Below are 54,102 nucleotides of genomic sequence, written 5' to 3'. Positions count from 1 at the left end.
GCAGCACGGCGGCGGCCTCGGCCGAGCGTTCGACGCGGCGCTGCCGCACGAGCAGCGGAATCGTGATGCGTGTGTCGCCGAACGTCGGCTCGGCGTACTCGGCGCCGACGCGGTTCACGTCGACCAGGTGCTCGAAGCGCGCCAGCCGGAAGTTGAGCATCGGCATCAGGCTCTGGCCGCCGGCCAGCACCTTCGCGTCGTCGCCGTAGACCTGCAGCGTCGCGAGCGCCTCGTCGAGGCTACGTGGCGAGTGGTAGGTGAACCTGCCGGGTTTCATGCGGTCTCCGTGCCGGTCGTACCGGTCTTCAGGTGCGCCCGAACACGCTCGGCGAGCGCGGGCCGTTCGATCAGGGACATGTGCCGCAGGCCGGTCTGGATCTCCAGCTCGGCACCGGGGATGCCGTCGGCCAGCGCGGCCGCCATCTCCGGCGGCGTCGCGTAGTCGTGCTCGCCGACGAGCACGAGCGTGCTCGCGGTGACCGACGGCAGCAGCGATCGGGAGTCCATCTCCCCCATCGCGATCGACGCCGCGGCGTGCGCCTCGCTGTTGGTGCGCAGGAAGATCTTCACGATCCGGTCGGCCTCGTTCGGGTTCGCCTCGCGGAATTCCGGGGAGAACCAGCGGTCCAGCTGGAACGCGACCTGCTTCGAGCGCGGCACGGACACGGCCTTCTCCGCGCGCTCGGCCCACACCTGCGGCGCGTCATCGCCGTAGTACGCCGTGGTGTCGGCGAGCACGAGCGAGCGCACCCGGCCCGGGAAGCGGCCGGCGAAGTTCACGCCCACGCTGCCGCCCATCGACAGGCCCAGCAGCGACACGGTCTCCAGCCCGAGCGAGTCGAGCGCGGCGCCGAGGTCGTCGGCCAGGTCGGCGATCGAGAATGGCTCGCCGTCCCAGGACGACTCGCCGTGGCCGCGCAGGTCGAACGCGAACACCTGGAACTCGTCGGCGAGCGCTTCAGCCAGCGGCGTCCACAGCTCGCCGGAGGTGGCGAGCGGGTGCAGCAGCACCACGGGCTCGCCCGCGCCCCAGCGGCGGACCGCCAGCGGGCCCGCGGTCGAGATGGACGGGATCATGCGGGCCTCCGGAAGATCTTCTCGGCGTTGGTGCGCAGGATCGCCTCGGTGTCGCTTTCGGACAGTCCGGCGTCCAGCACGGTGTGCACGGGACGCGGGTCGCCCAGCGCGAACGGGTAGTCGCTGCCCAGCACCACGTGGTCGGAGCCGACGAGCCCGGTGAGGAAGCGGATGGCGGGCGCGGACAGCGCGACGGTGTCGTAGACGAAGTCGCGCAGGTAGTCCGACGGCTTCTCCCGCTCCAGCTCCCCCGCGAAGGCCTCCTTGGTGCGGTAGCCGCCGTCGAGCCGGCTGGCCTGGTACGGCAGGAACCCGCCGCCGTGCACGAGGATCACCTTGAGGCCGGGGTGGCGGTCGAGCAGGCCGTGGAGGATCAGCTCGGTCACGGCGACGGTGTTGTCGATCAGCCGGCCGTGGACGTTGCCCATGGTGCCGAGCGTGGCGAGCTCGCCCGAGGGCCCGTACGTGGGCGGGTGCAGCACCACCGGGATCTCCTCGCGCGCGGCGACCGTCCACAGTGGCTCGAAGTTCTCCTCGTGCGGCGCCGAACCGGTGAGCGGGTCGGTGCTCAGCATGACGCCGGTGAACTCCGGGCGCTTCCACACCTCCAGCAGGTCGGCGGCGGCCTGCTCGCCGTCGTCGGTGGCCACGGACGCCAGCGCGGTCGTGCCGCCGCCGAGCTCGGCCACGGACTCGGCCATCGCGTCGTTGACCCTGCGGGCCCAGTCGCGCGCGGCGGGCGGTTCGAGGAACGCCGACTGGATGTCCATCCAGGGGGAGATGACCTGGGTGGCCACCCCGGTCTGCCCGCGCCAGCCGGCCCGCGGGCCGGTCTCGTTCATCCGCGCGCCGATCGGGCGGGTCTCGCCCATGCCGGGCACGTCGACGACCCAGCCCTTCTCCGTGCGCCGGGCGCTGAAGCCGCACGCGGGCGCCTTCTCGAGCGCCGCGAGCAGCGACGGCGGGACGATGTGCGCGTGCGTGTCGAGGACCGGGTAGGGAACGATCTCGTCGCTGTCCGTCCGACTCACCTCTCAGTGCCGAAGACCACGTGTGGGAAAACTCGCTGATCCTCGACGCTAGGTGGCCAGGACAGGGGCAACCAGCGCGCTTTGCTGTCGGCCCCGGTAAGCAGTTCTTACAGCGGCCCCCTCGCGCGAGCGGGGCCCGGCGTGATGCGATGACCGGATCCCGGCACCACGACCGGGTGACAGCGAAAGGCGGGTGCCCGTTGACGGGGACAGGACTGCCGCGGCGCAACGTCGTCGTGGCCATCACCGGAGCGAGCGGTGCGTGTTACGGCGTGCGCATTCTGCAACTGCTCCGCGAGCGTCCGGACTTCTCGACGCATCTCATCCTGTCGAAGGCCGGGATCGTGACGCTGCGCCACGAGTGCGACCTGTCCGCCGAGGATGTGCGCGAGCTGGCCGACGTCACGTATCGGCCCGGCGAGATCGGCGCCACGATCGCGTCGGGCTCGTTCCCCGTGGAGGCCATGGTGGTGTCCCCGTGCTCGATCAAGACGCTCTCGGCCATCGCCACCGGCTACACCGACGACCTGGTGGCCCGTGCCGCCGACGTGTGCCTCAAGGAGGGCCGGCCGCTGCTGCTCATGGTGCGTGAGACGCCGCTGCACCTCGGGCACCTCAAGTCGATGACCGCCGCGGCCGAAGCTGGCGCCATCATCGCGCCCCCGGTGCCGGCCTTCTATTCTCGACCCGAGACGATCGACGATCTGGTCGACTTCACCGCCCGCCGCGCGCTCGCCCGGGTGGGCCTGTGGGAGCTCGCTCCCCCGGCGTGGGACGGTGACGTAACCAGACGCAACGGCGCTCTCACCCACGGTGGCTGACGGCGGTACCGCGCGAGCGGTCGGGAGGGGGCTCGGGTGCTCGAAGCTCGGCGACTGCAGATCTTCTCGGCGGTGGCCGAACGCGGCTCGTTCACCGCGGCCGCCGAAGCCCTGTTCATGACCCATTCCGCCGTGTCGCAGCAGATGGCGCTGCTGGAACGGCAGCTCGGCGTGACGTTGATGATCCGCGGCCCGCGCGGCATCGAGCTCACCGACTCCGGGCGCATCCTCGCCGAGCGCAGCACGGGCCTGCTCGGCACGATCGCGAACATCGAGCAGGAGATGCAGGACCTCAAGGCGCAGCAGTCCTACGTGCGGCTCGGCGCGTTTCCCACCGCGGGCGCGGACCTCATCCCGCGCGTGGTGCGGACGTACCAGGAGCGCTACCCGGACACGAAGATCGTGTTGCGCTCGGCCCACGCGTCCGACATGGCGGCGAACCTGCGCGACGGGTCGATCCACCTGGGCCTGGCCTGGGACTACGACTTCGACCCGCGCTCGGTGCCCGCCGACATCGAGTGGATCCACCTGGCCGACGACCCGCTGTGCGTGCTCGTGCCCGTGGACCACCCCGTGGCCGGCGAGTCCGAAGTGGAGCTGCGCGAGCTCGCGGGCGAGAGCTGGGTCGTGCGCAGCCACCGCCCGCCGTACGACGAGGCGTTCACGACGCTGTGCCGGCTCGCCGGGTTCGAACCGGACATCGGCTTCGCCACGGAGGACTACCTGTCGGCACAGGGCCTGGTGGCGGCGGGCGTCGGCATCAGCGCGGCGCCCCGGCTCGCGCTGGTGGCCCTGCGGCCCGACGTCGTGGCCGTGGACATCGCCGGTCCCGCCCCGCGCCGGCGCATCGCGGCCGTCCGGCTGCTCAACGCGAGCCACCCCCCGGCCGCCCAGCAGATGCTCGACGTGCTGCGCGCGGCCACGACCCCCGAGGAGTCCCCGTGACCGTGCCGGACGAAACCGGCGAACGGCCCGGCACCGACGTCCTGCGCCGCATCCTGCGCGACGGGCGCACCGAGATCTCGCTCGTGGACCGCATCGTCGAGGACCTCGCGGTGCAGATCATCGACGGCCGCCTGCCGCCGGGCGCCGACGTGAACTCCGTCGAGCTCGCCCGCCGCTACACCAGCAGCCGCACGCCCGTGCGCGAAGCGCTGCTCACGCTGCAGCGCGAAGGCCTGGTGGACATCCCGGCGCGCCGGCGCCCGCGCGTGGCCCCGGTGACGCTCAGCCAGGCGCGCGAGATGTACGAGATCCGCGCGAGCCTGCACGGGCTGGTCAGCGAGCTGATCGTGCGCAACGCCCCGGACAGCGCCCTCGACGTGCTGGACAACTGGCAGGCCCACCTGCGCGAAGACGCCGAACGCGGCGACGTGGACTCCTACTTCTGGCACAACGTCACCTTCCGCCAGGCGGAAGCCGAGGTCGCGGGCAACCACCAGCTCACCCGCCTGCTCGGCTCACTGGGCCTGCGCACGCTCCAGCTGCGCCACGTGAGCCTGTCGCTGCCCGGGCGCCTCACGCGCTCCGTCGACGACCACGAGCGGCTCCTGGAGGCCTACCGCGACCGCGACACCCCCTTGGCCGTGGCGCTGACGAAGTCCATCATCGCGGCAGGGCTGCAGGCGATAGAGGAATCCGGGTGGTCCGGCCTGCAGGTCGAACGCTCCCCCGACGCCCTCGACGCCTGACGCCGCGGTCGCCCTGCTGTCGCGCCCCGCCCGGACGCGAGTGACCGGCGCCTGTGCACGGGTCGGGGCCTCGCGCGCACAGACGGCGGTTACGCGCGCCCGGCCGGGACGACGGGAACCAGTGACCTACACCTGACCGGACCGCTCGATCGCCCGGTAACCCCGCAGCACCAGCGAACGGCTCACCGCTGCCGCGAGCGGCGCGTCCCGGTCGGCGTAGGCGTTGACGAGGCGCTCGTGGTCGGCCACCGAGTGCAGCAGCCGGCCCGGCAGCGACAGGCTCAGGTGCCGGAAGCGGTGCATCTGCAGGCCCAGCGAGGACAGCCGCCGCTGCAGCTCGCCGTTCTGCGAAAGGCTCGCCTCCGCGTTGCGGAATCCGACGTTGTGCCAGAAGTAGCCGTGGACGTCGCCGCGTTCGGCGTCGTCGGCCAGCACCTTCTGCCAGGCGCGCAGGCCGTCGATCTCCTCGTCGGTGGCACGGGCGACCACCAGCTCGCTGACCAGCCCGTAGAGGCTGCCCCGGATCTCGTAGATCTCCCGCACCTGCCGCATGTCCACTGGCGAGACGTACGGCCGCCGCCGCGGCGGCACGATCACCAGCGACTCCCGCTCCAGCAGGAGCAGCGCCTCCCGCACCGGAGTGCGGGAGGTGCTGAACCGCCGGGCCAGCTCGGCCGAGTTGACCTCGTGGCCGGGCCGGAGCCTGCCCTCCACGATGCTCGTGGCGAGCTCGCGGAAGATCGTGAACGCGAGCGACGAGTCGCCGTCGGACCCGCGCAACGCGCTGAACAACAGCTCCTTCCGCAGGTCCTCGACGCCCGCCTCGGTCACTAGCCGAGCACCTCGGGCCAGCGCCTGGTCACCGAAGCCACCAGGTCGTCGGTCGACTCGGCCACCGCCGGGAAGTCCTTGAGTCGCTCGAACGGCCGGCACGCGTCGATCACCGCGCGGCTGTTGAACGGGATCTCGCCCGGCAGCGTGAGCGGGTCGACGCGGCTGCCCCACGTTCGCTTCATGACCTCGATGTCGAGCTCGGGGTTGGTGCGCCCGCACATCGCCCACACGACCTCGCCGAGGTCACGCGGGTTCACGTCGTGGTCCACCACCACCGTGAAGCGGTTCATGTACGCGGCGTTCGGCAGCTGCGCCGTGAGGTACGCGGCCTGGCGCGCGTGCCCCGGGTACTTCTGCTCGATCGCCACGATCAGCAGCGACCGCCCGCCGCCGGCTTCGTGCGCCCAAACGGCGCGGACGCCGGGCAGCCCCGTCTTGCGCAGCGAGTCGGTGATGATCGCGGACTTCATCACGGTGCGCATGTACGAGTAGTCGTGCGGCGGCTTGCCCGGAGGCGCCCCGAGCAGGATCGGGTCGTCGCGGTAGTAGACCTTCTCGATATCGATCGCGAGGATCGGGTCCTGCGAACCGGAGTAGTACCCGGTCCACTCGCCGAACGGGCCCTCCGGGCGCGTGTCGGCCGGGCGCACCCAGCCCTCGATCGCGATCTCCGCGTCGTGCGGCAGCGGCAGGCCCGTGACCAGGCCCGCGACCGTGCGCACCGGCGAACCGGTCATCGCGCCGACGTAGTCGTACTCCGACACGTCGGCCGGCACCTCGACGCCGGCCGCCACCAGGTAGGCCGGGTGGTGGCCGAGCGACGCGGCGATCGGCGCGCGGCCCTCGGCCTCGAACCAGCGGCGCAGGTGCTGCGCGCCGTGCTTGCCGGCCTCGATGTTCACGGTCGCCGAGCGGCCCTCGTCCTGCACCTGCATGCGGTAGGCGCCGAGGTTGATCCGGCCGGTGTCGTAGTCGCGCGTCACCACGGCGCAGCCCGTGCCGATGTAGCGGCCGCCGTCGCCCTCGTGCCAGCGCGGCACGGGGAACTTCAGCAGGTCCACCTCGTCGTCCACATGGGACAGCAGCGGGCCGTCGGCCACCGTGACCGCGCGGAACTCGCCGGCGTCGGCCGCCCATTGGCCCGGCTTCACCGCGAGGGTCTCCATCAGGTCCTCGTCGGTGTTGTCCCAGCCGAGGCCGAGCACGGAGCCGAGCAGCCGCGGGTTGCTGACCGAGCCGGAGAGCACGCGCGAGCCCGCGGAGTAGTCCTTGATGGAGTCGAACAGCATCGCCTTCGGCTTGCTGCGCCGGTAGTTGACCTGCGAGAGCGCGCCGATCTCCAGCTCCCAGTGGGCGCCCTCGATCGGCTGGACCTCGCCTTCGCGCTCGGCTTCGGCGAGCCAGCGCCGCAGGTCGGGACCGGTGTCGTTCATGCTGCTCCTCGTCGCGTGTCGGCCTGGACGTACTCGGTGGCCGCGTCGGCGGTGATCACGTCGGCGTATTTCTGGTTGAGGTCGAACAGGCTCAGCCAGTGCGAGGACTCGAACCGGTCGAAGCACAGGTCGCCGACCACGCCCACGCTGTAGCCGCGGCTGCACGCGTCGACCACCGTCGAGCGCACGCAGCCGCTGGTGGCCTCACCGACCACGAGCAGCGTGTCGTAGCCCCCCGCCCGGAGGATGGTGTCGAGCGGGGTCTCGAAGAAGCAGCTCGGGCCGATCTTCCGAAGCACGATGTCACCCTCGGCCGGGGCCACCTCGGCGACGATGGCGTTGCCGTCCACCGCACGCGGCTTCGGCGCGAGGGCCGGAGCCGGTTTGCGGTTCCAGCGCCCGTATTCCGGTGGGGTGGCGTGGAAGTACGCCACGCGCACGCCGGCGTCGCGGGCCGCCCGCAGGAACGGCGCCGTGCGGTCCACGACCTCCCAGCCCTGCGCTCCGCACGAGCTGGGCCAGTCGGCGACCGACTCCACGATGTCGGCGCGCGGCAGGCCGAGCGCGGCGTAGTAGAGGTCGACGGCCACCACCAGCGGGCGCGAGCCGAGGCCGAAGGGCGCCTGTTTGGCCCACGACGTGGCCGCGAGCACGGCCCGGTCGCGCTCGGTCAGGTACGGCGCCCAGCCGTCCTCGAACACGGCGGCGGCCGTCTTCGGCACGCTCATGCCGCCGCCAGCGTGCTGTCGATGTACTTCGTGATGTCCGCGGGCGGGGTCGACTTCGCGTTGTGCGCCGCTTCGTCGAACGCCTGCTTGATCACCTTGGGGTCCACCTCCGGGGTCTGCGACCACACCGTCAGGAAGAAGTCGTACGCGTAATTGGCGAGATCGTCGCTCTGCACCCCGCTGTACTTCTTGATCGCCTTGACGGTCTCGGCCTTGTGGCCGCGCAGGTACTGCAGCGACTCGGCTTCCGCGGCGTAGAACCGCTTCACCGCTTCGCGGTTGTTCTGCAGGAACTTGTTCTGCACCGTGTACGCGCCGAGCGGGAACTGGAGATCGGCCAGCGTTGCCAGGCGGTGTGCGCCCTTCTCGCGGCTCTGCGTGCCGTTGGGTGGCTGGGTCAGCAGCGCGGACACCGCACCGCTGCCGAGCGCGGCGACCTCGGCGGGCACGCTTTTCACGAACACCGCCTGCACGTCCTCGCGCTTCATGCCGTTGGCCTCGAGCAGGTCGGTCAGCCCGAAGTCGCTCTGCGAACCGGGCGAGGAGATCGCGACCTTCTTGCCCTTGAGGTCCTTGATGGTCTTGATGTCGGGGCTGGCCCACATCTCGAGGTTGTAGTGCGGCTCCGACATCGCGACGTACTTGAGGTCGGCGCCCTTCATGATCGCGGCGGCGGAGTCCGCCGCGACGCCAACCCCGATGTTCACGCTGTTGCTCGACAGCGCGGCCACCAGCTGGGAGCTGTCGTTGAGCCGGTTGAGCGTGACTTTGAGGCCGTGCTTGGCGAAGATGCCTTCGTCCTGGGCCACGTACAGGTCGGAGTAACCCGCGCCGAGCGCGGTGTACCCGATGGTGATCGGCAGGGCGCCGTTGGCGTCGGCCTTGACGGGCGCGGTGCCACCGCCCTTGCCGGCACAGCCGGTGAGACCGAGCGCCAGCGCCGCGGCGGCCGCGACCGCCGAGAGGATCTTCTTGTTCACTGCGAACCTGCCCAATGGGTGAAGCGGCGTTCGATCATCCGCACGGCGCCGTTGAGCAGCAGCGCGACGACGGCGAGGATGATGATGCCGGCCATGGCGTTGTCCATGTTGAAGTTCGAGGTCTGGGTCTGGACGAAGTACCCGAGACCTTGGCTCGCGAGGAACAGCTCCGCGACGATCGCGCCGACCAGCGCGCGGCCGACGGCGAGGCGCACACCGGCGAGGATGTACGGCAGCGTCGCGGGCAGTGCGATGGCGTAGAAGAACCGCAGCCGCGGCGTGCAGAACACGGTGGCCACGCGGGTGTAGTCGCGGTCGAGGTTCCGCACGCCTGCGGTGATGTTGATGATGAGCGGCAGGATCGCGGCCCAGATGATCACCAGGACGCGCGAGACGTCGCCGATGCCGAACCAGAAGATGATGATCGGCAGGAACATCACGTACGGCACGGAGTAGAGGATGTTGACCATCGGCTCGGTCATGTCGTGCAGGATCTTGCTGCGGCCCAGCACGAGACCCACCGGGATGCCGACCACGAACGTGATCAGCAGGCCCCACAGCAGTTCGAGGCCGGTCGCGCCGAGTGCGGGCCAGATTTCGCCCGAGCCGAACAGGTCGATCTCGGCCCCGACGATGCGCGTCGGGCTGCTGCTGAAGGAGACGTCGACGACGCCCGTGGCGGTACACACCTGCCACAGCACCAGGACGATGACGAGCCCGGCCGCGCCGAGCAGGCCGCTACGCCTGCGCTGAACCCAGGCGGACAGACCCCTGGACTCCGCTGCCGCGGCCGGCCCGGGCGTGCTCGGCGGCCTGGTCAGTGTTGACGCCGTTGTCATGGTTCCTCGCTGAGTCTTCCGCAGCCGCGGATTCCTGGGTGGGGTTGGGGTTCACGCTCTCGTCGGCCGGTTTGTGGTGCAGCGCCTCGAGGATCCGGTCGCCGTAGGCGAGGAACTCCGAGCTGCGCCGCCAGGCCGCGTCGCGCGGGCGGGGCGCGTCGATCTTGACCTCGAGGGCGACGTGGGCCGGGGACTGGGAGAACACGAGCACGCGGTCGGCGAGCAGCACGGCCTCGTTCACGTCGTGGGTCACGAACATCGCCGTCTTCTTGGCGCTGACGGTGTCCGCCTGCCAGATGCGCAGGAGTTCGTCCTGCAGGTTCTCGCGCGTCTGCGCGTCGAGCGCACCGAAGGGCTCGTCGAGCAGCAGCAGGGTGGGGTCGGTGGCCAGGGCCCGCGCAAGGTTCACGCGCTGTTTCATGCCGCCGGACAGCTCGTGCGGGTACTTGCCGGTCACGTGGGACAGGCCCACGATCTCCAGCAGTTCCTCGGCCCGGGCGCGGACCTGCGGCGTGAGCCGGCCCTGCACCTGCGGTCCGAAGAGGACGTTGTCCAGCACCGTGCGCCACGGGTAGAGCGAGGCGTGCTGGAACACCAGCGATCGTTCGGGGCCGGGTCCCTTGACGGCCTTGCCGCCCACCTCGAGAGCACCGCCGGCGACCGGGACCAGCCCGGCGACGGCTTCGAGGAACGTGGTCTTGCCGCACCCGCTGGGTCCGACGATGACCACGAACTCCTCGTCCATGATCTGGAGGTTGAGGTCGAGGACCGCCGTGGAGAACGCGTTGCCGCGCCGGGCCTTGTGGCCCAGCAGCAGGTCACGCGCGTCCAGACATACATTCGACGAGGTCATCGGCCGACCGCCACCCCAACCGGTCGGACTTCTGGGTTGCTCACTACTGCTCCTCCTTGCTGATGGCTGCACTGCTATTCGCAAGGTGTCGACACTTCGGGAGAGTGTCTGCTCCAGCCCAGGCTGTGTCAAGGGTCGCAGTGAGACGATCGCCATGATCGACCGAGAAAAAGATCTTTCCCGGCAAGGAAAATTCCTGGTCACGCAAGCGAAGAGGCGCGTCGATTCCCCTCGGTACGGATCGGCCCGTTATCGAGGTGTCATCACCCTGGAGCCGTCAACTGTCGACACTAGCCACTTCGTTCCACCGTCAGCGGGCCGCCCGCAGCAGCGCGGCAGCTGTGGCGAAGGCGGTTTCGAGGTCGTGGACGAAGCCGCTGAGCACGCCCACCAGCTCGACCACGGCGTCCGCCTTGTGGAGTTCGACATCCACGACAACGGCTACGCCAGCACCCACGACTACGGTATCGGGCACGGGAGCCCGGGCGACCTCGTCGACCACACCGGCAAGCCCGCGTCGGACAACCTGCGCGACTGGCTCGCCGTGGTGAACACCTGATCGGCCGCGCACACCACGGCCGCGCCGATCGTGGTGACGCTCGACCTCAAGGGCGACCTCACCGACAATACGTCGTTCGCCGCCGGCAACCTGGCCGCGGTGAACCAGGAGCTGCAGGCCGCCTTCGGCCCGCGGCGGCTGTTCGCCGCGGCCCGCCCGGCCGGCGCGACCACCGATTCGTTGCGCGGCAAGGTGCTCACGCTGCTCTCGGGCGACAGCGGCACCCGCGTCGAGTACCGCCGCGACGTCGGCTACCACCCGGCGGTGGCGGTCAACGGCCGCGGCCAGGTCGTGGAGGTGCACGACTCGGGCGCCGGTGCGCTCTGGTACTGGACCGGCACGTACGGCGCCGACGGCCGCGTGACGTGGAACCGTCGCGGCCGCTACGACAGCGGCCAGACCCCGGCGATCGCGCTCGACGACTCCGGCCGGCTCGTCGAGGTCCACCAGTCGCAGACCGCGGCCACCCTCTGGTCCCGCACGGCGAAGCTCGGCGCCGACGGCGAGCTGACCTGGTCGGCGAGCCAGAAATACGACAACGGCGTGGCCCCCACCGTCGTGTTCGGCGGCAGCGGCGTGCGCGAGATCCACCGGAGCAAGTCCTCCGCCCAGAACTGGCAGTGGCAGAGCGTGCTCGACGCATCCGGTGCCGTGACCTTGGGCGGTAACGGGAAGACGGCGGACCCGCTGTTCCCCATGGCCCTGTTCCCCATGGCCCCTGTTCCCCATGGCCATCGGCACATCGGGCACTCGCCGGGTGACCGTGTCGACCGGCGCCGACGGTCCGACACCCGCCCTGCGCTACGCCACCGACCGCGTCTCCGGAGAGCGCGTGCGCTACCCGCAGGTCGGGTTCGACGAGCACCAGAAGGGCGACCCGGCGGAGTTGCAGCAGGACGCGCTGTTCTACGCGGCGACCAACCACCCGTGGGACGCGTGGTACCAGACCTTCACCTCGGGCGCGGCCCGGTAAGCGCGACGGGCCGGGCTCCCGCACCCCGACGGTGGGAGCCCGGCCCTGTCCCCGCAAGTGCCCACGCCGATCACCGTCCCTGGCCGCCGCCCGCGGCCGTGACCGGCGCCGCACCTGGTTCCCGGTTTCACCCGGTGGTCCGCGCCCAGCGGAAAATCAATGCGGCAGCGCCACCTGCTGCGCCGCCACCGGACGCGGAACATCCCGTGCCGCAGTCCTTTGCGGCCGTTCCGCGGTGCCTTCGGCTCTTGTGCGGACCCTCGTGCAGTGCTGCTCGAACCGCTCCATCAACACGGCGGCGACCATCAGGACCACGGGTGTACCCAACGCGAACCACATGTTCTGTGAAGTACCCAGCCGCGCCGCGACCGAACCGGCTTCTGCCCCGTCCGGGGGATTCGTGTTGCCGGCCAACGAAAACGGCGTTCACGCTGCCGATTTTCGCGGCCGCGACTTCCCGTTGAGCCCCATCGTGCAGGGCATGGTCGTCTCCGGGCTGCCGGCCGGGTCGATGGCGGGCGCGAGCCTCGCGGGACGCCTGGGCAACTTCTGGGGCGGCGCCGGATGAGCCTCGGCTCGGGCGTGGTGTCCATCGTCGGCACGGTCGGCGCCGCGGTGTCGGGTGCGGCGACTTCCCCTGGTGACGTTCCGGCCGTGATGGGCATCGGTGTGGGCGTCGCGTCGGTGGTGGTGCCGATGTACCTGTCGGAGCCGGCGCCGAAGGAGGTGCGCGGCAAGCTCACCTCGCTGATGCGGCAGCTGGTCACCGTCGGCATCCTGGTCGCCTACGTCGCCGACTAGCGCTGTCGGGCTGCGGCGCGGGGCGGTGGATGATCGGGCTCGGCGTGGTGCCGGGCGTGCTGCTCGTCGTCGGGATCTACACGCAGCCCGAGCGCCCGCGCTGGCTCGCGGTCAACAAGCACGACGGACGCACGGCCCGCACGGTGCCGACCCGGCTGCGCGGCCACGAGGACGCGGCCGAGGCCGAGCTGGCCGACATCCGCGCCGAAGCTCGCGACGAGGCCGAGCGCGCGCAGCCGTTGCGGCTGCGGATGCTCACGGGCGGCCGGCTGCGGACGGTGTTCACGGTCGGGCTGCTGCTCGTGTTCTTCCAGAATGTCGTGGGCATCAACACGATCATCTACTATTCGCCGACGCTGCTGGCCAACGTCGGCTTCGGCTCGTCCGGCGCGATCCTCGCCAACGGGGGGATCTGCGCTGTGAACACGCTCATGACGCTGCCCGCGACGCGGCTGATCGACCGCACCGGCCGGCGGCCGCTGCTGCTCGTGGGCGCGCTCGGGATGTGCGCGGCGATGGTGCTGCTTGCCGTGGTCAACCTCGGCGGGATGACGAAGGGACCGCTGCTGCTCGGCGTCGCACTGTCCGGGATCGCCGGGTACGTCGCGTCGTTCTCGGTTTCGTGGGGCCGGGTGCAGTGGGTCGCGCTGCCGTAGCTGTTCCCCTTGCGGATCCGCGCGGCGGCCGTGGGCGTGTGCGTGGTCTTCAACCGGCTGTTCAACCTCGCGGGCGCGCTCGTGTTCCCGCCGCTGCTGGACGCCTGCGGGGCCGGGCTCGACTTCCGGTTCTTCGCCGTGCTGACGGCGCTCGCGTTCGCGTTCGTGGCGGCTGATGCCGGACAAGAAGGGGCGCAGCCTCGAGGACCTCGAACGCGAGCTCGTGGGTGCGTAAGCTGATCGGGTGCGGACACGACCGACCCTGACCTGGACCGGCACGGGCGAACCGCTCCCGCGCACCAGAAGCGTCGCCGAGGTGGCCGAGGTCGTCTCCCGCGGTCGCGTGGTGGTGCTGAGCGGTGCGGGGATCTCCACCGAGTCCGGCATTCCCGACTACCGCGGCGAGTCCGGCAGCCTGCGCCGGCACACCCCGATGACTTACGACGAGTTCACGACCAGCGTCGAGGGCCGCCGCCGCTACTGGGCGCGCAGCCACCTGGGCTGGCGCACCATCGCGCGCGCCGAGCCCAACTCCGGGCACCACGCCGTCGCGGCCCTGCGCGAAGCCGGCCTGCTGTCCGGCGTGATCACGCAGAACGTCGACGGCCTGCACCGCGCGGCGGGCACGCGCGGCGTGGTGGAGCTGCACGGCAACCTCGACCGCGTGATCTGCCTCGGCTGCCGCCGCACCACGCCGCGCGAGGAGCTCGACGACCGCCTGCGCACGGCCAACCCGCACTTCGGCGGCACCGCCACCCACATCAATCCCGACGGCGACGTCGAGCTCGCCGAGGAAGCCGTGCGCACGTTCACGCTCGTCGACTGCACCGCGTGCGCCGGTGTGCTCAAGCCCGACGTGGTCTTCTTCGGCGAGAACGTGCCGCACTCGCGGGTCGAACGCTGTTACCGCCTGGTCGACGAGGCCTCGGCGGTGCTCGTCCTCGGCTCGTCGCTCACGGTCATGTCCGGCCTGCGGTTCGTCCGTCACGCCGCGAAAACCGGCAAACCCGTCCTCATCGTCAACCGCGGCCAGACCCGCGGCGACGCGCACGCGCAGGTCCGCGTCGACCTTCCGCTGGGCGAGGCCCTGACCGACCTGGTCGACCTCGTCGGCAGACCCGCGCGCCTCGCATGACGCGGGCCTACCGCAGCCCGTGCGCACCGGCCCACGCGGAGATCGACGCGGCCAGCGCGGCGGGCTGGTCCTCCGGCGTGTGGTGCCCGGCCAGCACCGCGTGGTGCGCGTGGTCCAGCCCGGCGATCGTGTCGCGGCACCACTTCTGCAGCTCCGGCCCCAGCATCACGCCGGGCCCGGGCTCGAATGTCACGAGCAGCTTCGGCACGTCGGCGCTCGCCGCGAGTCACTCGTCGTAGCACTCGATCCGGGCGACGACGTCGGCGGGTTCGCCGTCGAGCGGCATCGCTCGCGGCCACTGCAGCAACGGCAGTCGGCTCTCGCGTGTCGGATATGGCCGCAGGTACTCCCGCAAGTCCGCCGGCGCCGGCGCGCGGGACACCGAGCCGGGCAGCAGCTCACGCAGGAACACGTTGTCGTCGAGCACCCTCCGTTCGCCGACGCCCGGGGTTTTGAGCGTCCGGAACAACTCCCGCCCCGCGGCCGGGAACTCCGCCCACGTCAGGGGCTTCACGATCGTCTCGGTGAACGCGACCCCGCGCACGCGGCCCGGATGCCGCGCCGCGAAGTCGAACGCGAGCGCACCGCCCCAGTCGTGGCCGACGAGCACCACGTCCTCGAGACCCAGGGCGTCGAACCACGCGTCGAGGTGGCGGGCGTGGTCTTCGAACGCGTATGCCAGCGGCGGTTTTCCCGAATCGCCCATGCCGATCAGGTCGGGCGCGAGCAGGCGCCCGCCTCCGACCGCGGGCAGCACCTCACGCCAGAGGTACGAGGACGTCGGGTTGCCGTGCAGGAACACGAACGGCGCGCCGCGGCCGGTTTCACGGTGGTACAGGGTCGAACCCAGCACACGAGTGAGTGGCATCCTCGTCCGTCCCTCAGCGGAAGGCGGTGACGGACTCCGCCACCCACTCGGCGAACGTCCGGGCCGGGCGGCCCAGCACCCGCCGCACGTCGGGGCTCACCCGGCGCTCGGCGGGCAGCGGCGAACCCAGCACTGCCAGCGTCGCCTCGACGATCGGCGGTGGCATGAACTCCAGCATCCCCGCGCGAGCCTCGTCCGGCGTCTGCTCGGCGAACCGGACGGGCTCGCCGAGTGCGGTGCCGATCGCCGCCGCCCGCTCACGCGGGGTCAGCGCCTCCGGGCCGGTCACCTCGTACTCGGCGCCGTCGTGCGAGTCGTCCAGTAGCGCCGCGGCGGCGACCGCCGCGATGTCCGCCGGATCGACGAACGGGAGCGCCACGTCCCCGAAGGGGGCTTCGACGAGACGCGAAGCGCGCACCGAAGGAGCCCACCCCAGGGTGTTGGTGGTGAATCCGCTCGGCCGCAGGATCGTCGCCGCCGGCACCGACGAGCGCACGAGGTGTTCGTACGCCGTGAAAAACCCGTAAGCCTCCGGCCGGGTGGCCGCGCCCTGCGAGGACAGCAGCACGAGCCGCCGCACTCCCCCGGCCTTCGCGACGTCGGCCAGCTCCGCCGCAGCCGGGCCGCCCGGGAACAGGAACAGCGCGTCGGCGCCCGCCACCACGTCGCGCAGCGATTCCGGCGCCGCCAGGTCCGCAACCCGATGCACGACGCCTTCGGGCAGTTCGGCCGGCGCCGTCCGCGACACCGCCGTCACGGGCACATCCGCCGCGGCCAGCGCCGCCACCAGCGGGCGGCCGACGTTCCCGGTCGCCCCCGTCACCACGATCATTTTCGTTACCCCAATCTTACGATCCACAGTGGTCACGAAGGTGCCGTGCGCGTCCCCCGGCCGGAAGGACGCACCTTTAAGTAAGCTCACGACATGGAGGAATGGACGCAGTTCGCGGGCCGGTCGACCCGTGACGGGTATGAGGTGTTTCACACCGACTGCCCGGCGCGAACGGTGCTCGACCACGTCACCAGCCGCTGGGGCGTGTGGGTGCTGATCGCCTTGCGGGAACGGGAACTGCGGTTCTTCGAGCTGCGCCGGAGCATCGAGGGAGTCAGCGAGAAGATGCTGGCGCAGACGCTGCGCACCCTCGTGCGCGACGGCCTCGTGTGGCGCCGGGTCGAGCCCACCACGCCGCCGCAGGTCACCTACGGCCTCACGCCGCTGGGCCGCGGCACCGGCGACCAGCTCGCGACCCTGTTCTCCTGGCTGCGCGACCACGCCGTCGACATCCTCGCCACGCAGTCGGGGTACGACGAGTCCGGCGGCCGGCAGAGCGCATAGGCATGGCGGAGGAAGAACCCGGGGACACGGCTGTCCCGAAGACCGGTCACGCCCGGCGCACGTTCCTGTTCGGCGCCGGTGCGGCCATCGCGGCTTCGGGCGCGCTCTCGGCCGCGCTGCACCACCCCGAGCCGGTGCAGGCGACCGGCGGATTCGGCGCCGACTGGCTGTTCGGCCCGTTCGTGCCCGGCTGCACCGAAGTGGACTTCGACGACCGGTCGATGACGCTGGTGTCGGTGCCCCACTGCGTCACGCCGTTGTCGTGGGAGGGCTGGCACCCGGACGACTGGCAGCACCTGTGGGTGTACCGCCAGCACTTCTCCGTGCCGCCACAGCTGCGAAAGAACCGCACGTTCCTGCGGTTCGACGGGGTCCTCAGCGCAACCACGGTGTTCCTCAACGGCCGCCGTGTCGCCTCGCAGAGCGGGGGCTACCTGCCGCTCACGTGCGAGATCACCGGGCTGCTCAGCGCCTCCGACAACGTGCTCGCCGTGGCCGTCGACGGCCGCTGGCAGCAGGACACTCCCCCGGACCTGCCGGAGTACCCGAACCCGACGGCCATCGACTTCTACCAGCCCGCCGGGATCTACCGCACGGTCAACCTCTACGGCACGCCGCAGGCGTACCTGTCCGATGTGTACGCCCAGCAGGTCGCCGTGCTCACGCCGAACCGTGCCGTGGTGGTGCACTGCACCGTCGACGCGGCGAAGGCGGTGAAGGGACCTGTGCGGCTCACGGCGACGCTGAGCCAGGCGGGCGCCGAGATCGCCACCGCGGTCACCGACATCGCGGGGCTGCGCAAGGGCGAGACGAACACCACCGTCACGCTCGAAGGCCTCGACGCGGTGAAGCTGTGGGACGTTGACGAGCCGGCGATGTGCGACGTCGTGGTCACGCTGTCGGTGGCCGGACGCAAAATCCACACCTACCCCGTGCGCACCGGGCTGCGCGACGCCCAGTTCACTGTGGACGGTTTCCACCTCAACGGCCGGCCGCTGAAGCTCTTCGGACTCAACCGCCACCAGTGGTACCCGTTCGTCGGCGGCGCGATGCCCGAGCGCGTGCAGCGGCGCGACGCCGAGATCCTCAAGAACGAGCTCAACGTCAACATGGTGCGCTGCTCGCACTACCCGCAGTCGCCCGCGTTCCTCGACGCGTGCGACGAGCTCGGGATCCTCGTCTGGGAGGAGCTACCAGGCTGGGACCACGTGGGCGACACCGCGTGGCAGGAGCTCGCGGTGCGCGACGTGCACGACATGATCGTGCGCGACCGCAACCACCCGTCGATCATCGTGTGGGGCACGCGCGTGAACGAGACGCTGGGCCAGTACACGCTCTACGGCAAGACCGACCAGCTGGCCGCCGAGCTCGACCCGATGCGGCCGTGCACCGGCGCGGTCGCCGGGCAGAAGGGCTATGTGTCGCCGCTGTATCCGGTGAAGGAGAACGGCGGCGTCTTCTCGTTCAACGACTACAGCCGCCCGCCCTCGCGCAACGCGCCTCCGCCACTGCGCCCGCCGCGCCGGGGCGTGCCGTACCTGGTGAGCGAGGCCGTGGGCACGCTCGTGGGCGCGCCGTACTTCCGCCGCACCGACGCCGCCGACGTGCAGCGGCAGCAGAGCATGCTGCACGCATGGGTGCACGAACACGCCGCGGCCGACCCACGCTACTGCGGGCTGATCGCGTGGTGCGGCTTCGACTACCCGTCCGGCTGGTACCACTCGCTGCGCGGGGTGAAGTACCCCGGTGTGGTCGACTTCTTCCGGATTCCCAAGCTGGGCGCGGGTTTCTACCGCGCGCAACGGGCCCCGTCGCGCGGTGCGGTGATCGAGCCCGCGTTCTACTGGGACTTCGGGCCCGGCTCGCCGCGGGGCGGGCCCGGCCGCAACGCACTGATCTGGTCGAACTGCGACCAGCTCGTGGTCACCGTCGCGGGCCGGCGGCCGGTCACCGCGCACCCCGACCGGGCGCGATTCGGTCACCTGAAGCACCCGCCGTTCCTGGTGAACCTCACCGTGACCGGGAACGCGCGTCCGGACCTGACGATCGAGGGCCGGGTGAAGGGGCAGACGGTGCTGCGCCGAAGGTTCAGCGCCGACCCGGCGTTCGACACGCTGGCGGTGGCCGCGGACGACGGCGCCATCACCGCCGACGGCCAGGACACCACCCGCGTCACGCTCCGGTCGGTGGACCGCTACGGCGCACCACGCCCGCACGCCCGAGGGGTGCTCAGCGTCGCGGTCGACGGGCCGGGAATCCTGATCGGCGACCCGTTCCTGGACTTCGGGGCCCTCGGCGGCGCGGCGGCGGTGTGGATCCGCTCGATGCGCGACACCCCCGGGACGATCACGGTGACCGCGTCGCATCCGTTTCTGGACACGGGATCGGCCACGATCTCCGCGGTCTGAGCCATTCGCCGGACGCGGGTACCATCGACACGGACGCCGGAGTGACACGAGAACGCCGGGAGGCGGCATGGCGCGGACGCTGACCCACACGGATCCGGCCGAGGTGAGGTTGCAGCAGGCGCTCGACGCGCTGACCGACCCCGTGCGCCGCACGATCCTGCGCGAGCTCTCGGACGGGCCGGACTTCTCACGCGCGTGCGGCACCTTCGACCTGCCGGTGTCGAAAGCGACGGCGAGTCACCACTTCGCGGTGCTGCGGTCCACGGGTCTGCTCGAACAGCTCGACCGCAGGCCGCGCCGCTACAATCGGCTGCGGCGCTCCGAGTTCGATGCGCGTTTCCCCGGCCTGCTGGACCTCGTGCTCACCGAGACCTGAGCCCCGGCCGGGGTGATCCGTCCACTTCGGACTCGTCAGTCGCGGGCCAGGCCGTCGAGCCACTTCAGCAGCAGTTGCGTCTCCTCCGGGCCGAGGGTGGTGTCCTCGGTGCGCAGGAGCGCGGCGACCTGCAGGGCCGCGGTAGGTAGCGGGGCCGTCGAGCTCTCGGTCTCGCCGGTGCCGTCCTCGGGCGTGAGGAGGCTGTCGTGCACGGCGTCGCGCACGCGCCGGGACAGCTCGGGATCGGTGTAGACCTCCGGCTGGGTGACCATGTTCAGCGCCACCCCGATGTTCGCCGACATCACGCGCTGCGCGGCGGCGTCCGGGTCGACGCGCAGGCGGCCGATGGCGGCGCAGCGCACGAGCACTTCCCGCAGCAGCCGCAACGCTTCTTGCGCGGCACTCGGGATCTCGGTGAACGCCGGGGAGTACATCAGCCGGTAGACGGCCGGGTGCTCCTGCGCGAAGGCGATGTGGGTGTCCCAGCCGTTCTTGAGGTCGGCGACCGGGTCGGCCGATGGCTCGACTTCGCGCTTGGTGGCCAGATAGCGGTCGAACCCGTGGTCCACGACGGCCGAGAGCAGGCCGTTCTTGTCGCCGAACAGGCGGTAGAGCATCGGCGCGCCGACCCCGACCGCCTCGCACACGGCGCGCGTGGAGATGTCGCGGTCGGGCGAGGCGTCGAGCAGCTTCTCTGCGGCCTCCAGCATCTGGGTACGGATGTCCATGCGTCCAGAGTATCTCAGATATCCATATCACGTATCACTGTTACGCACTTCATAGCGTCCCTACGGAGCATCCCGGTCAACGGTCTCCTGCCACGACAGAGCGGCGCGGGCCGCACCCCGGGAGGAGTGCGACCCGCCACGGTCACCAGGTGACCGGAACGCTCGAGACCCCGCCCGTGAGGCGGTTGGAGCGGACGTCGAGCTCGTCGACGTCCACCGCCAGGCGAAGGTTCGGGAAGCGGCGGAACAGCGCGCTGAACACCACGCGCAGCTCGGTGCGCGCGAGGCTCGCCCCGATGCAGAAGAACCCGCCGTAGCCGAACGCGATGTGGGAGTTGGGTTTGCGGTCGGCGTCGAAGTCCTCGGGGTCGGCGAACACGCTGGCGTCGCGGTTGGCCGACGAGGTCGAGATCATCACGGCGTCGCCCCGCCGGATCGCGACGCCGCCGATCTCGACGTCCTCGTGGGCGTAGCGCAGCAGGCCCAGGCCACCCGGTGCGGACATCCGCAGGATCTCCTCGACGGTGCCGTGCACGCGGCCCTCGGGATCGGCGGCGAGCGCGTCGCGACGCGCGAGGTCGGTGAGCAGGAACAGCACACCGAGGTCGATGCGGTTCGACGTGGTCTCGTGGCCGGCGAAGAGCAGCCCCGCGCCCAGCCGGGCGAGGTCGTCGTCGGTGAACGTCGGGTCGTCGGCCTGGGCGGCGACGAGATCGGACACGACGTCCTGCGCCGGCTCCGCGCGCTTCCTGGCGGCCAGCTCGCCCATGTAGGCGGCGAACTCGTCCATCGCGAGCTTCGCGTCGCCGCCGCTGTCGAGCACGCCGATGCGATCGGACAGGTCGCGGAACTTGTCGCGGTCGGCGTACGGCACGCCGAGCAGCTCGCAGATCACCAGCACCGGCAAGGGGAACGACAGGAAGTCGTGCAGGTTCACGGGCTCGCCGCCCGCGGCGTCGTGCGCGGCTTCGAGTTCGTCGAGGCACCGGTCGGCGAGCTCCTGGATACGCTCGCCGAGCTTGCGCATCCGGTTGGCCGAGAACGCCGGCACCAGCAGGCGCCGCAGCCGCGCGTGCTCGGCCCCTTCGGTCTCGTAAGCGCCTTGTGGGCCGCTCAGCAACGCGGCGTCGGACACCGCCGAGGCCTCCTCCGGCTTCGGGTGCGATCGGCCGAAGCGCGGGTCGGCGAACACCGCGCGAGCCTCCTCGAACCGGGTGACGAGCCAGGCCGGGTCGCCGGCCGGCGTGGTCACGCGCGCGATGGGGCCTTCGCGGCGCAGAACCTGGTACAGCGGCGCGATCTCGAGCACGTTCGGCCGGTCGAACGGCAGCCGCGGCGCACGCTCGGTGGTGGTCATGGGGAAGTCTCCTCCTCGGGTGACGGTTTCCGGGCCCGCGCACGCACCGTCGCGAGCCAGCTCAGTTCCTGCTCGGCCCGGCGCCCGACCTCCGCCAGCACCAGCCGGCTCCACGGGTTCTCCTGTGCCTCGGCGAGCTTCCCCAGCCGCTCACCCTGAGCGGCGAGCGCCGCTTCCCGCGCGTCGAGCACCCGCAGCCGTTCCGCGGGCTCGAGCCAGCCGAACCCGGCGAGCCGGGAGAGGAACTCGGTCGAGTCGCCGGCCAGGTCGGGCGGCAGGTCCGCGAGCAGGTCGTGCAGCAGCTCACGGCCGACGTCGGTGATCGTGTAGACGTGCCGCGGCGGCTTGCCCTCCTGCGTCTCGGCGCCGCGCGTGACTGCGCCGGCCTCGGCGAAGCGGCGCAGCGCCGGGTAGAGCGAGTTGTTGGACAGCGCCCGGCCGCTCGACTCCTCGACCTTCCGGCGCAGCTCGTAGCCGTGCATCGGCTGCCCGGCGAGGCTCGCGAGCAGCAGGACGTCGATCCACATCTAGGTCACCGTAACCTAGGACATGGTGACTTATCAACGGCCGAACGAGTCACGCCGGCGGAAAATCCCCGTCAGGTGCGCAGCACGGCAGCGCCGGTGAACCGGCCCGCGGCGAGGTCCGCGAGAGCCTCGTCCGCGCGGGCCAGCGCGTACGGACGAGTGGTCACTTCGAGGTGGTGCTGGCCCGCGAAGGCGAGGAACTCCCGCGCGTCGGCCCGCGTGTTGGCCGTGACGCTGCGGACCTGCCGCTCCTGGAACAGGTGCCGCTGGTAGTTCAGCGCAGGCACGTCGGACAGGTGGATGCCCGCGATCGCGAGCGTGCCGCCGCGGTCCAGTGCGGCGAGCGCGACGGGTACCAGCCCGCCGGCCGGGGCGAACAGGATCGCCGAGTCGAGCGGCTCGGGTGGCGGCCCCTCCCCTGCGGACGCGGCCCCCAGGTCGAGCGCCAGCCGCTGCGCCGCGCGGCTGCGCGTGACCACGTGGACCGTCGCGCCCCGCGCGAGGGCCACCTGCGTGGCGAGGTGCGCACTGCCGCCGAAGCCGTACACGCCGAGGCGCCCGCCTTCGGGTACTTCGGCCCGCAGCAGCGCGCGGTAGCCGATGAGCCCGGCGCACAGCAGCGGCGCGAGCTCGTCGTCGCGGTAGCCGGCGGGCAGGTGGTGGGCGTAGGCCGCGGGCACCACGGCGTACTCCGCGTAGCCGCCGTCGGCGTCCCAGCCCGTGTAGCGCGAGTCGGGACACAGGTTTTCCGTGCCCCGCGAGCAGAACTTGCACCTGCCGCACGTGTGGCGCAGCCAGGCGATGCCCACGCGGTCACCGATCGCGAAGGCATCCCCCGGATTCTCGCCCAGGGCGACGACCTCGCCGACCACCTCGTGCCCCGGTGTCACCGCCGGCCGGTGCACGGGCAGATCCCCTTCCGCGACGTGGAGATCGGTGCGGCACACACCGCACACGAGCACCCGCACGAGCAGGTCACCGGGCACCGGTTCGGGCACCGGTCCACTCGCGGGCGTCAGCGGCCCGGTGCCGACCGGCCCCGGGGCCGTGACGCGCCACGACCGCATGGTGGCCGGCAGCCCCGTCATCGCCGCTCCTTCGTCCGCCGAACCCGAACGTACCGCGCGCGGTGCGGGGCGGCGGGTCGTCCGCCGCCCCGCACCACCCGGTCGGTCAGCGGCCGCTCCACTGGAAGGTGACGGTGGCGCCGGCGCCCACGGTCGCGTCGAACGAGCGGTCACCGGAGACGACGGTGAACTTCTGCTCGGTCTTCGTGGTGTTCAGCGCCACCACGGTGGTCGAGCGGTCGGGGGTCGTGAACGCGACCGCCTCGATCGGCGTGCTGGTCCCGCTGGTGTAGACCACGGACGAGGCAATGCGCACCGAGCCCGGCGGCACGAACTTCGAGAAGTGCTCGATGTCGCGGTACTGGTCGTTGTAGGTCACGGCCTTCGTCTGCGAGTTGACGGTGATCGTGCCGTTGCAGGTGCCGCAGCCGCCCAGATGCGGGCCGTGGTTCTCGTCGAGCGCGATGTTCCAATCGATCGAGCTGCGGCCCCAGTTCCGCATCACGCCGAGGATCGTGGACGAGTCGCCGCCCTCGCACTCGGTCATGAAGATGTCCTTGCCGGGAAAGGACGCCTTGAGCGGCGTCTGCGCGTCGGACGAGCCGTAGTAGCAGTGGTAGGCCGTACCGGCCATCCACTTCGCGGCCGGGGTGGAGAGCAGGTCGTACGGGTACTCCGGCTGCGGGTCCTCCCCGGCCCGCTGGTGCGAGGCGATGTCGCCGGGGTGCTCGCTCCAGTTGTGGTCGAAGCCGAGGATCTTCGTGTCGAGCCCCGCGGCGCGGATGGCCGGGCCGAGGGCCTCGATCACCTTCGCCTCCTGCTGCCACGGCAGGTCGGTGCCCGGGTAGTTCTTGCGCTCCAGCGCCTGCGGCTCGTTCTGCACGGTCAGGTAGTCCACGTGCACGCCCGCCTTGCGGTAGGCCTGCAGGAACTTCACGAGGTACAGCGCGTAGGCGCGATAGATCTTCGGCGAGTCGATGAGCTTGCCGTCGATCATCGAGCCGGACGTCTTCATCCAGCCCGGCATGCTCCACGGGCTCGCGACGATCTCCAGCTGGGGGTTGAGCTTCTTCGCCTGGCGCACGAGCGGGAGGATCTGCGCCTCGTCGTGGGCGATGGAGAAGTGCTTCAGGTCGTAGTCGGTCTGCCCGGCCGGCAGGTCGTCGTAACTGTAATCCTGGCCGACGGCGAAGTCCGACGCGCCGATGGGCTGGCGCAGGAAGCTCATGCCCGCGCCGGCGCGCGGATCGAACAGGTTCTTCATGACCTCGTCGCGGTTTCCCGGCGTGAGGCCGTAGAGCACCTGGGCCGACGAGTCGGTGATGGCCGCGCCGAAACCGGACACGGTCTGGAATTTCACGTTCGCGTCGACGCGGACCGTCGTGGGCGCCGCCGCGGCCGGGCTCTGCCAACTCAGCTGCGTATCGACGGGCGTGGCCTCTCCGGGGTTCGTGAGCCACTCGTGGACGGTCCGCGACACGGCGGCCGGAGCCTGGCCGGCGGGCGCCGCCGGCGCGATCTCGGGTCCGGAGGCGGCGGTCGCCGACCCGGCCGCCACGGTCACGGCGGCCGCCGCGGCCGTCACGGAACACAGCACTCTTCGCAAGCGCGGCATGCAGATTCCTTCGTTTCACGGGGGAAACCCAGCGGACACGGCACCGGACCGGCACCGTGGGGAACCCGTGCCCGCGTTGGCGGCCGCGACCGGGGTCCGCACCGACACAACCAAACCGCGGGCGCGGTGACAAGATCCCCGCTCCGGTTTCCGTTCGTTCAGGCGGTTTGTCCGCACATCCAACCCGTTCTCGTGCCGCTGACCGGCAACCACCCGCGCGCGTTCCCGCTGTCGGGCAAGGAAATTCAGCCCGCTGAACACGAACTCGTTACGGTGGCCCGATTACCGCACCGACCCTGTGAGGAGACCCCGGTGAGCACCGTGCGCCACGGCCTGTACCTGCCGCCGTTCGGACCGTTCGGCGACCCGGCGGTGCTCGTCGAGCTCGCCGTGCGGGCCGAGGCCGCCGGCTGGGACGGGGTGTTCCTGTGGGACCACGTCGTGCCCGGCGCGCCACCGGTCGCGGACCCGTGTACGACGCTCGGCGCGATCGCCCAGGCGACCAGCACGGTCCTTCTCGGCCCGATGGTCACCCCCCCCGGCGCGGCGCCGGCCGTGGGTGCTCGCCCGGCAGGCCTCGACCGTCAGCCGGCTCTCGCGCGGACGGCTCGTCCTCGGCACCGGCCTCGGCTCCGACGAGACCGGCGACTTCAGCCGCTTCGGCGAACCCCTCGGCCCACGCGCGGCGAAGTTCGACGAGGCCTTGGCGGTCGTGCGCGCGATCCGGTCGGGCGCCGAGGTGCACCACCGCGGCGAGCACCTCCACGTCGACCTCGACGCCGGCGAGCCCGAGCCGCACCCCATCCCGACCTGGACCGCGATGTCCACCGACCACCCGCGCGTCCTCGCCCGCGCCGCCGCGGGCGACGGCATCTTCCCCCTTGCCGGCCCCCACCCGCCGGCACCGGAGGAACTGGCTCGGCTGGTCACCGCCGTGCGTCCCCCCGGCCGCCCTTTCGACGTCGCGGTGGCCGGCAACGCCAGCCCGGTCTGGGACCAACCCCCGACGGTCGACCTCGGCGCGCTGACCGACCCCCTCGACCTCTCGCTGACCGTTGTCGACGCCGGCCCGTCACGCCGGTGACGGTGCGGACCGCCACGCTGGTGAACGCTTGTTCTGCCCGGCCGGGCGGGGGCTGATACGTTCGGGACGAACCACGGTTGAGCACGCAGCCGTCACCAGACCCTGTCCCGGCCCCAGGCCGGGCACCAGGCCCGCTGGGGGCTCGTCCAGCCCGGCGGGCCCGTGACCGCGGAGGGAACCCGTCGTGACCGACGACCTCAGAGCGGGTGGCGCGCGCCGCCTGCCCACGCTCGACATCACCACCACGACCACCGGCGACACGACGGTGGTCACCGCCGTCGGGGAGATCGACACCGCGGTGTCGGGTGCACTGCGCGACCAGCTGGTCGCCGCCCTTCAGGCCCGCCCCGACGTGCTCGTCGTGGACCTGTCCGAAGTGCCGTTCTGCGACTCCAGCGGCCTTTCGGTGCTGATCGACGTCCGGGGCCGCGCGACCGAGGACGGGATCCCGTTCCGTGTCGTGACCCAGCAGCGCGGCCTGCTGCGGCCGATCGGGTTGCTGCACCTCGACTCGGTGCTGGAGATCCACCCGAGCCTGGAAACGGCCACGGGAACCGTCTCCTCGTCGTAGTGCAGGGCCGCGGCGGTGGGCCTAATGTCCTCACATGAGCGATCTGCCGCGGTTTCCCGAGGACTCCAACCAGCCCCCTTCCTCCAGCGAACCCCCACGTCCGGCCGCGCCCAGCACCATCATGGTCGCGTTCTGGGCGTTCGTCGTCTCGACCGTGATCGGCATCGTCGGCGCTCTGCTGCTGTTCGGGCAGAAGGACGACCTCATCGACGCCGCCCGCCGCACCAACCCCAACCTCAGCCAGGAGCAGCTGGCCCAGGGCGCGAACATCGCGCTCGTCGTGGCGGTCGTGATCGCGATCGTCATCGCGCTGCTGTACCTGCTCTTCGCGGTGAAGCTGCGAGCCGGGCGCAACTGGGCGCGGATCGTGCTGACCGTGCTCACGGTGCTGCAAGTCCTGTCGCTCATCACGGGCAACGGCGGCACCTGGCTGAGCTACCTCTCGGCGCTGGCGGCCGTGCTCGGCGTCGTGTTCTCGTTCCTCGGCGATTCCAACGCCTACATCGCGGCGGGCAAGCAGGTTCGGCGATAACCACTCCCGCGGTGGCTGGCGGCTCTAGTGCACGTGCACTACTCTGGGTCTTGGTTGAGCCACCAGCCGCCGCGATTTCACCGCGCTCCGGGAGCGTTGGCGCCGATCGGCTGGGATGCCCGAACTCCAGCCCTCGTCGGCCGTCACCCGGGTGCGCGGCCTACGAGAGGCGGGCCGCGATGAGCGCCCTACGCCGCACGAAAGCTCTTTCCGCCGGGGTCGGCCAGGTCGACCCGAAACGCCTGCTCAGCCTGCACGTCCACCGACCCGTCCCGGGTGCTTCCGTGGTGGAGGTGGTCGGTGAGGTCGACCTCTGCACCGCGCCCCACCTCGCCGAAGTCGTCGAAGCCCGCATCCGCAGCACGGTCGGCGTGGTGATCATCGACCTCAGCCGCACCACGTTCCTCGCCGTCGCCGGCCTCAAGGTCCTGCGGCGCATGCAGCTGCTGGCCCAGCTGCTGGAGACCGACTTCTACGTGGACCCCGGCGACTCGCACGCCGCTCGCCGCCTGCTCCAGCTCATGCCGCTCGGCTGCGAGCGCCCCGGCGCCGCCGCGGGCCTTTCGCCTGTCGACGTCCCCGGCCAGCGGCGGCTGACCACCTGAAGGTTCCCCGGCGCACATCCGTGGCCGCGAACCCCGGATCCGGTGGCAAGATCACCACGGGGACCACCAGAGCGGACGCCGGGAGACTTCCATGCGCATCGGTTTCACCCTGCCCCAGTTCGGCCCGTTCGCCGGAGACGGCTCGGGCGTCACCCGCTTCGCCCGGCGCGCCGAGGAGCTCGGCGCCGCGAGCCTCTGGGTCGGCGACCGCCTGCTCGCGCCGTGCACCCGACGGTCGGCTACGGCGGCTCCGACGCGATCCCGGCCGAGTTCGCCGTGCGGCTCGACCCGTTCGCGCTGCTGGCCGCCGCGGCCGCGGTGACCGGGCGGGTGCGGCTCGGCACCAACGTGCTCAACGCGCCCTGGTACCCGCCCGCCCTGCTGGCGCGGTCGCTCACCACGATCGACGCGCTCAGCGGCGGCCGGCTGGTCCCGGGGCTGGGCACCGGCTGGTCTCCCGAGGAGTACGAGGCCGTGAACGTGCCGATGACCGAACGCGGCGCGCGACTCGACGAATGCCTCGACGCCCTCGAAGCGCTGTGGACCACCGATCCCGCCGAGTACCGCGGCCGGCACTGGACCGTGCCCGAGACCCACGACTCGTTCAAGCCGGTCCGCACGCCGCCGGTGTACCTCGCCGGGTACGCGCCGGCCGCGATGCGCCGGATCGCGCGGCGGGCGGCGGGCTGGCTGCCGGTGGTCACGCCGCCGGCCGAGTACGACCCGGAGGCCGCGATCGTCGCGCCGCTGGCGAACCTGCGGCAGCTGGCCGGGGAAGCCGGCCGGAACCCCGCGGAGCTGGGCGCCATCCTGCGCCTCTACCCGCAGGCCGGCGCCGGCGTGGCCGACGTGGTGAGCGCCATCGAGCGCACCGCCCAGGACACCGACCTTCGCGACGTGTTCGTGGACCTCACCTTCACCGCGCGCAGCACGGAGCACGCGCTGGAGCTCGTGGAGATGATCTTGGGGCAGACCTCCCACGAGCCCGCGTGAGGCGTTCATCCTCCGTTGGTTGTCCACCGGGGTCCGGACTGCCGAAGATGTCGGGATGATCGAGCGCCACCACCGCCGGCACGGGTCCGACGAGAACGAGGGGCTCGCCGAAGCCGCCGAGCACGCGGGCTTCGACCTCGGGACCGACCTCGCGCAGCCGGTGTCCGGGCACGAGCACAACGCCTTCGACGCGGAGGTCGACCTCGGCGTGGACGGCGAGCCGCCGCAGCTGCGCGGCTGAGCGCCCTCCGTCAACCCCGCGCACGAGGATGGCCCCCGACCGGAGCCAGGTCGGGGGCCATCGTCTCGGGGCCGGTGCGCTGTGCCCGCCTCTCGGCAGATTCGCGCGACGCGGCGCCGCCCGGACGCCGGGACAGCCGGACCGAACACCGCTGCGACGAGGGGTGAGCCCGGCGGACACGAAGCGCATCGGCCGTCTCGATCAACATCACGAGCGGCGATCGCTATTCCCGGTCAGGCGGGCCCGGAGCCGGGGTCGCGGAAGTCGTCGGGGCTGACCTCGTCGAGCAGATCGCGGAACTGGCGGATCTCGTCCTCGGTGCCCACGCCCGGCTCCCCACCGAGTGCTTCGGCCGGGTCCTCGCCGCCCGCCACCGTCACGTCCACCGCGGCCTCGGCGAGCACGGCCTCGGCGACCTCGATGGGTGCGTGGGCGCGCAGCCCCACCGCGATCGCGTCGCTGGGCCGCGCCGACACACGCACGCCGTCCGAGAGCACCAGGTCGGCGTGGAAGATGCTGTCGCGCAGCTCGGTGACCTCGACACTCGTCACTTGCCGGCCGAACGCCGACACCACCTCGAGGATCAGCTCGACCGTGCCCGGCCGGGCCGAGGTCACCTGCTCCTGCGCGGCGGCCAGTTCCTGCGCCTCCGGCGCGCCGATGGTGATGGCCAGCCAGCGGCGCTGCCCCGTTTCCTCACGCAGCAACACCACCGGCGCCACCTCCTGGGCGACGACGGCGAGACCCTGGACCCGCACTTGCACCATGTGGTTCACCCGCTTCCGGACTGAAACCCCCTCGGGGACATACCCAGTGTCGCGCGCGAGCACGCGTACCGGCGCGGGGCGGGGTCAGGTAAAACTGGACACGGCGGCCACGAACTCGGCTGCCACGTCGTAGAGCTTGCGGTTTCCGTCCTGCGAACGCTTCACGAGCCGTTGGAAAGCCTCTTCGGCGGTGATGCGGTGGGCGGCCATCAGGATGCCTTTGGCCTGGTCGATCACGGCTCTCGTCTCCAGCGCGCGGTTGAGCTGGGCCACCAGCTCCTGCGCGTCGAAGTAGCGCCGCGCACTGCGCAGGCCGAACACCACCGTGGCGGTGTAGAGCTCCAGGATTTTCACCTCGAGGTCGCTGAACCCGTGTTCGCCGAACCCGAACAGGTTCATCGCGCCGCTCATGTCGCCGTCGACGGTGAGCGGGGCGGCGAGGAAGCTCGCCACGCCGAGCTCGTCGGCGGCGGACGCGAACTGCGGCCACTGGTCGGCCACCGCTCCGACCCCGACCCGCACGGGCGTGCCGGTCTCGGCCGCCCGCAGGCACGGCCCGTCACCGATTCGGTACTGCTCGCGGTCGAAGTTCACCGCTCGCTGGTCGGTGCTGGCGACGGTCTCCGCGACCCCGTCGCGCACCAACGTGATGCTGGCCATGTCTGCGCCGGCGACCACCTGGACCACGTGCTCGCAGACCGCCTGCAGCATCTGGCCGAGATCGAGTTCCTGGTGGTCGAGCATCGCGGTCAGCGACTCCATCGCCACGGTGACTTCGTCAAGCCGCGCGGATAGCCGTTCCTGGCCGCCGGTCATGTTTTCCAGGCCCCTTCTCTTGGGTACTTGAAGGGCGCTGCTGACCAGGCGAGACCCGGGCGCGCGCCACCACTGGCCGCTAGCGCTTTAACGGGTCCTCGGGCGAGATTACTGCATCCCGTTCACCTGTCCGACACGCGGTGCCGCTCCCCCGCACCGCCCGATCCGGGCGAGAACCCAGGTGTCGAAGCCGGGCCGAGTGGGTAACCGGGAATCATGGAAAACGAAGCAGCCGGCAGCTCGCCGAGCCACGCGATGCCGGCGGTCGACAACCTGCTCGACGAGGTGATCGAGCTTCGCCTGCCCGCCGAGACCGGGCAGATCCCTCTGGTGCGGATGCTGGCCCAGGCGGTGGCCGCGCGCGCCGACTACGGACTCGACGCGATCGCCGACGCGAAGATGGCGGTCGACGAGGCGTGCGCGCAGCTCGTGGAGCTCGCCGAGTTCGGCGAGACCATGACCTGCCGATTCCGCGTGGCACCCGAAGGCATCGCCATCACCGTGGAGACCCGCACGGGGCACGCGCGGCTGCCGAGCGAGCGCAGCTTCGGCTGGCACGTGCTCACGACGCTGGCCGCCGCCGTGTCGGCCACCAGCACCCCGGGTCACGACACCGCCGGCAACATCCTGGCGATCCACCTCGAGCTGGGTCCGGGGACGGCCAGGTGAACCAGCAGCCGATCACCCGGCGCCGGGACGAGTACGCCCACACGGTGCCGCTGTTCGAAGAGTTCGCCGCCCTCGACCCGGACGATCCGCGCCGCCCGCGTCTGCGCGAAACGCTGGTGACGGAGTTCCTCCCGGTCGCCGAGCACATCGCCACGCGCTTCACCGGTCGCGGCGAGCCGCGCGAGGACCTCGTGCAGGTCGCCCGGATCGGCCTGATCAACGCCATCGACCGGTTCACCCCGGATCGCGGCCCGGACTTCCTGTCCTTCGCCGTACCCACGATCATGGGCGAGATCCGCCGCCACTTCCGCGACACCGGCTGGTCGGTGCGCGTGCCGCGCCGCCTGAAGGAACTGCACCTCGCGCTGAGCCACGGCTCGAGCGCGCTGTCGCAGACCCTGGGCCGCGCGCCGACGCCGACTGAGCTCGCGGAGCACCTCGGGCTCGACGTCGGCGAAGTCCACGAAGGCCTCATCGCCGGCAACGCGTACCAGACGCTGTCAGTCGACAAGCCCGTGCACGACGACGCCGAGCCCCTCTCGCTCGCGGACACCCTCGGTGAGGAAGACGCGGAACTCGAGCACATCGAAAACCACGAGGCGCTGGAACCACTGCTGCGCGAGCTGCCGCCTCGTGAACGCGCGATCCTCGTGATGCGCTTCTTCGGTGGCCTCACGCAAACGCAGATCGCCGACCGCGTGGGCATTTCCCAGATGCACGTGTCGCGCCTGCTGTCACAGACCTTGGAACAACTTCGCGGAAAGCTCACCACCGATCCGTGAGCACGGCAATAATCGGAATCTTTTCACCGCGCGCCCCGGAAACCGCCACCCGGCAACGCGAATCGCCGCTCGTACGACACCTGGCTCCGTTACGGAAACGCGATTTCTTCACCCGCCGGAGCGACCCCGTTGTCCGCCCCTTCGTCTTCTGCGAGGATTCATTCCCGTCCACGACGAAGGAGTGTCCGGTGGCTTCGATCCTCAACCCGTACATCAGCTTCCGCGACGACGCCCGGCAGGCGATGGAGTTCTACCGGGACGTGTTCGGCGGGACGCTGACTGTGAACACGTTCGGGGAGTCCGGCATGCCGGACTCCCCCGCGGCGGACAAGATCATGCACGCTCAGCTCGAGACCGAGAACGGGTTCACGTTGATGGCGGCCGACACACCGCCGGGCATGGACCACAACCCCGGTACCAACATCTCGGTGAGCCTCAGCGGCGACGACGTCGACCAGCTGCGCGGCTACTGGGCCAAGCTCTCCGAGGGCGGCAACGTGGCGGTGCCGCTGGAAAAGCAGATGTGGGGCGACGAGTTCGGCATGTGCGTCGACAAGTTCGGCATCGGCTGGATGGTCAACATCACGCAGCCGCAGGGCTGAGCGCACCCGGCAGGCGGCGGGCGGGTTTGCCGTGCGCCGCCGACAGCTACGCGGAAGGAGTCCTGATGCGGGTCGTGATCGTCGGGGGCGGGTTCGCCGGCTACAACGCGGCCAAACTGCTGCGCAGGACTGCGGGCGACGACGTGGAAGTGGTGGTGGTCAACCCCACTGACTACTTCCTCTACCTGCCGCTGTTGCCGGAGGTCGCGGCAGGACTGCTCGACCCGCGCAGCATCACCGTCTCGATCCCCGGCACCCTGCCCGGCGTGCGGCTCGCGCTCGGCACGGTGACCTCTGTGGACTTCGACGCGCACGTGGTGGGCTACACCGACCCCGAGGACCGCACCCACGAGCTGTCCTACGACCGGCTCGTGCTCGCCGCGGGCAGCGTGAACAAGCTCCTGCCGATCCCCGGCGTCGCCGAGACCGCCCACGGGTTCCGCGGGGTGCCGGAGGCGCTCTACCTGCGCGACCACATCACCCGTCAGATCGAGCTGGCCGCCGCGGCCGACGATCCGGAGGAACGCGCGGCTCGTTGCACGTTCGTGGTCGTGGGCGCCGGCTACACCGGCACCGAGGTCGCGGTCCAGGGCCCGGCGTTCACCGCTGCACTCGTCGCGCGCCACCCCGAGCTCACGGGCCAGCCGGTGCGCTGGCTGCTGCTCGACATCGCCGACCGCGTGCTGCCCGAGCTGTCGCCGCGCCTCGGCAGGACCGCCGACGCGGTGCTGCGCGAGCGCGGCGTCGAGGTGCTGATGAAGACGTCGGTGAAGGACGCCACCGCCGACGCCGTCACGCTCACCACCGGCGAACGCGTCCCGACGCGGTCGCTCGTGTGGTGCGTCGGGGTGCGCCCCGACCCGCTCGTCGCCGACGTCGGCCTGCCCACGGCCAAGGGCCGTGTTCTCGTGACGGCGCAGCTCGGCGTGCCGGGTTACCCGGACGTGTTCGCGTGCGGCGACGTCGCCGCGGTGCCCGACCTGACGCGGCCCGGTGAGTACACGGCCATGACCGCGCAGCACGCGGAACGCCAGGGCAAGCTCGCGGGGGCCAACGTCGCCGCGTCACTCGGGTACGGCCGCCCTGGCACCTACCGCCACCACGACCTCGGGTTCGTGGTCGACCTGGGCGCGGGCCGCGCGGCGGCCAACCCGTTGCACGTGCCGCTTTCGGGCTGGCCCGCGAAGATCGTGACCCGCGCGTACCACCTGCTGGCGATGCCGGGCAACCGCCTGCGCACCGCCACGAACTGGGCGCTCACGACGATGAGCCGTCGCCCGACCGTCCAGCTGGGACTGGTCCGGGGCTCGTCCGTGCCGCTCGACACCGACTCCCCCGAAGTGCCGCACCGCCCGCGCTGAGTCCACAGTGGAATCCATAAGCACAGTGGAAACCATCGGCACAGTGGAACCCATCAGATCCACAGTGGACTGATCAGGCCTTGACCTCGACGGACGCGCCCACCGGCAGTCCGGCGAAGAACACCTCCGAGTCGGCGTCGGTCAGGTGGATGCAGCCGTGCGAGGGCTTGTCCAACGGCCCGGCGTGGAACGCGATCCCGCCGGCTGCGAAGAACACCGAGTTCGGCATCGGGTCGCCGTACTCGCTGCTGGTATGCACCTTGTCCTTCCACGCGACCTTGAAGCCGCCGACGGGAGTCGGCTGGCCCGCGTCGCCCGGCTCCATCGCCACCGGGCCGTACGCGACCACGCCGCCCTTGAGTAGCCACGCGAGCCGCAGCGACAGGCTCGCGCACGCGCCTGTCGTGACCGCGCACGGCGGGGCGGGAGGCGGCGACGGGGTGGTCGACGTGGGCGTGGTCTCAGGGGTGGTGGGCGCGAGGCTCGAGGTCTCGGCCAGCGGCGTGGTGGCCGCCTTCGGCGCGGCGCACGCCGTCAGCGCGGCCGCGGTGGCCACGAGTACTCCCGTCGCGAAGGTCTTCGCCTGCATCGACAACTCCTGTCGTCCGGTCCACCGTGATCAACGGCTGAGCGGACGGGAAGGTTGAGTACGTGACCGCAGACACCACCGGCGCGAAATGTTGACGCGTCATCAAAGCCTGGTAGGTTCGACGCCAGGAACTCGCGAGGAAGTGGACATGGAACTCGGTATCTACAGCTTTGGCGACCGGACGCCCGACCCGGTGACCGGTGAGCAGGTGTCGGTGGCGCAGCGGCTCGCCGAGACGGTGGAGCGCATCAAGCTCGCCGACGAGCTCGGGCTCGGGTTCTACGGCCTGGGTGAGCACCACCTGGAGCACTACGCCATCTCGAACCCGGCCACCGTGCTGGCCGCGGCGGCGAGCGTCACCGAGCACATCACGCTCGCGAGCGCGGTCACGGTGCTCTCCACCGAGGACCCGGTGCGCGTGTACCAGCAGTTCACCACGCTCGACCAGCTCAGCCGCGGCCGTGCGGAGCTGCTGGCCGGACGTGGGTCGTTCACCGAGTCGTTCCCGCTGTTCGGCGCCGACCTCGGCGACTACGACGAGCTGTACGAGGAGAAGCTCGCCCTCCTGCTGCGCATCGACCGCGAGGACCCGATCACGTGGTCGGGCCGCTTCCGCCCGCCGCTGAACGACGCGCACATCTACCCGCGCCCGTACGGCCGGCGCCTGCGCATCTCCGTCGGCACCGGCGGCAACCCGGAGTCCTCGATCCGTGCCGGGCTGCTCGGCCTGCCCGTGGTCTACGCCGTGATCGGCGGCGAGCCGGAACGCTTCGCGCCGCTCGTGGACCTCTACCGCCGCGCGGCCGCGGCCGGCGAGCACGCCGACGACGAGCACGACGTGACCATGGGCGCCATCGGCTTCGTGGCCGAGAACTCCCAGGACGCCAAGGAAACCTTCTACCCGTACTGGCTCGAGACGATGAAGTGGGGCGCGCGCTCGCGCGGCTGGGCCGTGCCCACGCGCCGCGAGTACGACCAGTACACCGAGGGCGCCCGCGCGCTGTTCGTCGGCAGCCCGAACGAGGTCGCCGAGCGCATCATCAGCGTCGGCAAGCTGACCGGCGCCGACCGCTACGCCATGCAGATGGACTGGTCGGGTGTGCCGCACGCGAAGGTGATGAAGGCGATCGAGCTGCTGGGCACCGAGGTGCTCCCGCAGATCCGCAAGGAGTTCGGCTGAGGCCCGGGCACCGGGAAAAGCCTCAGCAGAACTGCTTCGCCTCGCCGGCCAGCCGCGCCGCCCGCTCCACCGCCACGTGGAGCAGGTCTGTTGAGGCGCAACACGTCTCCACCAGCCCGGCGACGAGTGCCGCCTCCGGCGTGAACGTGCGCTCGCCCGAGCGAACCGTGCGCCAGACCGGGCCGGCGTGGCGGCGCAGCACCGCCTCGACGGCGGGCGGCACGCGCGCGGCCGGCCCGAGCCCGAGCCGACCCTGCGCCATCACGCGCAGGTCGGCGGCCGCCGTGAGCGCGTAGCCGGCGCCCAGCGCGTCTCCGCCGATCGCGGCGACGACGGGGCTCGGGTGGTTCGCGATGGCGAGCACCGCCCGCTCCAGCCGGTCCGCCGCCCCGGCGAAGCCGCGGGCGAACACGTCGTCGCCGCCGGTGAGGACGACCGCGTACGAGCCGCCGATGTAGCCCAGCGCGGCGGTGATCCGGTCAAGTGTCTCGGGAACCATGCTCCCGCAGGGGTTCTCGTGCATCCGGACCACCGCGACGCCGTGGTCGTGCTTCAGGTCGATCATGCGCCGTCCTCCCAGCACCCGATCGCAGCGCCCCGTTCGAGACGGCTCACGACGGGATGTCGATGCCGTAGTCCCGGATCTTGCGGTAGATCGTGGCCCTCGACATGCCGAGGGAGTGGGCGGCGCGGGACTTGTTCCCGTCGGCGTCGAGGAGGCTGCGCACGATCGCGTCGCGCTCCAGCGACTCCAGCGGGTTGAGCACGCGCTTGACCACCGTCCGGCACTCCGGGGGCAGGTCCTCGGGCTCGATCACGCCGGCGCGGCGGGTGTGCACGACCTTGCGCAGCACCTGCCGAAGCTGCGCGACGTTGCCCGGCCACTCGTTGCGCAGCAGCAGCTGCAGCGCGGCCGGCGAGCAGTGCAGCAGCGGGCCCTTGCCGAGCTGCGCGAGCAGGAACGGCACGAGCACGCGCACGTCCTCGATGTGGTGACGCAGCGGCGGCACGGTGACCGACGTGGGGAAGTGGCGCATCAGGTCGGTGTCGAGACCGTCCTGCTCACCCTCCGACACCGTCGCGACGCCCCACACGCGGGCATCGAGCCGAGCGTCGTCGAGCACCGCGGCCAGTGCCCGCTGCTCCTCCTGCGAGAGCTTGTCCAGGTGCCGGAACACGACCGTGCCCGGGCCCTTGCGCAGCGCGCGCCGTACCGGGGCCTCCCACTCCCCCGGCTTGACGCCGTCGAGCTCCACGACCTCGCACGGCGCGCTCGCAGTCGAGCCGGAGTGCGCGGCGCGGGCCACGGCGAGCTTGCCACTGCCGGGCTCGCCCTCGAGCACGGTCCATTTCCGGTCGCGCGCGAAGCGGCCCACCGAGTGACAGGCCCGCACCCACAGCGCTCCCGTGCCGACGATGCCGGGCAGCACCGGCTGGCGCGTGTCGATGCGCGCGGACACGACCTCGGGCTCCTGCAGCAGCCGGGCCCGCACGACGCCGCCGGCCGGGCCGACGTCGCTCGAGACCGGCGTGTACGACAGCCGCGCGCGGGCGCCGCTGGGCAGGTCCATCGACAGCGAGCGGTCCGACTGCGAGCTCAGCGCCTCGACGGCCCGGGCCAGCAGCGCGGCCTGATCCTCGGGCACGAGCAGCTGGCGGGCGTGGTCGTTGAGCATCACGAGGTCGTTGTTGACCGCGAGCACGATCCCCTGCCCGCGCCGGCACGCCCGCAGGTACGCCGAGAACAGGCTCAGCTCGCGCAGGCCGACCTGGTTGGTCAGCTCCGTCTCGATGTCGTGCGCGGTCGCCTTGGCCAGCGCCAGCAACAGCGGGCCGGCGTCCTTCTTCCAGCACGTGAGGTCCAGCAGGCCGAGGACCTGGCCCGAGATGGGGTGGCGGATGGGCACGCCGGCGCACGCGAGCGTGTCGAGGTTCTCCGCGTAGTGCTCGTGACCGAACACCGCGGTCGGCTGCCGGCCTTCGAGCGCCGTGCCGATCCCGTTCGTGCCGACGAACTCCTCGGCGTAGCTGAACCCGGGCGCGAGCTGCACCCCGTCGAGGTAACGCTCGAGCGCGCGGTCCTCCGTCCGGCGATCCAGCACCAGCGCCTGATGGTCGGTGAGCACCACGCTCACCGCGAGGTCGCTCAGCTTGTCCTCCAGGGCGTCGAGCACCGCGCCCGCGCTCTGCAGCAGCGGCGTCTCGAGGTCGGGATCCGCCACGTACGGAGTTCTCACGTGGTCGGCGGCCACCCGGTGCGTCCGGGACCGCCACCACGACGCGAGAATCGTCTTGCGGACGCTTTCCGCGTCGACCTCCTCCGTGGACAAGAACTGCTCCCTGGCGTTCGCCAGCCTGTCCGGCGACGAAATGGAGGCGCCTGCGTCGGTCAAAGCCTCACCTCCCGGCAGAAGGGCGTCGTGCGCCCCGGCCAGGCACACGACGTCGTGTGCCAGTCACCATAACGGCAGCCCTGACCACTGCCTGTCTCAAATTGAGACCACCATCACAGGGTACTCACGGTGTCATCTCCTGCATCCGGACGGCGACGTGCGAGCTGCATCCGGTGCCCGGCGGCCAGGCGGCCGGGGACCGGATCACCACCCGCGAGCGGCGCGAACCAAGCCGAGCCAGGAACTGCCGACGACCGATCAGGTGGAGGTACACGGCGTGAGTCGACAAAGTCTGAGCAAGGCCCACAAGAAGATCACGGAACTGTCGTGGGAACCGACCTTCGCGACCCCCGCGAAGCGATTCGGGACCGACTACAAGTTCGACAAGGCCCCCAAGAAGGACCCGCTCAAGCAGATCCTTCGGTCCTACTTCCCGATGGAGGAGGAAAAGGACAACCGCGTGTTCGGCGCCATGGACGGCGCCATCCGCGGCAACATGTTCCGCCAGGTCCAGGAACGCTGGATGGAGTGGCAGAAGCTGTTCCTGTCCATCATCCCGTTCCCGGAGATCTCGGCCGCCCGCGCGATGCCGATGGCCATCGACGCCGTGCCGAATCCCGAGGTGCACAACGGCCTCGCGGTGCAGATGATCGACGAGGTTCGCCACTCGACGATCCAGATGAACCTCAAGCGCCTCTACATGAACCACTACATCGACCCCGCCGGGTTCGACATCACGGAGAAGGCGTTCTCGAACAACTACGCCGGCACGATCGGCCGGCAGTTCGGCGAGGGCTTCATCACCGGTGACGCGATCACCGCGGCCAACATCTACCTCACGGTGGTGGCCGAGACCGCGTTCACGAACACCCTGTTCGTCGCCATGCCCTCGGAGGCGGCGGCCAACGGCGACTACCTGCTGCCCACGGTGTTCCACTCCGTGCAGTCCGACGAGTCCCGCCACATCAGCAACGGCTACTCCATCCTGCTGATGGCGCTGGCGGACGAGGACAACCGGCAGCTGCTCGAGCGCGACCTGCGTTACGCGTGGTGGAACAACCACTGTGTGGTCGACGCGGCCATCGGCACCTTCATCGAGTACGGCACGAAGGACCGCCGCAAGGACCGCGACAGCTACGCGGAGATGTGGCGCCGGTGGATCTACGACGACTACTACCGCAGCTACCTCATCCCGCTCGAGAAGTACGGGCTGAAGATCCCCCACGACCTCGTCGAAGAGGCGTGGAACCGGATCATCAACAAGCACTACGTGCACCGCGTGGCACAGTTCTTCGCCACCGGCTGGCCGGTGAACTACTGGCGCATCGACCCGATGACCGACACCGACTTCGAGTGGTTCGAGTCGAAGTACCCGGGCTGGTACAACCAGTTCGGCAAGTGGTGGGAGGCCTACAACCGCCTGCGCTACCCGGGCAAGAACAAGCCGATCGCGTTCGAGAACGTGGGCTACGAGTACCCGCACCGCTGCTGGACCTGCATGGTGCCGTGCCTCATCCGCGAGGACATGGTGACCGAGAAGGTCGACAACCAGTGGCGCACCTACTGCTCGGAGACCTGCGCCTGGACCGACACCACGGCGTTCCGCAGCGAGTACGAGGGCCGCGAGACTCCGAACATGGGCCGGCTCACCGGAAAGCGCGAGTGGGAGACGCTGTACGACGGGATGGACCTCGCCGACATCATCTCCGACCTCGGCTACGTCCGCGACGACGGGAAGACCCTCATCCCGCAGCCGCACCTCGACCTCGACGACCCCAAGAAGCTGTGGACTCTCAACGACGTCCGCGGGATCACCTTCGGCAGCCCGAACATCGCGCTCAACAAGATGTCGGACGCCGAACGCGAGGCGCACATCGCCGCGTACAAGGCGAACCCGAACGTCACGGTGGCCTGAGGCCGCACCCCGAAACGGTCCCCGCCGGGGTTCCCGGGTTCGAGTCCCGGGTGCCCCGGTGGGTACCCCCATCCCAGGAGCGGCGTCCATGGGCGACAAGCACAAGATCCGGTTCGAACCGGTCGGCATCGACATCGAGGCCGACGAGGACGAGACCATCCTCGATGCGGCCTTCCGGCAGGGCGTCATGCTCATGCACGGCTGCAAGGAGGGGCAGTGCTCGGCGTGCAAGTCCTTCTTGCTCGAGGGTGACCTGCAGATGGATCGGTACTCCACGTTCGCGTTGGCCGACTACGAAAGCGAGGAAGGGTTCGTGCTGCTCTGCCGAGGGCACGCGTACTCCGACCTCGAGATCGAGCTGACCAACTACGACGAGGACATGATCCGGTCCGGCCTGCCGGTCGTCACGGCGGGAACCACGGTGGAGTCCATCACCGACCTGACCCACGACATCTCGCTCGTCCGCCTCAAGGTGGACGAGGAAGCGGGTATCCGGTTCCACCCGGGACAGTACGTGGACATCAAGATCCCGGGCACGGACGAGCACCGCTCGTTCTCCATGGCCAACGTCACGGTGGCCGACGGGATCCTCGAGTTCATCATCAAACGCTACCCCGGTGGCAAGTTCTCCGGGCTGCTCGAAGGCCCCCTGTCCGCCGGCGATCCGCTGGAGGTGACCGGGCCGTACGGCACGTTCACGCTGCGCGTCAGCTCCGACCGGCGGCTGGTCTTCGTCGGCGGCGGGGCCGGGATGTCCCCCATCCTGGCGCTGCTGCGGCAGATGGCGGAAAGCGGCAACGAGCGGGAGGTCGTGTACTACTACGGCGCCCGCACCGAGCGAGATCTCTTCCACCTCGACGAGATGGCCGAGCTCGCCCGGCAGCTGCCGAAGTTCCGGTTCGTGCCGTGCCTGTCCGACACCGCTCCCGAAGGCTGGCCGGGTGACGGCGAAGGCGAAACCGGGCTCGTGACCCAGGTGCTCGAACGGCGGGAGGACAACCTCGCCGAATGCGACGTGTACCTGTGCGGCCCGCCGCCGATGATCGACGCGGCCCTGCCCCTGCTGGAAAGCCTGGGCGTGCCGGGAGATCAGGTCTTCTACGACAAGTTCACGATCACGGCCGCGGCGGAGGACTGACCACCGCCGGCCGATCCCACCCGAAGCAGGCCACACACACAGAGAGGTGTGCTCATGGTCAGTACGGAAAAGCCCCAGCAGAGCTTCCCGAAGCCGGAGTTCACAGGCGCCGAAGCCGGGCTGCTGGACTTCCCGAGCTCGAAGAGCCGAAGCTACAACTACTTCAAGCCGCGCAAGCTGCGCGCGACGATGTACGAGGACGTGACCTTCGACGTCCAGCCCGACCCCGAGCGGCACCTCTCGCAGGGCTGGATCTACGGCTTCGCGAACGGCCCCGGCGGCTACCCGAAGGAGTGGACGGAGCTCAAGTCCGGCAACTGGCACCAGTTCCTCGACCCCAACGAGGAGTGGGAACAGACGATCTACCGGAACAACTCCAACGTCGTCCGGCAGATCCAGCTCAACCTCGAGAACGCCAAGAAGGCCGGCGCCTACAACAACTGGGCGCCGAGCTGGGTCAAGTTCGTGGAGCGGCACCTGGGTGCCTGGATGCACGCCGAGCACGGTCTCGGCATGCACGTGTTCTGCTCCGAGCAGCGGTCCGCCCCCACGAACATGATCAACAACGCGATCGCCGTGAACACCGCGCACAAGCTGCGCTTCGCCCAGGACCTGGCGCTCTACAACCTGGACCTGACCGAGTCAGGCATCGACTTCGACGGCGCGGTGCACCGCTCGGTGTGGCACGAGGACCCGGCGTGGCAGGGCGTGCGGGAGAACGTGGAGCGCCTGACCGCGATCGGCGACTGGGCCGAGTCGCTGTTCGCCGCCAACGTGGTGTTCGAGTCCCTGGTGGGTGTGCTCTTCCGCAGCCACCTGGTGATGCAGGTGGCCGCCCGCAACGGCGACTACGTCACGCCGACGGTCGTCGGTGCCGGCGAGCACGACTACGAGCGGGACCGCGGCTACACCCGCGTCCTGTTCAGCATGCTCACCAGCGACGCCGAGCACTCCGCGCACAACAAGCAGGTGCTCACGTCGTGGCTCGAGAAGTGGGTGCCGGTCTCCGTGGCGGCCGCCCGCACGCTGCAGCCGATCTGGTCGCAGCCGCAGGAGAAGGTCGTGACCTTCGCCGAGTCCTGGGACGCGTCGGTCACCAACCTGCGCAGCCTCCTGTCCGACCTCTCCCTCGACGAACCGAAAGGGCTGCTTTCATGACCGCGAGCAGGCAGTTTACCGTCGACCGCACCGCGTCGAACATGTGCGGCGTCACCCTGATGAACAACCAGAACGGCTACGTCGTGGCTGAGGTCATGCGCGGCAAGCCGGGTGTCACGGTGGCGGAGTACCCGTCCATGATCCGCGTGGACGGCACGAACAAGATCGTCTTCAACTGGGACGAGATCTCCGAGGCGATCGGCTTCGACTTCGAGCAGCCGGACTTCGAGGAGATCATGTCGACGCACTACGGGCGCATGGTCCACCTCGACGACGAGACGGTCCTGTTCGCCAATCCGGAGGACGCCGCGGAGTACATCGATTTCGATCTCGAACCGGTCGAGTAGCCCGCGCACGAACACCGGTTCGCGCCGAGGGGGGCCGGGCCGGGACGGAGCACACCGTCCCGGCCCCGGTCCCCGGGCGCCCTTCCGCGAAAGGACTCCCATGTACCGCAAGGACGGCGAGAGCTACTTCATCGTCGACAGCCACGTGCACTTCTGGGACGGCTCGCCCGCCAACCAGGCCAACCGGTACGGCAAAGGCTTCATCGAGTGCTTCTACGACCACCACCGCACCCTCAGTCCCGCCGAGTGGCTGTGGTCGCTGGAGAAGTTCGGCAAGTACTCGGAGGAGACGCTGATCGACGACCTGTTCACGACGGGCTACGTGGACAAGGCCATCTTCCAGCCGACGTACCTCACCGACTTCTACGTCAACGGGTTCAACACGACCGAGCAGGACGGGGCCGTCGCGGAGAACAACCCCGGCAAGTTCATCGTCAACGGCGCCTTCGATCCTCGCGACCGCGAGGCCGGGCTGGACAAGCTCGAAGCGCTGGCCGAACGGTGGGACCTCAAGGGCGTGAAACTGTACACGGCGGAGTGGAAGGGCGAGTCGAAGGGCTGGCACCTGTCGGACCCGTGGGCTTACCGGTACCTGGAGAAGTGCGAGCAGCTGGGGATCCGCAACGTCCACGTCCACAAAGGACCGGCGATCGACCGGAGCGAGCGGGGATCGGCGGATGTCGCCGACATCGACGACGCGGCCGGCGCGTTCCCGAACCTGAACTTCGTCGTCGAGCACGTGGGCCTGCCCCGGTTCGAGGACTTCTGCTGGATCGCCACGCAGGAGCCCAACGTCTACGCCTGTCTCGCCGTGGCGATGCCGTTCATCCACACGCGACCGCGTTACTTCGCCCAGGTCGTGGGCGAGCTGTTGTACTGGCTCGGCGAGAACCGCATCACCTTCGCCAGCGACTACGCGATCTGGCAGCCGAAGTGGCTCGTCGAGTCCTTCGTGGACTTCGAGTTTCCCGAGGACATGCAGGGCGACTACGGCACGATGACCACCGACGCGAAGAAGAAGATCCTCGGCCTCAACGCCGCACAGCTCTACGACCTCGAAGTGCCCGCGGAGGTGACCGCCGGGATGGGCGGTACCCGCGCGGCCGCCGGTACGGGCTCGAAGGTTCCGGCATGACCGCGGCGACGGCTGAGACTCTGACCAGCAGAGTGTGGCGCGCCCTGGCCGGCGTGGTGGACCCCGAGTTCCACGAGCCGATCACGGACCTGGGGTTCGTGGCCGGAGTCCAGGTGCGCCTGCACAACGAACGCGGCCACTCGGTTTCGGTGCGGCTGCGGTTGCCCGCGTATTTCTGCGCACCCAACTTCGCGTACCTGATGGTGGCCGACGCGCACGACGCGGTGCTCAGCCTGCCGAGTGTCGACACGGTCGACATCGTGCTGGAGGGCCGTCGCGCCGGCGACGAGATCACCGCCGCCGGTTTCGGCGGCGCGGTGCCCGAGCAGGCCGGCGGTGAGCTCGCCGAGCTCCCGCCGGGGTTCCGGCGCGAGGCGCATCTGGCTTGCATGGAGCGGGCCGTGCGCAAGCTGGTGGACGAGGGCTGGCAGGTCGACGCGCAGCAGTCCGCCGAGCGCGAGAGCCTGCTGCGATTCGCCAAGGGCGTGCGCGTGTCCATCGAGGACAACACGAAGTCGCGGTACTACCGGACCGGCGACGAGGTGCGACTGGAGGTACCGTCGTGAAAGCGGTGCAGCTGCGCGGTTACGACCGCACCCCCGAGCTCGTCGAGGTGCCCGACGCCCACGTGCGGGAGCCGCTCGACGTGGTGGTGCGGATCGGCGGCGCCGGCGTGTGCCGCACGGATCTGCACATCATCGAGGGCCAGTGGGCGGAGAAGTCGGGCGTCACCCTGCCCTATACGCTCGGCCACGAGAACGCGGGCTGGGTCGCGAAGATCGGCGAGGGCGTCACGTCGGTGTCCGTGGGCGACCCGGTGATCCTGCACCCGCTCGCCACGTGCGGGCTGTGCAAGGCGTGCCGCGCGGGCGACGACGTCCACTGTGTACAGTCGGCGTTCCCCGGCATCGACCGCGACGGCGGTTACGCGGAATACCTGCGCACCAACGCGCGGGCTGTGGTAAAGCTGGACTCCTCACTCGAACCCGCGGCCGTGGCGGCGCTGGCCGACGCGGGGCTCACCGCGTACCACGCCGCCCGCAAGGCGGCGGCTCACCTGCACCCGGGTGAGCGCGTGGTGTCGATCGGCGCGGGCGGGCTGGGCCACATCGGCATCCAGGTGCTGAAGGCGATCAGCCCCGCCGAGCTGATCGTGGTCGACCGGTCCACCGACGCGCTGAAGCTCGCGGGCGAGCTCGGTGCCGACCACCTCGTGGTGGCCGACGGCTCGGAAGCCCAGGCGGTGCTCGAGCTCACCGGCGGTGAAGGCGTCGAAGCCGTCGTCGACTTCGTGGGCGAGGGCGGCGCGATCGAAGCCGGCGTGAAGATGTTGCGACGCGCCGGGAACTACTACGTGGTCGGCTACGGCGGGACGCTGGCGGTGCCGACCATCGACATCATCTCCACCGAAATCAATTTCGTCGGCAACCTCGTCGGGTCCTATTCGGACCTCGCCGAGCTCATGGTGCTCGCCGCGCAAGGAAAAGTCGCGCTGCACACCAGCACGTACGCCCTGACCGACTTCGAGAAGGCGCTCGACGATCTGGACCGCGGCCTTGTCCGCGGCCGCGCGATCCTCGTGCCCTGACCGCCGGCAGGTTCAGCCGCGACCACGACCTCCGTACGGAAAGGACAGACATGGCCAAGGACTTGCGGTTCAACGTCGAAGCGCGCCAGCTGCTGGAGTCGGGCGTGAACGCGCTCGCCGACGCGGTGAAGGTGACGCTCGGCCCCAAGGGACGCAACGCCGTGATCGAGAAGCTCACCGGAGCTCCGACGATCACGAACGACGGCGTCACCATCGCCAAGGAGATCCAGCTGCGCAACCCGTTCGCCAACATGGGCGCGCAGCTGGTGAAGGAGGTGGCGATGAAGACCAACGGCGTGGCCGGCGACGGCACGACCACCGCCACCGTGCTGGCGCAGGCGATCGTGCGCGAGGGTCTGCGTGCCGTCGACGCGGGCGCCAACCCGCAACTGCTCAAGAACGGCATCCAGAAGGCCGTGCAGCGCGTGGTCGAGGTGCTGCAGGCCGGCGCCCGTGAGGTGACCGAGGCGGGTGACCTCGCGCACGTCGCGACGCTTTCGGCGAACAACGACCCGGAGATCGGCGACATCATCGCCGAGGCGATGGGCCGCGTCGGGCTCGGCGGAGTGGTCACCGTGGAGGAGTCGCCCGCGTTCGGGCTGCAGGTGAACTTCGCGGACGGTGTGGAGTTCGACAACGGCTACATCTCGCCGTACATGGCCACCGACAAGGACCGCATGGAGACGGTGTTCGAGGACCCGTACATCCTCCTCACCAACGAGAAGATCTCGAAGGTGCAGACGCTGATGCCGGTCCTGGAGCAGGTGACCCGCACGCAGAAGCCGCTGGTGATCATCGCGGAGAACGTGGACGGGCCCGCACTGGGCATGCTCGTGGCGAACAACGTGCACAACACGTTCAGGTCCGTCGTGGTGCGGGCGCCGGGCTTCGGCCACCGCCGCATCGCGGAGCTTTCGGACCTCGGGGTGTTCACCGGCGGCGAGGTGGTGACCGGCGACGCGGGGCAGAGCATCGACGCGGTGCGCCTCGAGCAGCTGGGCCGCTGCCGGCGCATCACCATCACCGAGAGCAGCACCACGCTCGTCGGCGGTGCCGGCAACGACACCGCGGTGTCCGCGCGGATCGAGCAGATCAAGCGGGAGCTGGAGCGCGCCGAGAACGAGCACGACCAGGACAGCCTGCAGGCGCGCATCGCGCGGCTCTCGGGCAGCGTCGCGGTGATCCACGTGGGCGCGGCCACGGAGGTCGAGCTGCGGGAGAAGCAGCACCGGGTGGAGGACTCCCTGTCGGCCACGCGCGCCGCGATCGAGGAGGGCATCGTCGCGGGCGGCGGCACCGCCCTGGTCCAGGCCCGCACCGAGGTCGACACCCTCGACCTCACCGGCGACGCCGCCGTGGGCCGCGACATCGTCCGGCGCGCGCTGGTCGAGCCCCTGCGCTGGATCGCCATCAACGCCGGCTACGACGGCGACGAGGTCCTCGCCGCCGTCGGCTCGTCCGCTCCGGGCCACGGCTTCAACGCCCTCACCGGCGAGTACGGCGACATGTTCGAGGCCGGTGTCATCGATCCCCTCAAGGTGACCCGCTCGGCGCTGCAGAGCGCGGCTTCCATCGCGGCCCTGCTGCTGACCACCGAGACGCTCGTGGTGGAGGAGATCATCCAGAACCCGGGCGCCATCGTGGCTCCCGGTTTCGGTGACCTCGCCGAGGGCATGGTGCGGCCGTCCAACATCTACTGACCGCTGACGGCCGCTGGTGACCACTGCTGAGCTGCCGGCTGGACGCCAACCGCTTGACGGGACCGGGTGCGGAACCGATTTCGGTCCCGTTGAGCGAACGGCATGGCGTTGGGGCGGCGTGGTGTTGGGGCGGCGTGGCACGTCGGCTGGTCGATCGGCCACGCGCCTCGACGTTGGGCAAGTGTCAAACGGAACGGCTTCTTGCCGGCGACTCAGGCACCATGGCCGCGGCAGCTGGCAAACCACGACGGCGATCGCCAGCTGCCGCAACAACGTGACAGCCAACCACGCCAACGGCCATCCACGACGGCAAGGGCAAGCCGCCATGGCAACGGCAAGAGGCGCGGCAAGGGCTTAGCCGCCACAGTCATGGCCGCTGCCACCGACAATGGCAAATCGCCATCGCAACGGCGAGGCGGCAACGGCAACGGATATGGCAACGGCAACGGCGCGCTGCCACGGATATGGCAAGTTGCCGCGGCACGGGTGAGCCGGCCACGGCAACCGACCGACGGAACGGCAAGGTGCCACACCCAGTGGCAAGAGGACAGCCGGACAAGTCGGTTGCCAGGGCGATCTGCCACCGCGATGGCAGGTTGCCGGTACCGACGGCAAGTCCGATACCGATGGCAAGTGAGGCAGCCGTGGCAACGGCAGCCGGGGCGAGGAACCCAGCCCCGGCGAACCCGGACTCGGTTCCCGGCGCGGGACGCCCGCCGGGGGCCGCGGCCGGTCGTGAGTACGGGTGGTCGCGGCGCCCGGCTCACGCCCGGTCACGAGGCAGTGTGGCCTCGTGCGCCGACTGTGCCCTTCCGGAGGACAGCATGATCTTCATCGTCGTCAAGTTCACCGTGCGGCCCGAGCGGAGCGAGGACTGGCTCGGTCTGGTCGACGACTTCACCCTCGCCACCCGGCGCGAGCCCGGGAACCTGTTCTTCGAGTGGTCGCGCAGCGTCGACGTGCCCCACCAGTTCGTGCTGGTCGAGGCGTTCGCTGACCCCGACGCCGGCCGCGCGCACGTGAAGTCGCCGCACTTCGCGGAGGCGATGGCGTGGATGCCCGACGTCATCGCCCGCACCCCGGAGATCGTCAGCCTGGACGCCCCCGGCGCCGGCTGGAGCCCGATGGGCGAGCTCCGAGTCGACTGACCGCTCCCACCACAGGCCGGACCGGGGCCGGACCGCCGCGAAGGGTCCGGACCTGTCCGGCCGCACGATCGGGAAGCCGGCCGAGAAGTCACCCGGGGAAATCGCGCGGAAACTCGCCCGGGAACGCGTCAGCGCTTTCTGCCCCGCCGGCGTCGCGTCGCGCGGGTGAGGATCCAGGCCAGCGAGACGACCATCCCGCTCACCGCGAGGCCCCAGGCGGTGACGTCGACGGCAGGCACCCACGTGACCTCCGAGCCGCGGATGACGAAGGCGCCCGTCGGGCGGGCGAAGAGCCCGAAACCGACGCCTTCCTTGCCCGGCGCCTCCTGCCCGCCGCCCCCGCCGCCGGTCACCATGGCGGCCGGGATGACAACGACGCCATCCTTCTCGACCGGGTCGCCGTAAACGCGTTGCGCCGCGTACAGCTCCGCCGTGGACGCGGTGATGTCCTTGAGTCCCATGTGGTCACTCCTTCGTCGAGTCGCTGCCGGTCACGATCCTCGTCGATTACAACGTCCGGGTGAAGTCCCTGGCCACCACGGCTCACGTTGTTAGCGTGGACGCCGCTGACTCGACGGACGGTGGGGACATGACAGCATCCGTGCAGGAGCGGACCAGTACACCACGAAGAACGACCGAAGGAGTGAAACCTTTGTCCCGCAAGGAAGAGCCAGGTTTGGCGTTGAGCATCGCGCTCACGACGGCGCTGGGCTTGGCCTGGGCGGCCGAGGTGGGGGTCGGTGTCGGGGTGAGCATCGGGAACCTCGTCACCGGAAACACGCGCAAACCGCTCCCCCGCTGAAAAACAGCGAATAGACCACCGAATCTCTTTCGCCGCAACGGAAATCGTCTCCAGCGAAGGAGCGGAAGATGTTCATCGTCGCCGGGCACCTCGTCGTCGACCCCGGCCGCCGCGAGGCCTATCTGGCAGGCTGCGCGCGCGTGGTCGAGCAGGCTCGCGGCGCGCCCGGCTGCCTCGGCTTCTCTCTCACCGCGGACCTGGTGGACCCCGGCCGCATCGTCGTCTACGAACGCTGGGAGTCGCGGGCAGCCGTCGAAGCGTTCCGGGGCAGCGGCTCGAGCGACGAGCAGAACGCCGAGATCCTCGCCGCCGAGGTGGCCGAGGACGACGTCGCCGGCGTGCGCGAACTGACCTGACCGGGAGCCTAGGACCAGATCGTCACGTACACCGGCGGCCGGAACCGCGAAGGCGGCACGCCACTGCCCGGCGCGCGCATCACGTGCATCGCCGCCGGCGTCGTCAGGAAGTGCCGCAACGAGTTCGCGGCACCCGTGCGGCGGTCGGTCGGCAATGTCGTCACGTACCAGCACGTCGACATGGGCGTGTGGTGCGTCGGCACCACCGCGAGCTCGTGGCGGCGCAGCTGCGGCGCCACGAGGTGCTCCGGCGCCACCGACACCCCGCCCCCGCTGGCGGCCGCCGACCACCCGGCCGTCTGGTTCGGGAAGATCTGGATCGCGTCGTCGGGCACGCCGAGGCGGGCCAGCAGCCGACCGGTGTCGCTGCCCGGGTCGGCGCCGGCCGGGTCGAGCAGCCACGGCCAGTGGGCCGGGCTGCCCTGGTGGCGGCAGTGCGGCGAGCCGACCACGACGAGTGACGCGCGGAAGATCGGCGTGCAGTCGAGGTCGCCGCCGTCGCCGGTCACATCAGGGCCCAACGCCACGTCGGCCAGCCGGTTGGTGATGAGCACGGGCAGCTCGGCCGTGCGCGCGAGCCCGGACGACGCGTCGATGGAGTTGCCGGATCTCCGCGTGAACGCCTCCAGCAGCGGGTTGGCCACGAACTCCGCGATCTCGCTGGTCACTGCCAGCTGCAAGCGCGCCGCGACGCCGTTGGCCTGGCGCACGGCGGCGTCGGCCTCCGCACCGAGCGCCACCATCTGCGACGCGATGGGCAGCAGCCTGCTGCCGCCCGCGGTCAGCGTCATGCCGCCGGAGCGCTTGATGAGCAACTTGTCGCCGTGGTGCTGGCGCAGCGCGGCCAGCGCCTGCGACACCGCGGGCTCGCTCACGCCGAGCGCCTTCGCGGCGTCGGTGACCGACCCCAGCCTGGCCACCAGGACGAACGCGTTGAGCTGGCCCAGTGTCATGGTCAAATACTCTCGGTAACCTCCGAGTCTGGACAATACTCCTTAAGCAAAGGGTTAATCCAGCGCTGGACAACCGCGCGCACGGTGTTGACTCGCGCCATGGACGACGAAGCGCTGCAAGTCCTGCGCGAGGTCTGGCGCGCCCGTGGCCAGGACGCCGACGAGCTGGAAGCGGCCTGCGGGCCCCAGCGTACGTGCAAGAACATGTCGGGCGTGGGGTTCGGGGGCCTCGCCGAGAACGGCGACCTGCACACGGCGTGGCGCGACCAGCTCGCCCGTGAGGGGAAGCTGCAGCCCGGCACGAGTACGGTGCGTGACCTCGTGCTCGGTGCGGACGAGCAGCCGTAGCGGGATGGCCGAGCCGGACACCGTCGCGGGGCTCACCGCCGCCCTGCGTGACGGCGCGTACCTCGCCGACCGCGGCCTCGCCACGGCGCTGCTGGTCGGGCTGCGGCTGCACCGGCCCGTGCTGCTCGAAGGTGAGGTCGGCGTCGGCAAGACCGAGGTCGCGAAGACGCTCGCCGCAGTGCTCGGCCGCCGCCTGATCCGGCTGCAGTGCTACGAGGGCATCGACACCGCTCAGGCACTCTACGAATGGGACTATGCCCGCCAGCTGCTGCGCATCCGGGCGCTGCAGGACCACCAGGCCGAGTCCGGCGAGGTGGTCGAGCAGTTGTTCGGGCCCGAGTTCCTCGTCGAACGGCCGCTGCTGGCCGCCGTCCGCGCGGGCGCCGGGGCGGTGCTGCTCGTGGACGAGATCGACCGCGCCGACGACGAATTCGAGGCCTTCCTGCTCGAACTCCTGTCCGACTTCCAGGTCACCGTGCCCGAGATCGGCACCATCGTGGCGCCCAGTCCGCCGCTCGTGGTCCTGACTTCCAACCGCACCCGCGAGCTGCACGACGCGCTCAAACGCCGCTGCCTCTACCACTGGCTCGGCTACCCTGCCGCGGACCGTGAGCTGGAGATCGTGCTCGTGCGCGAGCCCGGCGTCGAGGAGACCCTGGCGCGCCAGGTCGTGGCCGCCGTGCGCCGGCTGCGGGAGCTCGACCTCGCCAAGCCGCCCGGGGTCGCGGAGACCATCGACTGGGCTCGCATGCTGCGGTTCCTCGGCGAGCGCACGCTCAACGAACGCTCCGCGGGCGACACGCTCGGCGCCGTCGTGAAAGACCGCGACGACCTCGACGTGGTGCGCGAGCACCTCGCGGAACTCGCGTCCGGTGGCTGAGCTCACCCGCCTGCTGGTGGGTTTCGCGCGGGCCCTGCGCGAAGCCGGGCTGCCCGTGGGTTCCGGCGACGCGCTGGGCTGCTGCCGCGCCATGACCGTCCTCGACACCACCGACCTCGCCGACCTCTACTGGGGTGGCCGCACCACGCTGCTGAAGCGCCACGAAGACCTTCCCCGCTACGACGAGACGTTCCGCCGCTACTTCCTCGGCGCCGGCGAACCGCCGGCGGCGGTGCTCACGATCCTCGCCGAGTCGGGCGTCGACGCCACGCTGGTCCTGCCCGAACCCGAACGCACCGGCGAAGAACACGAGACGGACACCCTCCTCGGGCTCAGCGCGTCCGATGTGGACAGTCTGAAGCGCAAGTCCTTCGGCACCTGCACGCCTGAAGAGCTCGCCGCGATTCGCCGCATCATGGCCCGCCTGCGCCTCACCCCGCCGAAACGGCGGACGCGCCGCACCCGGCCCGCGCGCAAGGGCCGCGAGCCGGACCTGCGCCGCACGGTCCGCGGCTCGCTGCGGACGTTCGGCGAACCGCGCGCGCTGCGGTGGCGCGAACGCCGCGTGCGGCTGCGACCGCTGATTCTCATCCTCGACGTCTCCGGCTCCATGGCCGACTACTCCCGCACGCTCCTGCAGTTCGCCTACTCCGCGCGGCGCGCCGCGGCGAAGGTCGAGGTGTTCTGCTTCGGCACGCGCCTCACGCGGATCACCGACCAGCTCGGCACCCGCGACGCCGACGAAGCTCTGGTGCGAGCGGCCGAAGCCGTGGTCGACGGGGAGGGCGGCACCCGCATCGGCGCCGCGCTCGACGAGTTCGTGCGCACCTTCGGCCGGCGCGGCCGCTGCCGCGGCGGAGTGGTCGTGATCTGCTCCGACGGGTTCGACCGCGGTGACCCGGACGTGCTGGCGAAGGCGGTACAGCGGCTTTCCCGGCTGTGCCACCGGCTGGTGTGGACGAACCCGTACGGCGGTGCGCTCGGCGCGGCGCCGCTCGGGATGAGGATCGCCGCGCCGTACGTGGACCTTCTGATCGTCGGCCACGACCTGCGCAGCCTGGAGGAGCTCGCGGCAGCGCTGCCACGGGTTCGGTGAGGAGCACCGGTGATGCGGTGGAGCGTGGGGATCGAAGCGGACGGCGACCGCGTGTTCACGCGCGAGGAGATCGTGAGCCTGGCCGACGCGGTGGCGGCGTCGGGCGGGATCGCCAGCGGGATCGGCACCACGAGCTACGGCGCGCGCCTGCTCGTCGAGGCGCCCGACCGCGAGAAGGCGATCACGCTCGCCACGGCGGAGTTCCGCCGCGCGGCCAAGGAGGCCGGACTGCCGTCGTTGCCGGTCGGGCGGGTCGAGGCCGTGGGCGAAGACGAGTGATCCGCCTCGGCCCGGCTTCGGGATACCCGTTCGAGGGCCCCCGCCTGCTCGGCGGGTGGGCGCCGCCCGCAGTCGCCGCCGTATACGCCGTGCTCTACCGCCCCGAACCCGAAACGCGGCCCGATCGGTACGCCGTGATCTACGTCGGCCACGCCGGCGACCTGTCCCAGGCGAACCTGCCGTTCCGCCACCCGCGGGCGCAGTGCTGGATCGCGCGCGCGGGCTCGCGGTGGAAGGTCCACATCTGCACCTACGAGGTCCCGCGTGGCCTGCCCGCGCATCGCGAGCAGATCGTCCGCGAACTCACCGCCGTCTACCACCCCCGATGCAACGAAACGCAGTTCGACCACAGCTGGGCCGAGGAGTGGATCGGCCACGAACGCTGACGGCTGGCCCCTCTCATCCTCCACGGATGAGGCCGGGTTGCTCGGTCGGCGGCGACGATGCTCCCGGACACGACCGGAGCCCGTGAGGCGTCGTGACGGAGCTGGAGGCACGGATGACATCGACAGCCATCGACCCACCGCGGGCTGACGTTCTCGTGATTTTCGGGATCACCGGTGACTTGGCAAAGGTGATGACCTTCCGTTCGCTGTACCGCCTCGAGGCGCGTGGCCTGCTGACGTGTCCGGTGGTGGGGGTGGCGGCCGAGGACTGGACCCTCGATCAGCTCATCGAACGGGCCCGGTCGTCGATCGAAGCGACCGGCGACCTCGACAAGGCGGTTTTCGACCGGTTCGCCGCCAAGCTGTCCTACGTCAGCGGAGATTTCACCGATCCGGCCACCTACGAGCGGGTCGGAGCCGCGGTCAACGGCGCCGCGACACCGGTGTTCTACCTGGAGATCCCGCCGTTCCTGTTCGGACGCGTGATCAAGGGACTGTCCGAGGTCGGGTTGACCGCGGGCGCCCGGCTCGTCGTCGAGAAACCGTTCGGCCACGACCGGCAGTCCGCGCGTGCGCTGGCCGACGAGCTGCACCAGTACATCGACGAGGCGCAGCTGTTCCGGATCGACCACTACCTGGGGAAGATGGGGCTGGAGGAGATCCTCCACCTGCGTTTCGCCAACGCCATCCTCGAGCCGTTGTGGAGCCGCAACTACCTCGAGTGCGTGCAGATCACGATGGCGGAGAGTTTCGGGGTCGAGGACCGCGGTCATTTCTACGACCCGGTCGGCGCGTTGCGCGACGTCGTCGTCAACCACCTGATGCAGGTGGTCGCGGCCGCCGCGATGGAGCCGCCCTCGCGGGGCGACCCGGTGACGCTGAAGGACTCGCAGGTCGGTCTGTTCCGAGCGGTGGTGGAGGCCGATCCGGTCCACTACGTGCGCGGCCAGTACGACGGTTACCTCGACATCGACGGTGTTTCACGCGCCTCGGCC

At 70.6% G+C, this 54,102-nt stretch carries 62 protein-coding genes and 3 pseudogenes (1 of these 65 only partly in view); 40 read left to right on the top strand and 25 right to left on the bottom strand.

Annotation, left to right across the window (positions count from 1 at the left end):
* The 3 genes in view from AB0F91_RS31025 to AB0F91_RS31015 are tightly spaced (each overlapping or abutting the next) and all read right to left on the bottom strand, a layout consistent with a single transcriptional unit that may run on beyond the window.
* Positions 1-277: the beginning of a xanthine dehydrogenase family protein subunit M gene (locus AB0F91_RS31025; RefSeq protein WP_360603199.1), read on the bottom strand. It extends 605 nt beyond the left edge of the window; the window shows 277 of its 882 coding nt (coding positions 1-277); its start codon is at positions 275-277; its stop codon lies beyond the left edge, outside the window.
* Positions 274-1,077, bottom strand: a complete 804-nt coding sequence (locus tag AB0F91_RS31020; protein WP_360603197.1) for an alpha/beta fold hydrolase — start codon at positions 1,075-1,077, stop codon at positions 274-276. Before AB0F91_RS31020 ends, AB0F91_RS31025 begins: the two co-directional genes overlap by 4 nt.
* Complete coding sequence (locus tag AB0F91_RS31015) at positions 1,074-2,108, bottom strand: amidohydrolase family protein (RefSeq protein ID WP_360603195.1); 1,035 nt, start codon at positions 2,106-2,108, stop codon at positions 1,074-1,076. Before AB0F91_RS31015 ends, AB0F91_RS31020 begins: the two co-directional genes overlap by 4 nt.
* A 200-nt stretch (positions 2,109-2,308) precedes the next feature.
* On the opposite strand from AB0F91_RS31015, the gene AB0F91_RS31010 reads away from it, so the two are divergent.
* From AB0F91_RS31010 to AB0F91_RS31000, 3 genes are read left to right on the top strand one after another with little or no spacing between them, the layout of a single operon-like run.
* A complete protein-coding gene (locus tag AB0F91_RS31010; RefSeq protein WP_360603193.1) occupies positions 2,309-2,929 on the top strand; it encodes a UbiX family flavin prenyltransferase in 621 nt (206 codons plus the stop codon).
* Between the two features lie 36 nt (positions 2,930-2,965).
* Positions 2,966-3,874, top strand: a complete 909-nt coding sequence (locus tag AB0F91_RS31005) for a LysR family transcriptional regulator (RefSeq protein ID WP_360603191.1) — start codon at positions 2,966-2,968, stop codon at positions 3,872-3,874.
* Entirely contained in the window at positions 3,871-4,620 is a 750-nt protein-coding gene (locus AB0F91_RS31000; protein ID WP_360603189.1) for a GntR family transcriptional regulator, read from the top strand. Before AB0F91_RS31005 ends, AB0F91_RS31000 begins: the two co-directional genes overlap by 4 nt.
* 126 nt (positions 4,621-4,746) lie before the next feature.
* Here AB0F91_RS31000 and AB0F91_RS30995 read toward each other — a convergent pair whose 3' ends face one another.
* From AB0F91_RS30995 to AB0F91_RS30970, 6 genes are read right to left on the bottom strand one after another with little or no spacing between them, the layout of a single operon-like run.
* Positions 4,747-5,451 carry a GntR family transcriptional regulator gene (locus AB0F91_RS30995; protein WP_360603187.1) on the bottom strand — a complete coding sequence of 235 codons (705 nt, stop codon included), beginning with the start codon at positions 5,449-5,451 and terminating at the stop codon, positions 4,747-4,749.
* Entirely contained in the window at positions 5,451-6,887 is a 1,437-nt protein-coding gene (locus AB0F91_RS30990; protein ID WP_360603185.1) for a UbiD family decarboxylase, read from the bottom strand. The genes AB0F91_RS30995 and AB0F91_RS30990 overlap by 1 nt, the downstream gene beginning before the upstream one ends.
* Positions 6,884-7,615 (bottom strand): isochorismatase family protein, encoded by a 732-nt coding sequence (locus tag AB0F91_RS30985; protein ID WP_360603183.1) that lies wholly within the window; start codon positions 7,613-7,615, stop codon positions 6,884-6,886. Before AB0F91_RS30985 ends, AB0F91_RS30990 begins: the two co-directional genes overlap by 4 nt.
* The gene (locus AB0F91_RS30980; protein WP_360603181.1) at positions 7,612-8,595 is read right to left on the bottom strand and encodes an ABC transporter substrate-binding protein; all 984 of its coding nucleotides are present in this window, start codon (positions 8,593-8,595) and stop codon (positions 7,612-7,614) included. Before AB0F91_RS30980 ends, AB0F91_RS30985 begins: the two co-directional genes overlap by 4 nt.
* On the bottom strand, positions 8,592-9,296 hold the full coding sequence (locus tag AB0F91_RS30975) for an ABC transporter permease (RefSeq protein ID WP_360603179.1): 705 nt from the start codon (positions 9,294-9,296) through the stop codon (positions 8,592-8,594). Before AB0F91_RS30975 ends, AB0F91_RS30980 begins: the two co-directional genes overlap by 4 nt.
* A gap of 37 nt (positions 9,297-9,333) precedes the next feature.
* Entirely contained in the window at positions 9,334-10,287 is a 954-nt protein-coding gene (locus tag AB0F91_RS30970) for an ABC transporter ATP-binding protein (protein WP_360603177.1), read from the bottom strand.
* Positions 10,288-10,651: 364 nt separating this feature from the next.
* Here AB0F91_RS30970 and AB0F91_RS30965 point away from each other — a divergent pair, with 364 nt between their 5' ends.
* On the top strand, positions 10,652-10,846 hold the full coding sequence (locus AB0F91_RS30965; RefSeq protein ID WP_360603175.1) for a hypothetical protein: 195 nt from the start codon (positions 10,652-10,654) through the stop codon (positions 10,844-10,846).
* Positions 10,847-11,229: 383 nt separating this feature from the next.
* On the opposite strand, the gene AB0F91_RS30960 is transcribed toward AB0F91_RS30965, so the two are convergent.
* Positions 11,230-11,544, bottom strand: a complete 315-nt coding sequence (locus tag AB0F91_RS30960; protein WP_360603173.1) for a hypothetical protein — start codon at positions 11,542-11,544, stop codon at positions 11,230-11,232.
* 29 nt (positions 11,545-11,573) lie between these two features.
* On the opposite strand from AB0F91_RS30960, the gene AB0F91_RS30955 reads away from it, so the two are divergent.
* The 5 genes and pseudogenes from AB0F91_RS30955 (at position 11,574) to AB0F91_RS30935 (ending at position 14,411) form a co-directional block, all read left to right on the top strand.
* Positions 11,574-11,819: a hypothetical protein gene (locus tag AB0F91_RS30955; RefSeq protein ID WP_360603171.1), complete on the top strand. Its 246-nt coding sequence runs from the start codon at positions 11,574-11,576 to the stop codon at positions 11,817-11,819.
* A gap of 403 nt (positions 11,820-12,222) precedes the next feature.
* On the top strand, positions 12,223-12,387 hold the full coding sequence (locus AB0F91_RS30950) for a hypothetical protein (protein ID WP_360603169.1): 165 nt from the start codon (positions 12,223-12,225) through the stop codon (positions 12,385-12,387).
* Positions 12,384-12,620 carry an MFS transporter gene (locus AB0F91_RS30945; RefSeq protein WP_360603167.1) on the top strand — a complete coding sequence of 79 codons (237 nt, stop codon included), beginning with the start codon at positions 12,384-12,386 and terminating at the stop codon, positions 12,618-12,620. The genes AB0F91_RS30950 and AB0F91_RS30945 overlap by 4 nt, the downstream gene beginning before the upstream one ends.
* A gap of 29 nt (positions 12,621-12,649) precedes the next feature.
* A pseudogene (locus AB0F91_RS30940) lies at positions 12,650-13,516 on the top strand (MFS transporter).
* A 4-nt stretch (positions 13,517-13,520) separates the two neighbouring features.
* The gene (locus AB0F91_RS30935; protein ID WP_360603165.1) at positions 13,521-14,411 is read left to right on the top strand and encodes an NAD-dependent protein deacetylase; all 891 of its coding nucleotides are present in this window, start codon (positions 13,521-13,523) and stop codon (positions 14,409-14,411) included.
* A gap of 7 nt (positions 14,412-14,418) precedes the next feature.
* Here AB0F91_RS30935 and AB0F91_RS30930 read toward each other — a convergent pair whose 3' ends face one another.
* The 3 genes and pseudogenes from AB0F91_RS30930 to AB0F91_RS30920 all read right to left on the bottom strand — a co-directional run bounded on the left by AB0F91_RS30930 (position 14,419) and on the right by AB0F91_RS30920 (position 16,111).
* Positions 14,419-14,619, bottom strand: coding sequence for a hypothetical protein (locus AB0F91_RS30930; RefSeq protein WP_360603163.1), 201 nt, complete (start codon positions 14,617-14,619; stop codon positions 14,419-14,421).
* A gap of 18 nt (positions 14,620-14,637) precedes the next feature.
* Positions 14,638-15,282, bottom strand: a pseudogene (locus AB0F91_RS30925) (haloalkane dehalogenase); the annotation flags it as partial.
* Positions 15,283-15,292: 10 nt separating this feature from the next.
* Positions 15,293-16,111, bottom strand: a complete 819-nt coding sequence (locus tag AB0F91_RS30920; protein ID WP_360603161.1) for an NAD(P)H-binding protein — start codon at positions 16,109-16,111, stop codon at positions 15,293-15,295.
* 93 nt (positions 16,112-16,204) lie between these two features.
* Between AB0F91_RS30920 and AB0F91_RS30915 the strand changes: the two genes are divergently transcribed.
* The 3 genes from AB0F91_RS30915 (at position 16,205) to AB0F91_RS30905 (ending at position 19,399) form a co-directional block, all read left to right on the top strand.
* Positions 16,205-16,615 (top strand): helix-turn-helix domain-containing protein, encoded by a 411-nt coding sequence (locus tag AB0F91_RS30915; RefSeq protein WP_360603159.1) that lies wholly within the window; start codon positions 16,205-16,207, stop codon positions 16,613-16,615.
* 2 nt (positions 16,616-16,617) lie between these two features.
* Positions 16,618-19,023, top strand: coding sequence for a glycoside hydrolase family 2 TIM barrel-domain containing protein (locus tag AB0F91_RS30910; RefSeq protein WP_360603157.1), 2,406 nt, complete (start codon positions 16,618-16,620; stop codon positions 19,021-19,023).
* Between the two features lie 67 nt (positions 19,024-19,090).
* Entirely contained in the window at positions 19,091-19,399 is a 309-nt protein-coding gene (locus tag AB0F91_RS30905; protein ID WP_360603155.1) for a helix-turn-helix domain-containing protein, read from the top strand.
* 35 nt (positions 19,400-19,434) lie between these two features.
* Here AB0F91_RS30905 and AB0F91_RS30900 read toward each other — a convergent pair whose 3' ends face one another.
* The 5 genes from AB0F91_RS30900 to AB0F91_RS30880 form a co-directional block, all read right to left on the bottom strand.
* Positions 19,435-20,127 (bottom strand): TetR/AcrR family transcriptional regulator, encoded by a 693-nt coding sequence (locus tag AB0F91_RS30900; protein WP_360603153.1) that lies wholly within the window; start codon positions 20,125-20,127, stop codon positions 19,435-19,437.
* Between the two features lie 142 nt (positions 20,128-20,269).
* Positions 20,270-21,484, bottom strand: a complete 1,215-nt coding sequence (locus AB0F91_RS30895) for a cytochrome P450 (protein WP_360603151.1) — start codon at positions 21,482-21,484, stop codon at positions 20,270-20,272.
* Positions 21,481-22,011, bottom strand: coding sequence for a PadR family transcriptional regulator (locus AB0F91_RS30890; RefSeq protein WP_360603149.1), 531 nt, complete (start codon positions 22,009-22,011; stop codon positions 21,481-21,483). The genes AB0F91_RS30895 and AB0F91_RS30890 overlap by 4 nt, the downstream gene beginning before the upstream one ends.
* A gap of 71 nt (positions 22,012-22,082) precedes the next feature.
* A complete protein-coding gene (locus AB0F91_RS30885) occupies positions 22,083-23,078 on the bottom strand; it encodes a zinc-binding alcohol dehydrogenase family protein (RefSeq protein WP_360603399.1) in 996 nt (331 codons plus the stop codon).
* 106 nt (positions 23,079-23,184) lie between these two features.
* The gene (locus AB0F91_RS30880; protein ID WP_360603147.1) at positions 23,185-24,693 is read right to left on the bottom strand and encodes a glycoside hydrolase family 30 beta sandwich domain-containing protein; all 1,509 of its coding nucleotides are present in this window, start codon (positions 24,691-24,693) and stop codon (positions 23,185-23,187) included.
* A gap of 559 nt (positions 24,694-25,252) precedes the next feature.
* Between AB0F91_RS30880 and AB0F91_RS30875 the strand changes: the two genes are divergently transcribed.
* The 6 genes from AB0F91_RS30875 (at position 25,253) to AB0F91_RS30850 (ending at position 28,719) form a co-directional block, all read left to right on the top strand.
* Entirely contained in the window at positions 25,253-25,777 is a 525-nt protein-coding gene (locus tag AB0F91_RS30875; protein WP_360603145.1) for an LLM class flavin-dependent oxidoreductase, read from the top strand.
* A gap of 184 nt (positions 25,778-25,961) precedes the next feature.
* Positions 25,962-26,348: an STAS domain-containing protein gene (locus tag AB0F91_RS30870; protein ID WP_360603143.1), complete on the top strand. Its 387-nt coding sequence runs from the start codon at positions 25,962-25,964 to the stop codon at positions 26,346-26,348.
* Between the two features lie 34 nt (positions 26,349-26,382).
* Complete coding sequence (locus AB0F91_RS30865) at positions 26,383-26,880, top strand: hypothetical protein (RefSeq protein WP_360603141.1); 498 nt, start codon at positions 26,383-26,385, stop codon at positions 26,878-26,880.
* Positions 26,881-27,059: 179 nt separating this feature from the next.
* Positions 27,060-27,485, top strand: a complete 426-nt coding sequence (locus AB0F91_RS30860) for an STAS domain-containing protein (RefSeq protein WP_360603139.1) — start codon at positions 27,060-27,062, stop codon at positions 27,483-27,485.
* A gap of 222 nt (positions 27,486-27,707) precedes the next feature.
* Positions 27,708-28,478 (top strand): TIGR03619 family F420-dependent LLM class oxidoreductase, encoded by a 771-nt coding sequence (locus AB0F91_RS30855; RefSeq protein WP_360603137.1) that lies wholly within the window; start codon positions 27,708-27,710, stop codon positions 28,476-28,478.
* Positions 28,479-28,533: 55 nt separating this feature from the next.
* On the top strand, positions 28,534-28,719 hold the full coding sequence (locus AB0F91_RS30850; RefSeq protein WP_360603136.1) for a hypothetical protein: 186 nt from the start codon (positions 28,534-28,536) through the stop codon (positions 28,717-28,719).
* A gap of 233 nt (positions 28,720-28,952) precedes the next feature.
* On the opposite strand, the gene AB0F91_RS30845 is transcribed toward AB0F91_RS30850, so the two are convergent.
* Together AB0F91_RS30845 and AB0F91_RS30840 are read right to left on the bottom strand one after the other, a co-directional pair.
* Entirely contained in the window at positions 28,953-29,486 is a 534-nt protein-coding gene (locus AB0F91_RS30845) for a bifunctional nuclease family protein (RefSeq protein WP_360603134.1), read from the bottom strand.
* Positions 29,487-29,570: 84 nt separating this feature from the next.
* Positions 29,571-30,302 (bottom strand): GAF and ANTAR domain-containing protein, encoded by a 732-nt coding sequence (locus tag AB0F91_RS30840; RefSeq protein WP_360603132.1) that lies wholly within the window; start codon positions 30,300-30,302, stop codon positions 29,571-29,573.
* A gap of 216 nt (positions 30,303-30,518) precedes the next feature.
* On the opposite strand from AB0F91_RS30840, the gene AB0F91_RS30835 reads away from it, so the two are divergent.
* The 4 genes from AB0F91_RS30835 to AB0F91_RS30820 all read left to right on the top strand — a co-directional run bounded on the left by AB0F91_RS30835 (position 30,519) and on the right by AB0F91_RS30820 (position 33,716).
* On the top strand, positions 30,519-30,971 hold the full coding sequence (locus AB0F91_RS30835) for an ATP-binding protein (RefSeq protein ID WP_360603130.1): 453 nt from the start codon (positions 30,519-30,521) through the stop codon (positions 30,969-30,971).
* Positions 30,968-31,753, top strand: coding sequence for a SigB/SigF/SigG family RNA polymerase sigma factor (locus AB0F91_RS30830; protein WP_360603128.1), 786 nt, complete (start codon positions 30,968-30,970; stop codon positions 31,751-31,753). Before AB0F91_RS30835 ends, AB0F91_RS30830 begins: the two co-directional genes overlap by 4 nt.
* Before the next feature lie 188 nt (positions 31,754-31,941).
* Complete coding sequence (locus tag AB0F91_RS30825; protein ID WP_360603126.1) at positions 31,942-32,355, top strand: VOC family protein; 414 nt, start codon at positions 31,942-31,944, stop codon at positions 32,353-32,355.
* 65 nt (positions 32,356-32,420) lie between these two features.
* Positions 32,421-33,716 carry an NAD(P)/FAD-dependent oxidoreductase gene (locus AB0F91_RS30820; RefSeq protein WP_360603124.1) on the top strand — a complete coding sequence of 432 codons (1,296 nt, stop codon included), beginning with the start codon at positions 32,421-32,423 and terminating at the stop codon, positions 33,714-33,716.
* A gap of 73 nt (positions 33,717-33,789) precedes the next feature.
* Here AB0F91_RS30820 and AB0F91_RS30815 read toward each other — a convergent pair whose 3' ends face one another.
* Positions 33,790-34,305 carry a L,D-transpeptidase gene (locus tag AB0F91_RS30815; protein ID WP_360603122.1) on the bottom strand — a complete coding sequence of 172 codons (516 nt, stop codon included), beginning with the start codon at positions 34,303-34,305 and terminating at the stop codon, positions 33,790-33,792.
* A 148-nt stretch (positions 34,306-34,453) separates the two neighbouring features.
* Here AB0F91_RS30815 and AB0F91_RS30810 point away from each other — a divergent pair, with 148 nt between their 5' ends.
* Positions 34,454-35,485: an LLM class flavin-dependent oxidoreductase gene (locus AB0F91_RS30810; protein WP_360603120.1), complete on the top strand. Its 1,032-nt coding sequence runs from the start codon at positions 34,454-34,456 to the stop codon at positions 35,483-35,485.
* Positions 35,486-35,507: 22 nt separating this feature from the next.
* On the opposite strand, the gene AB0F91_RS30805 is transcribed toward AB0F91_RS30810, so the two are convergent.
* The gene (locus AB0F91_RS30805) at positions 35,508-36,050 is read right to left on the bottom strand and encodes an enoyl-CoA hydratase/isomerase family protein (protein ID WP_360603118.1); all 543 of its coding nucleotides are present in this window, start codon (positions 36,048-36,050) and stop codon (positions 35,508-35,510) included.
* Between the two features lie 46 nt (positions 36,051-36,096).
* Entirely contained in the window at positions 36,097-37,815 is a 1,719-nt protein-coding gene (locus tag AB0F91_RS30800; protein WP_360603116.1) for a helix-turn-helix domain-containing protein, read from the bottom strand.
* A 340-nt stretch (positions 37,816-38,155) separates the two neighbouring features.
* On the opposite strand from AB0F91_RS30800, the gene AB0F91_RS30795 reads away from it, so the two are divergent.
* The 9 genes from AB0F91_RS30795 to AB0F91_RS30755 all read left to right on the top strand — a co-directional run bounded on the left by AB0F91_RS30795 (position 38,156) and on the right by AB0F91_RS30755 (position 48,007).
* Entirely contained in the window at positions 38,156-39,793 is a 1,638-nt protein-coding gene (locus tag AB0F91_RS30795; RefSeq protein ID WP_360603114.1) for an aromatic/alkene/methane monooxygenase hydroxylase/oxygenase subunit alpha, read from the top strand.
* Between the two features lie 88 nt (positions 39,794-39,881).
* A complete protein-coding gene (locus tag AB0F91_RS30790; protein WP_360603112.1) occupies positions 39,882-40,931 on the top strand; it encodes an FAD-binding oxidoreductase in 1,050 nt (349 codons plus the stop codon).
* A gap of 54 nt (positions 40,932-40,985) precedes the next feature.
* Positions 40,986-42,089 (top strand): aromatic/alkene monooxygenase hydroxylase subunit beta, encoded by a 1,104-nt coding sequence (locus tag AB0F91_RS30785; RefSeq protein ID WP_360603110.1) that lies wholly within the window; start codon positions 40,986-40,988, stop codon positions 42,087-42,089.
* Complete coding sequence (gene mimD, locus AB0F91_RS30780) at positions 42,086-42,436, top strand: propane 2-monooxygenase effector subunit MimD (RefSeq protein ID WP_360603108.1); 351 nt, start codon at positions 42,086-42,088, stop codon at positions 42,434-42,436. Before AB0F91_RS30785 ends, mimD begins: the two co-directional genes overlap by 4 nt.
* Before the next feature lie 100 nt (positions 42,437-42,536).
* The gene (locus AB0F91_RS30775; RefSeq protein WP_360603106.1) at positions 42,537-43,571 is read left to right on the top strand and encodes an amidohydrolase family protein; all 1,035 of its coding nucleotides are present in this window, start codon (positions 42,537-42,539) and stop codon (positions 43,569-43,571) included.
* Positions 43,568-44,137, top strand: a complete 570-nt coding sequence (locus tag AB0F91_RS30770) for an iron-sulfur cluster assembly protein (protein WP_360603104.1) — start codon at positions 43,568-43,570, stop codon at positions 44,135-44,137. The genes AB0F91_RS30775 and AB0F91_RS30770 overlap by 4 nt, the downstream gene beginning before the upstream one ends.
* Positions 44,134-45,159, top strand: a complete 1,026-nt coding sequence (locus AB0F91_RS30765) for an NAD(P)-dependent alcohol dehydrogenase (protein WP_360603102.1) — start codon at positions 44,134-44,136, stop codon at positions 45,157-45,159. Before AB0F91_RS30770 ends, AB0F91_RS30765 begins: the two co-directional genes overlap by 4 nt.
* A gap of 50 nt (positions 45,160-45,209) precedes the next feature.
* Positions 45,210-46,859, top strand: coding sequence for a chaperonin GroEL (gene groL, locus AB0F91_RS30760; protein ID WP_360603100.1), 1,650 nt, complete (start codon positions 45,210-45,212; stop codon positions 46,857-46,859).
* Positions 46,860-47,683: 824 nt separating this feature from the next.
* On the top strand, positions 47,684-48,007 hold the full coding sequence (locus tag AB0F91_RS30755) for a putative quinol monooxygenase (RefSeq protein ID WP_360603098.1): 324 nt from the start codon (positions 47,684-47,686) through the stop codon (positions 48,005-48,007).
* Positions 48,008-48,135: 128 nt separating this feature from the next.
* Here the strand turns inward: AB0F91_RS30755 and AB0F91_RS30750 are convergent, their stop codons facing one another.
* Positions 48,136-48,468, bottom strand: a complete 333-nt coding sequence (locus tag AB0F91_RS30750; protein ID WP_360603096.1) for a hypothetical protein — start codon at positions 48,466-48,468, stop codon at positions 48,136-48,138.
* Positions 48,469-48,659: 191 nt separating this feature from the next.
* Here AB0F91_RS30750 and AB0F91_RS30745 point away from each other — a divergent pair, with 191 nt between their 5' ends.
* A complete protein-coding gene (locus tag AB0F91_RS30745) occupies positions 48,660-48,809 on the top strand; it encodes a hypothetical protein (RefSeq protein WP_360603094.1) in 150 nt (49 codons plus the stop codon).
* A gap of 68 nt (positions 48,810-48,877) precedes the next feature.
* Positions 48,878-49,165: an antibiotic biosynthesis monooxygenase family protein gene (locus AB0F91_RS30740; protein ID WP_360603092.1), complete on the top strand. Its 288-nt coding sequence runs from the start codon at positions 48,878-48,880 to the stop codon at positions 49,163-49,165.
* 8 nt (positions 49,166-49,173) lie between these two features.
* Here the strand turns inward: AB0F91_RS30740 and AB0F91_RS30735 are convergent, their stop codons facing one another.
* Positions 49,174-50,118 (bottom strand): LysR family transcriptional regulator, encoded by a 945-nt coding sequence (locus tag AB0F91_RS30735; RefSeq protein ID WP_360603090.1) that lies wholly within the window; start codon positions 50,116-50,118, stop codon positions 49,174-49,176.
* Positions 50,119-50,217: 99 nt separating this feature from the next.
* Between AB0F91_RS30735 and AB0F91_RS30730 the strand changes: the two genes are divergently transcribed.
* From AB0F91_RS30730 to AB0F91_RS30705, 6 genes and pseudogenes are all read left to right on the top strand, one after another.
* Positions 50,218-50,466: a hypothetical protein gene (locus AB0F91_RS30730; protein ID WP_360603088.1), complete on the top strand. Its 249-nt coding sequence runs from the start codon at positions 50,218-50,220 to the stop codon at positions 50,464-50,466.
* 4 nt (positions 50,467-50,470) lie between these two features.
* On the top strand, positions 50,471-51,346 hold the full coding sequence (locus tag AB0F91_RS30725; RefSeq protein ID WP_360603086.1) for a MoxR family ATPase: 876 nt from the start codon (positions 50,471-50,473) through the stop codon (positions 51,344-51,346).
* Positions 51,339-52,442, top strand: a complete 1,104-nt coding sequence (locus tag AB0F91_RS30720) for a VWA domain-containing protein (protein ID WP_360603084.1) — start codon at positions 51,339-51,341, stop codon at positions 52,440-52,442. The genes AB0F91_RS30725 and AB0F91_RS30720 overlap by 8 nt, the downstream gene beginning before the upstream one ends.
* 12 nt (positions 52,443-52,454) lie before the next feature.
* Complete coding sequence (locus AB0F91_RS30715) at positions 52,455-52,721, top strand: hypothetical protein (protein ID WP_360603082.1); 267 nt, start codon at positions 52,455-52,457, stop codon at positions 52,719-52,721.
* Positions 52,718-53,107: a hypothetical protein gene (locus tag AB0F91_RS30710; RefSeq protein WP_360603080.1), complete on the top strand. Its 390-nt coding sequence runs from the start codon at positions 52,718-52,720 to the stop codon at positions 53,105-53,107. Before AB0F91_RS30715 ends, AB0F91_RS30710 begins: the two co-directional genes overlap by 4 nt.
* Before the next feature lie 113 nt (positions 53,108-53,220).
* Positions 53,221-54,102, top strand: a pseudogene (locus tag AB0F91_RS30705) (glucose-6-phosphate dehydrogenase); the annotation flags it as partial.

The sequence above is a fragment of the Amycolatopsis sp. NPDC023774 genome, from assembly GCF_040639695.1.
In the GTDB taxonomy this organism is placed as follows: domain Bacteria; phylum Actinomycetota; class Actinomycetes; order Mycobacteriales; family Pseudonocardiaceae; genus Amycolatopsis.
Note: the sequence above shows the minus strand (reverse complement) of the source record. Positions and strands in the feature narration are given on the sequence as shown.

Bases quoted from the DNA above. Each gene is read 5' to 3' on its own strand.
- groL (WP_360603100.1), top strand. From the start codon at position 45,210: ATGGCCAAGGACTTGCGGTTCAACGTCGAAGCGCGCCAGCTGCTGGAG.
- AB0F91_RS30970 (WP_360603177.1), bottom strand. From the start codon at position 10,287: ATGACCTCGTCGAATGTATGTCTGGACGCGCGTGACCTGCTGCTGGGC.
- AB0F91_RS30860 (WP_360603139.1), top strand. From the start codon at position 27,060: ATGAGCGCCCTACGCCGCACGAAAGCTCTTTCCGCCGGGGTCGGCCAG.
- AB0F91_RS30715 (WP_360603082.1), top strand. From the start codon at position 52,455: ATGCGGTGGAGCGTGGGGATCGAAGCGGACGGCGACCGCGTGTTCACG.
- AB0F91_RS30790 (WP_360603112.1), top strand. From the start codon at position 39,882: ATGGGCGACAAGCACAAGATCCGGTTCGAACCGGTCGGCATCGACATC.
- AB0F91_RS30915 (WP_360603159.1), top strand. From the start codon at position 16,205: ATGGAGGAATGGACGCAGTTCGCGGGCCGGTCGACCCGTGACGGGTAT.
- AB0F91_RS30890 (WP_360603149.1), bottom strand. From the start codon at position 22,011: ATGTGGATCGACGTCCTGCTGCTCGCGAGCCTCGCCGGGCAGCCGATG.
- AB0F91_RS30905 (WP_360603155.1), top strand. From the start codon at position 19,091: ATGGCGCGGACGCTGACCCACACGGATCCGGCCGAGGTGAGGTTGCAG.
- AB0F91_RS30810 (WP_360603120.1), top strand. From the start codon at position 34,454: ATGGAACTCGGTATCTACAGCTTTGGCGACCGGACGCCCGACCCGGTG.
- AB0F91_RS30945 (WP_360603167.1), top strand. From the start codon at position 12,384: ATGAGCCTCGGCTCGGGCGTGGTGTCCATCGTCGGCACGGTCGGCGCC.
- AB0F91_RS30805 (WP_360603118.1), bottom strand. From the start codon at position 36,050: ATGATCGACCTGAAGCACGACCACGGCGTCGCGGTGGTCCGGATGCAC.
- AB0F91_RS30815 (WP_360603122.1), bottom strand. From the start codon at position 34,305: ATGCAGGCGAAGACCTTCGCGACGGGAGTACTCGTGGCCACCGCGGCC.
- AB0F91_RS30850 (WP_360603136.1), top strand. From the start codon at position 28,534: ATGATCGAGCGCCACCACCGCCGGCACGGGTCCGACGAGAACGAGGGG.
- AB0F91_RS30955 (WP_360603171.1), top strand. From the start codon at position 11,574: ATGGCCATCGGCACATCGGGCACTCGCCGGGTGACCGTGTCGACCGGC.
- AB0F91_RS30740 (WP_360603092.1), top strand. From the start codon at position 48,878: ATGTTCATCGTCGCCGGGCACCTCGTCGTCGACCCCGGCCGCCGCGAG.
- AB0F91_RS30775 (WP_360603106.1), top strand. From the start codon at position 42,537: ATGTACCGCAAGGACGGCGAGAGCTACTTCATCGTCGACAGCCACGTG.
- AB0F91_RS30735 (WP_360603090.1), bottom strand. From the start codon at position 50,118: ATGACACTGGGCCAGCTCAACGCGTTCGTCCTGGTGGCCAGGCTGGGG.
- AB0F91_RS30900 (WP_360603153.1), bottom strand. From the start codon at position 20,127: ATGGACATCCGTACCCAGATGCTGGAGGCCGCAGAGAAGCTGCTCGAC.
- AB0F91_RS30910 (WP_360603157.1), top strand. From the start codon at position 16,618: ATGGCGGAGGAAGAACCCGGGGACACGGCTGTCCCGAAGACCGGTCAC.
- AB0F91_RS30885 (WP_360603399.1), bottom strand. From the start codon at position 23,078: ATGCGGTCGTGGCGCGTCACGGCCCCGGGGCCGGTCGGCACCGGGCCG.
- AB0F91_RS30840 (WP_360603132.1), bottom strand. From the start codon at position 30,302: ATGACCGGCGGCCAGGAACGGCTATCCGCGCGGCTTGACGAAGTCACC.
- AB0F91_RS30820 (WP_360603124.1), top strand. From the start codon at position 32,421: ATGCGGGTCGTGATCGTCGGGGGCGGGTTCGCCGGCTACAACGCGGCC.
- AB0F91_RS31020 (WP_360603197.1), bottom strand. From the start codon at position 1,077: ATGATCCCGTCCATCTCGACCGCGGGCCCGCTGGCGGTCCGCCGCTGG.
- AB0F91_RS30880 (WP_360603147.1), bottom strand. From the start codon at position 24,693: ATGCCGCGCTTGCGAAGAGTGCTGTGTTCCGTGACGGCCGCGGCGGCC.
- AB0F91_RS30845 (WP_360603134.1), bottom strand. From the start codon at position 29,486: ATGGTGCAAGTGCGGGTCCAGGGTCTCGCCGTCGTCGCCCAGGAGGTG.
- AB0F91_RS30985 (WP_360603183.1), bottom strand. From the start codon at position 7,615: ATGAGCGTGCCGAAGACGGCCGCCGCCGTGTTCGAGGACGGCTGGGCG.
- AB0F91_RS30835 (WP_360603130.1), top strand. From the start codon at position 30,519: ATGGAAAACGAAGCAGCCGGCAGCTCGCCGAGCCACGCGATGCCGGCG.
- AB0F91_RS30865 (WP_360603141.1), top strand. From the start codon at position 26,383: ATGAGCGATCTGCCGCGGTTTCCCGAGGACTCCAACCAGCCCCCTTCC.
- AB0F91_RS30755 (WP_360603098.1), top strand. From the start codon at position 47,684: ATGATCTTCATCGTCGTCAAGTTCACCGTGCGGCCCGAGCGGAGCGAG.
- AB0F91_RS30895 (WP_360603151.1), bottom strand. From the start codon at position 21,484: ATGACCACCACCGAGCGTGCGCCGCGGCTGCCGTTCGACCGGCCGAAC.
- AB0F91_RS30785 (WP_360603110.1), top strand. From the start codon at position 40,986: ATGGTCAGTACGGAAAAGCCCCAGCAGAGCTTCCCGAAGCCGGAGTTC.
- AB0F91_RS30770 (WP_360603104.1), top strand. From the start codon at position 43,568: ATGACCGCGGCGACGGCTGAGACTCTGACCAGCAGAGTGTGGCGCGCC.
- mimD (WP_360603108.1), top strand. From the start codon at position 42,086: ATGACCGCGAGCAGGCAGTTTACCGTCGACCGCACCGCGTCGAACATG.
- AB0F91_RS30960 (WP_360603173.1), bottom strand. From the start codon at position 11,544: ATGGGGAACAGCGGGTCCGCCGTCTTCCCGTTACCGCCCAAGGTCACG.
- AB0F91_RS30990 (WP_360603185.1), bottom strand. From the start codon at position 6,887: ATGAACGACACCGGTCCCGACCTGCGGCGCTGGCTCGCCGAAGCCGAG.
- AB0F91_RS30725 (WP_360603086.1), top strand. From the start codon at position 50,471: ATGGCCGAGCCGGACACCGTCGCGGGGCTCACCGCCGCCCTGCGTGAC.
- AB0F91_RS30920 (WP_360603161.1), bottom strand. From the start codon at position 16,111: ATGATCGTGGTGACGGGGGCGACCGGGAACGTCGGCCGCCCGCTGGTG.
- AB0F91_RS30750 (WP_360603096.1), bottom strand. From the start codon at position 48,468: ATGGGACTCAAGGACATCACCGCGTCCACGGCGGAGCTGTACGCGGCG.
- AB0F91_RS30730 (WP_360603088.1), top strand. From the start codon at position 50,218: ATGGACGACGAAGCGCTGCAAGTCCTGCGCGAGGTCTGGCGCGCCCGT.